Here is a 54,513-nt window from a genome sequence, read left to right on the forward strand (position 1 = left end):
GCCACACATCCATCAACTTAAGGATTTAGACTATTTTTGAAGTTAAAAGCACGTTACTATTTTCTTATGTTAATGAGAAAGGGTGACGTGTTTTTTATGAATATGAATCAAAAACAAGAATTATCTTTATTCGCTGAAGAGTTATATCGATATATGTCTCCCGCTACACTTAATCAATTAGCCATAGAAGCAGGCGGAATGAAACGAAAACGTAAGTGCCACGGGCACCATTTCTTATCTTTGTGTGTATGGCTAAATCAACAAGTCGCTACTACCTCTCTTACTCAACTATGTAGTCAATTAGAAACTTCAACAGGAGTTTTATTAAGTCCGGAAGGACTTAATCGGCGATTTAACTCTGCTTCTGTAGCCTTCTTTCGAACTGTATTTACTACACTTCTACAAGCTAAAATTGGAGGCGTATCTAAGATTTCTCATTCTCTTTCTTCCTACTTTGAGCGCATTCGCATCCTTGATTCTACAACCTTTCAGGTTCCAGATCGATTCGCATCTACCTATCCTGGTGCCGGAGGATGTAGTCATAAAGCTGGTGTGAAAATTCAACTAGAGTATGACTTGTTGAGTGGGGAATTTTCTGATGTGAAAATTGAACCAGGAAAACGAAGTGATCAGGCGTATGGTGCGACTCGAACAGGCATGATACAAAAGAATGAGCTGTATATTCGTGACTTAGGATATTTTCATCTACAAGACTTTAAGTCTATTCAAGACAAGCAGGGGTATTATTTATCTCGTCTTAAGTTACCAACTAAAATATATAGAAAAGAGTTCGAAACAGTGGTATTTAAAACAAAACCCTCTCAATTGAAACCAGTATATATACAAATTCATTTGGAAGACATTATGAAACAACTACAACCTGGCCAAGTGTATGAATTACACGATGTATATGTAGGGAGTAAGGACAAATTGCCTACTCGTATTGTAGTTTATAGGTGTACCGAGGAGCAAAAACAGAAACGCCTACGTGACCGAGCTATTCGTGAAAAGAAAAAAGGAATTACATATACAGAGCGTACAAAGCTTTTACAAGGTATTACGGTATATATGACAAACATTCCTACGGAATGGGTACCAAAAGAGAAAATCTATGATTTATATTCATTACGTTGGCAAATTGAGCTGTTATTTAAAATATGGAAATCTTGGTTTCAAATTCATCGTTGTAAATCTATTAAACAAGAGCGATTAGAATGTCATCTTTATGGGCAACTCATTAGTATTCTATTATGTTCTTCTACTATGTTTAAAATGCGAGAACTCCTATTACGTAAGAAACAGAAAGAGCTAAGTGAATATAAAGCGATGTACATAATTAAGGATTATTTTTCACTTTTTTACCAAGCATTACACAAAAACACCCAAGAATTATCAAAGGTTCTCCTTCGTCTGTTTAACCTCCTACAGCACAACGGACGAAAATCTCATCGATACGAGAAAAAGACAGTCTTTGATATTTTGGGTGTTGTTTATGAGTATACCACTTCTACTCATCAGGTAGCATAGTAAAAAATTGAAACCCGTCAGGGTTTATTTGATATGCCCGCTTTTATAAAATCTACAAAAGATAATAAAAAACTATATGGAAAGACCGCATTTTGTTTAAAAATATACCTTAAGTTGATGGATGTGGGGTACCGCCACATGCCCATCAAGCTAAAAATGGATTTTCTACGAAATTCCATTTTTTTAGTTGTGCCACTATTACCGTTTCTGTTTCGTTATCAGATAAGCTCAAATTTCTTCCTCATCTTAAAGTGGAACAAATTTATTACTTAAATTGTCTATTTAGTACACTTTTTAAATATGAATATATTTCTTAAAGTGACTTTAATAATTTTAAGTAAATCAACAGGAGAATTGAAAGGCAGGAGAAAGTTGCATGTCAGAAAATTATCGTTCTCGAGAGGAGCGACGACAAGTTAAAAAGAAAAAACAGCCTACTGCTAAGAAACAAAAAGCAAAAGGTAAAACATCGTTTTTTCGTAAGTTTTTAGTTAGTTGTTTATTACTTGGTATTGTGGGGTTAGTCGCAGGAGTTGCTACCTTTTTCGTTATGATCAAAGATGCTCCAAAACTTGAGAAAGCAAAACTTGTTAATCCGTTATCCTCAAAAATTTATGATAAAGATGGGAAATTGATATATGAATATGGAAAAGAAAAACGAACGAATATTATGTATGATCAGATTCCTAAGTTAGTAGAAAATGCGTTTTTAGCAACAGAAGATGCTCGTTTTTACGAGCACAGTGGCGTAGACTATAAAGGTACTGCACGTGCAGCCTTAGTCAGCCTAAAAGGGGATTACGGCTCTCAAGGTGGAAGTACGATTACACAGCAAGTTATTAAAAATTACTTCTTATCGATGGAAAAAACGTCAAAGAGAAAGGCGCAAGAAATATATTTAGCATATAAGCTAGAACAACAGTATTCAAAACATGAAATTTTAGAAATGTATTTAAATAAAGTTTACTTAGGTAACCGTTCATACGGAATCGCAACAGCAGTCCAAAATTACTATGGTAAGGAATTAAAAGATTTGACACTACCAGAAGTTGCAATGCTTGCTGGTTTAATGAAAGCTCCTAATAACTATGATCCAACAAAAGAACAAAATATCAAAAAAGCAACAGAAAGAAGAAATGTTGTACTTAAATTAATGAATCGACATGGTTATATTACAAAAAAAGAAATGGAAGAAGCATCAAAAGTTCCAGTAACAGAAGGACTTAAGAAAGCAACTGAACAAAAAGAAATGCCCTATCCAGCTTTTATGGATGCGGTTGTGAAAGAAGTTGAAAAAGAGTTGCCAGATGTTAATATCGGATCTGACGGTTTAGAAATTTATACAACATTAGATCCAAAGGCACAGGATTTTGCGGACAAACTTTTAAATAAAGATATTATTAATTATCCAAATGAGAAATTCCAAGGCGCTTTCACATTTATGGATACGAAAACAGGAGAAGTCCGTGCAATTGGTAGTGGGCGTGGTGAAAATAAAGCTGTTTTTAAAGGACATAATATTGCAATTGAATTAAATCGCTCAGCAGGTTCAACGATGAAACCAATTTTTGATTACGCTCCTGCAATTGAATATTTAAAATGGGCTACTTACCATCAAATTGATGACTCTCCATTTAAGTACTCAACGGGACAAGAAGTTAGAAATGCTGATAGAAAGCATTTAGGACCAATTACAATGCGCGATGCATTGAAAACGTCCCGAAATATCCCGGCAATAAAAACTGCAAAAGAAGTAGGAATTAATAAATCAAAAGTTTTCTCTGAAAAGCTAGGTATTACATTTAATGTAGCACCGACCGAATCAACAGCGATTGGTACAAATGAAGCGTCACCGACTGAAATTGCAGGTGCTTATGCTGCATTTGGTAATGATGGTAAGTATACGAGGCCACATTTTGTTAAGAAAGTCATTTATTCAGATGGTAAATCAAAAAGCTTTGAGCAAAAGTCAAAACGAGTTATGAAGGATTCTACAGCATATATGATTACTGATATGCTTCGTACTTTTGTTTCATCTGGGTTAGGTACAACAGCTAATATAAGTTCTTTAGATATAGCGGGTAAAACAGGTACAACAAACTATTCGTTAGAACAAATAGCACAATATAATCTACCAGAAAGTGCAACTCGTGATAGTTGGTTTGCTGGTTATACACCACAATATACGATGGCAGTATGGACCGGATATACAAAGGATAGTAAAGATGATTATATTAGTAGTAAAAATACGAAAATAGCTCAATTGATTTTTAAAGAAATGATGAGTAAGTTTGCTACAGATAAGTCACAATTTAAAATGCCAAACAGTGTAGTTCAAGAAGGTAGCGAATTACGCATTAAAGGTGAGAAGCATGATTCTTCTCCAAATACGAAAATAGCAAATACGACTGAACAGCCGAGTGAAAATAAGCAAAAAGAAAAGCAAAAGAAACAAGAAGAATTAAAGAAACTAGAAGAGCAAAAGCAAAGTGAACCAAACAATGGTAGTGACCTAGGAAATAAAACACCACCAAACAATGGTAATGGCCAAGGAAATACAACGCCGCCAAAAAGTGGTAGTGACCAGGGAGATACAACGCCACCAAACAATGGTAATAGCCAAGGAAATACAACGCTGCCAAAAAGTGGTAGTGACCAAGGGAATACAACACCACCAAACAATGGTAATGGCCAAGGAAATACAACACCGTCAAAAAGTGGCAGTGACCAAGGGAATACAACACCACCAAACAATGGTAATGGCCAAGGAAATACAGCGCCACCAAAAAGTGGTAGTGACCAAGGGAATACAATACCACCAAACAATGAGGATGACCATGGAACGCCACCGTCACCAAGTAATGATGGGAATACAGGAGAGGCTTCAGCTAATAATGGATAATATGTAATTATATAATCAAAAAACGCTATCCTTTTTGTAGAAATATACAGAAAGGATGGCGTTTTTTTCGTTTTTTGGATACAATTTTTTAGTTTAGTAACACTGGGGGTGATATCCAGTTATTAAACAATTTAAACCTCGCTACCTCCACTTGAAATTGTTATAATTAAAATGTTTTTAATATTTAGATAACGGAGGGGTGGAGAATGAAAATTGCAATAGTCTGTTTTGATAAATTTACTGATACAGATGTTTTTTTACCATGGGATTTATTAAATCGTGTACGTTTAGTTGGTGGTATTTCTGATTGGAATGTCCAACTATTAGGAACGGAAAAAACTCATATATCCATGTCTGGCTTACGTATCCCCATGACAGGAAGCATATCTGATATTCCTTACGCTGACGCTGTAATATTTGCAAGTGGTAAGGGTGTACAAGATTTATATCAAAATCAAGAATACCTTAATAGCATTCATGTAGATTCTCAAAGACAATTGATAGGCTCTATGTGTTCTGGTTCACTACTACTAGGAGCTAAAAAATTGTTAACAGGTAAAAAAGCAACTACATATCCATCCGTAGTAGAACAACTGAAAGAATTTGATGTAGACGTTATTGAGCAAAGTTTCGTAAACGAAGGAAATATCTCGACTGCTGCAGGTTGTTTTGCCGCTCAAGATCTCTCAGCTTGGATTATAAGAACCCTAATTAATGAAGACATGGTTGAAATTGTGTTAGAAACCGTTCGGCCAGTGGGCAAAGGTTTATATTTTTAATTTCAAATCAAGTCAAGAAATTGGTTGTTTCCCAATACGAAAAAAACGAGTTGAATTCTCATAAAAAACTGTAAAATAATAAAATTTTCGTTTTGGGGATACTTCAAAATCATAGCTTGATGGGCATGTGGCGGTACCCCACATCCATCAACTTAAGGAGAATAAACGCATCAAAACAAAAAAAGCCCCAAATTTTTCTTGAAAATAAGTTGGGGCTTTTGAAACAGAAAAGTATATTTTTAACTATGAAAACTACGATAAATTTTTCCTACTTATTAAATTCAGCAAGTAAAATTTTTTTAAAAGGATTAGGACTGTCAGTTCTACCCAAACCATTCCAATTGACGACCAACGTATGCTTGCCTCCAAGTTTACCTCCAACAAGAGTAGTAAACCCTAGAATGCCACCTGTGTGTCCCCATATCGAGACACCGCTTGGAAGCTTAGTTTCATAGATTCCAAGACCATATCCATCGATTCCTTCTTTTCCTGTAGGAACTGTAGTAAGCATTTGTTTTAGTTGCTGTTCTTTCAGTAATTTGCCACCAAGCAAGTAAGAGAAAAATTTGTTTAAGTCGTCAGCAGTAGAAATCATATCTCCAGCAGAGCTACCTGCACTTGGGTTATAATAAGTAACGTCTTTTAACTCACTTGCTCCTTCTGGTTGGACATATCCACGGGCATGGTTAGTGCCTGGAATAACACTTGAGTTGCCTGGTAGGAATGTATTCGACAATTCAAGAGGTTCAATAATTCGATTTTCAACCTCTTCCGCATAGCTGTTTCCAGTTACTTTTTCAATAAGAATGCCCAGTAATACGTATCCTGTGTTTGAATAAGACCAGCCCTTTCCTGGAGCAAAGTCTGGGGGAAGAGAAATCCCCATCTTCACTAACTCTTCAGCCGTATACGATTTTTTTGTATCCGTAAAATCAACGTCTTTTGACCTTGAGTATTCAGCGATACCACTTGTATGGTTCAATATCTCCCGGATAGTAATCTTGTTACCATCATATCCATTTCCTTGAATGACACCAGGCAACCAGTCTTCGATATGGTCGTCTAGCTTCAGACGATTCTCTCCAACTAATTGAAGTACAACTGTTGCGGTGAACGTCTTCGTCACACTCCCAATGCGAAAGCGAAAATCTGTTTTCATTGGTTTCTTGGTTCTCAGATCCGCTATTCCAGCGGCATACCCCCACGTTTTTCCACCCTCAGAAGTTTTAGCAAGTATCCCCGGGTATCCAAGTTGCAATGTATCCCGCATTGCTTGCTTGACGGAAGTACGATCTCGTTGAGTATTTGTTTGTAACGAACTAGATACATTTTGAGTAGGCTCTGCTTTTACAATTGAGGTTGGTGTTGTATATAACAGGGAACTTCCAGCTATTAAAAGGGCCAGACTTGCACATGTAATTTGATTACTTTTTTTCATAAGGCATTCCTCTCCTCTATTCATATTGTATAAGTGTTTGCTTACTGATCCTTACTTCCTGAAAAGACTTAGGGAAAGGCCCTCACGCATATAGATTAAAGCCCCAGTACAAAGGTATCTATCAATACCAACAATTTGAGCCATTTAAATCTCCATCCCTTCTATAACAAAATTATTCAAAGGTATGAAAGCATATTATCTACCCGTAGTTATTGTTAGGATTAACACAACATGAGACATAGCCCCAACCCATATTTTACTTTATTTATCCATGATATGTATTGAGAAAGAATGTAAATTCGAATCCTTTCCGTACCCCAACTATTGATCGTTTTTTTCACCTATTATAATTAGTTATTTAGAATTTCATAATAAAAAACTGTAAAAAAATAACGAGTCCCTTAACGTACAGGAAGCGGTTGAAAAATATGTCTAAACGCACAATTTTCTTTTTTTGATATGGTGCCCCCATGCCCATCAAGCTAAGAAAAACAAATACCCCCAAAACGAAATTTTCTGCTAACTTGTATTAAAAAGCCCATTTTTTGGTGTTATAAAACCTTTAAGTTGATGGACATATGGTGCCACCCATATAGTATAAGACTGTCCTTATTTTGAGCAAAAGCAATAATGGTTTAAAATTAAGGTATGAGACAAAGTTAATAAATAAATCGGAGGATGAAATGTATAAATTATTGATTGTTGAAGATGAAATGAATATAGCATATACGCTAAAAAACCATCTTAAAAAATATGGATATCATTGCCTCGTTGTAGAAGATTTTCAAAAGGTAGTAGAAATTTTTCAAGACTTTCAACCCCACCTTGTCATAATGGATGTTACCCTTCCTGCTTTTGATGGTTATTATTGGTCCCGTAAAATAAGACAAATATCAAATTGTCCTATTGTGATTCTCTCTGCTCGTATGAGTGAGGCCGATCAAGTGTATGGCATTGAAAATGGGGCTGATGATTTCATTACTAAGCCTTTTTTATTAGGAGTGATACTTGCAAAAATTAATGGACAAATTCGTCGTATATATGGCGAATATGCAAGAAATGTACAGGGAAAAATTATAAAAATAGGAAATACAGCTTTAAACCTGGACACTGTACGATTATGCACACCTAATCAGGAGGAGCTATTAACAATAAAAGAACTCCAGCTATGTACAATGTTCTTTGAAGCGTATCCTAATGTTGTAACAAGACAGCAACTACTTACAGCCATTTGGGATGAAGAAGAATTTGTTGAGGAAAATACCTTAACAGTAAATATTGCAAGAGTACGAAAGAAATTAGAAGCCATTCATTCTACTTTAGAAATTAAAACTATACGAGGAATTGGCTATCAATTAACGGAGAAACTTACATGAAGTTATTTTTAAAAGACCATATGAGCTTTATTATTTTGTATATCATTACATTTATTAGCTTACCAATTGTGATTCATCGATTAGATGGTTTTGAAAATCATTATACCTATTTTATATTTCTAGCCGTCTCTCTATTAATCATACTACTTTTTTGTCGTTATTTACGCCGTAAAAAAATGTATGCACATATTGAGAATAATAACATCCATACGGACAGTCTTATGATTTATCAGCCAATAGCTTCATACGAAAAAGCATACGCATCTCAGTTGCAATATATTCAATCCTTATTTCTATCAAAAGAAGAGGAATATAAGAGTTCTTTACATAATCAGCAATTAATGATTTCTCATGCTGTTCATCAAATGAAAACGCCACTTTCTGTCATTCAACTGCTTATACAATCTAATCAGTTTAAGGAACCAAATTCCCTTGCAGAATGGCAAAAAGTAAAAGTTGAGTGCGATAAACTAAACTTCTCTTTAAATCAGTTACTAACGTATAGTCGCTCTACTAAATTATTAGCAGATTTAAAAATAGAACCAATTCCGTTAAAACATATTGTGCAGGAAGTTATTAATGATTTAAGGGATTATTTTATTGAGGAAGAAATCTTTCCTAAGAGCACTATACCTGAGCATATAATTCTCTATTCAGATCGTAAATGGCTAAAGGTTGTGGTTTACCAATTATTAAGTAACGCTGTTAAATATGGAGAAAAATACTCATCCATTATAATCCACTATGAAAATGGGCAGTTATATATTAAAAATAAAGGAGAAACGATACCTGAAAGTGAAATAAAACGTGTTTTTGAATTATTTTACACGGGAACGAAAGGACGTACAAAAGGAGAAGCAACTGGTATCGGTCTCTATGTAGTAAAAAGTATTCTTACTACATTAAATCATCCATACCATCTATATTCTAAAGATAATGAAACAACATTTACAATAGACCTCTCAAGAAGTATAGAAACGGCTACCAAATAAGGTAGCCGTTTTGAATGTGACAATTTTGTCATATTGCTGTCACGTTGAAAGATGTTAAGAAGTAAAAGGCCCATCTATAATCAAATACTGAAAGATACAAAGGAGTGAGGTACTGATGTCAAACACCATTTTAAATGTAAAAGAGCTTCAAAAAGTATATACAGGAGAAATTTCCTATCAAGCATTGAAAGGTATTGATTTTAATTTAAACATGAATGAGTTTGTTGCGGTAATGGGGCCTTCTGGTAGTGGAAAAACAACTTTTCTTAACTGCATTTCAACAATCGATAGCCCAACTAATGGCTCAGTAACAATTAATTCAAAAAATCCTTATGAATTAAATGATAATGAACTAGCGAAGTTTCGTCGCAAAGAATTAGGGTTTGTCTTTCAAGACTTTAACCTTGTTCATACCTTAACAGTAGAGGAAAATATTTTATTACCTTTGGTACTTGATTCTGTAGAAGCTAAGGAAATGAGCAAACGTTTAGAGAAAGTTGCAATTTTTTTAGGTATTAAAGAAATTTTAAAGAAACGTACATTTGAAATTTCAGGTGGACAGAAACAGCGTGTGGCAATTGCTCGAGCTGTTATTCATGAACCAGGGTTATTATTAGCTGATGAACCAACTGGAAACCTAGATTCTAAAGCGGTAAATGATGTTATGACATTGTTTGAGTCAATTAACAAGACCTTTAACACAGCTATTTTAATGGTGACACATGATGCCTATGTTGCTAGTTTTGCACATCGCGTAATCTTTATAAAAGACGGTATTCTTTATAATGAGGTGCATCGAGGTGATAATAAACAGAAGTTTTATCAAGAAATTATGGACACACTTACATTTTTAGGTGGTGGACAGCATGAGTTTTAATCATATTGTCTTTCAAAACATTTTGCGCGATAAATGGACATATATTTCTTATTTTTTAAGCAGTGTATTTTCCATTTTGATATTTTTCTTATTTTCGATTGTAGCATTTCATCCTATGTTAGCGAGCATTCAAACAGGAAGCACACTTAGCCTTGTAATGATACTTACGAGCTTTATTGTGTATATTTTTTCATTCGTTTTCATCATTTATTCGATGTTTTCATTTTTGAAAAAGAAAACCAAAAGTCTTGGCATTTTTATGATTACTGGAGCATCTATGAAGCAAGTGCGTAAGATGGTGTTCAGAGAAAATATGCTTATTGCTAGTGTAGCAATAATAAAAGCGATTGTGCTTGGGCTTGTAATCGCCCCGTTGTTTTTAATGGTCACCAAAAGGGTGTTACAAGTGAATAGCTTTGGTATGTATATACCAATACAAGCTATCGCATTAACTATTATTTTATTTGCAATTTTATTCTGTATCGTTTCTAAATTTATAACACGTTTTATTAACAAAGAAGAAGCTGTACATCTGTTAAAAGCAGATGTAACACAGGAAAAATTAATTGTGCCTGCACCATGGAAGTTATTACTATCAGTAATTACCAGCGTATTCTTAGCACTATCGCTCATATTAGAAATGAATTGGGTTGAATCATCTGGAACCATCCATTACATTTTACTATTTGTTAGTTCGCTATTAGCCATATATTTTATTATCACGCAGGGAATGTTTGTATCGATTCATGTATTACAAAAACGACCGTCGTATTACAAAAAAACAAATATGCTTTACGTTTCGAACATAAAGGCCAAAGGTCGCTCGCATTCCCAACTTATCTATTTATTAACAGTCTTGTTGCTAGGTGTATTTTTATGTACAAATGTACTGTACAGTTCCTATTACAATATAAATACGAGAGCAGAATCAATAGATCCGTACAGCTTTGAATATATCTCACTCTCAGGTAATACACCTGAAGTTGAAAAGAAAGATATTTCATTTATTGAAAATGCATTAGCAAAACAAGGTGAATACGATGCATATTATTCTGCATTTAAAACAGATAAAAATCATAATATTGGCTTTATGTCAGTTTCAAATTATAATGCCCTTGGTTTTCATAAGACAATTTCACTAAAGGATGATGAATACTATGTTGCAGCAGGAAATAACTATGCTCTTCCAAGTATAGAATTTATTCGTGACTACCCGTTAGGAAAACTTAAATATGCGGGCCTTGAGAAACGAAATATTTTAACTTCAGGTTTCCAAAAGATGTACTATATCGTCCCAGATGCTGTTTATGAAACTATTGACTATCCTGTATTTAAAGTATTTGCTTATGAAATTGATAATTGGACAGAAAAGCTCGACTTGTCCGAAACGATTCTTTCCAAAATTTCAACAATACCAAATGAGCGCCTAATTTCTTCTAAAATTAATTTTTACGAGATTGAAAAAACGACAGTGAGTCTTCTATTCTTTATCGGGTTCATGTTGAGCCTTATCTTCTTGAGCGCAGCAATGAGTATTCTTTATTTCTATCTGCAAACGTCATTTGAAGGAGAAAAAGAAAAATATGCAGGAATCCGAAAACTTGGCTTTTCTGTGAAAGAATTAGTTGCTGTTGTGACTAAGGAGTTGGCAACTTTAATTTTTGTCCCGTTTACACTTGCATCTATTCTTCTATGTGGAATAATGCTTGCAATGCGTAACCATTTTTCATCAGCACTTTATGGAGTCACAGCAATAGGCGTAGGAATATTTTTATTGCTATTTGTTATAAGCTTTTTCATCATTCGACGAAGTTATTTGAAAAAACTTATAAATTAACAATGCATGTTTCTAATAATATAGGTGCTTGATCTAAAAATAACATAGAAAGTATACCTGAAATTATACTTTTCAAGGGGTTCTTTTCATGAAAAAGAACCCCTTGGATAAATAAGAGATGCTCTTACTATAGAAACTTTATATAAGTATATCGTTGATGTAAGAAACAATATAGTTTTCCTAGAGGACTAATAGTATTTGAGTAATATATAAAGTGGAGGTTTTATATTTTTATGAGGTTAAATGCTTTTCAATTAAAGATTTTTGCAATGGTCCTTATGGTCATTGACCACGTGTATACTTACATTCCAGGTATGACAATGTGGATGCATCATCCAGGACGTATTGTGGCACCAATTTTTTTCTATTTTGTAGTGGAAGGATTTTTCTATACACGAAATCGTAAAAAGTATGCTACACGTGTATTTATGTGGGCAGCGATTATGTTTGCTGGTTCAGCGATTATTCAATATATCTTCCCGACAGAGGCTGGATTATTAAATAATATTTTCTTATCACTTGGGCTTGGGATAGTATTATTATGTGCCATTGATTATACGAAACGTACAAAAAACTATTTACTCGGAATCCCAACTGCAATTATTGTGGGTACATTAGGAATGTTTACAGAAGCAAGTTTCATGGGCGTCATCATGACATTAATCTTCTATTTCTTTAGAGAAAAGAAAATGTGGTTAATTATCACATATGTATTACTTTCATTAATGGAAGTCCCAACGTTACTTATGGCGGGAGAGATTTTCACAGACATGGGTTTATTTGGTTTTAACAACCAATGGATGATGGTATTCGCATTACCATTCTTCTTTTTATATAACGGCGAACGTGGTGTGAATAATGCATTTACAAAATATATGTTTTATATTTTCTATCCGGTCCACTTATGGATTATCTATACAATTGGATATTTTATGAGTAAATAAAGATAAAAATAATAAATTTATAAGTTTCTAAATGAAGTTGTAGGGAATGAACCTTACAGAAAGTTTTTATTGGATTCAAATTTTTCTTAGAGTACAAAATTCGCATTTTGTTGGTACTACTTCATCACTATCAAGCTAACAAAACTAAATTTCCTTAATATGAAAAAATACGCTATTCTTTCTGTAGAATCATAGGAAAGGATGGCGTTTTTTAAATTTTATAGATACTTTGTGGTAGCCTCAAGTAGGAGGATTTAGCACAGGCAAACAATAATATCTTTTGTTTAGAAAGGAGAATGTTTTTTGAAATACACAATTAATGATTGATGGTTTTATTTCTAGGCCATCCTTACCAAAAATATTGTTCATCAATATAAAAACAGATGAAGATACTGTGGATAAAGTTTTTAATCAAATAGGGGTTGATAGTAATAAACTTAAGGGATTATTTATTGCACATACATATTATGATCATGCGTTTGATTTAGTTTATATAGCTAAACAAACTGGAACACATGTATATGGTTCAGAATCAGCAATTAACATAGGTATTGGTGGTGATATAAATAAGAACCAGATGTCTGTATATGAAGTAAATAAGACTATGAAATTTAGTGATTTTACTTTTACTGTCCTTCCATCGAAGCATTCACCAACCTTTGATGAAGGAGAAAAAATAAAAAAGACACTTAAACAACCTGCTAAAGCACTAGATTATCATGAAGACTCTTCTTATGATTACTTGATTACACATAATAATAAAACTTTCCTTGTTAAACCAAGTGCTAACTATATAGAAGGAGCATTAGATGATATTCGAGCTGATGTCTTGTTTTTAGGAATAGGGGTATTAGGAAAGCAGGAAAGTACTTTCCAAAATACGTATTACGAGCAATCTGTACGAAAAGTACAACCGAAGCTTGTTATTCCAATACATTGGGACGATTTCAACAAACCATTGACAGATACTCTTGAAGCAATGCCTAAATATGCGGACAATACCCAAAATGGATTAGATTTTATAATTCAAAGGACAAAAGCAGATAAAATTGATTTTCAAATACTTCAAGGTTTTAAAAGTATTTACTTCTAAAAAAGGGATCCACCACACCTCTATCAAGTTAAAAAACATAAAAAACGATAATAATGAACTTCCGCGCTAAAAAAGCCACAAAATTTTCGTTTAGGGGGCAATCTGTTCTGTTAGCTTGATGGGGATGTGGCGGTACCCCTACAATTAAATATAAGAGGGTATTGCAAGGTTAATAATTTATCTACAATGAGTTATTAATGTGGATTTAGCTCATTTTTTACATATAGCAGGTAATTCTTTGATTGTTGTCGTACTTCGGTTTGAATTACAGTTAGTTGCATTCATCCCAAAAAACACCGCTGATTTCCTATAGATAAGAGGTCATCAGCGGTGTTTATCGGTGTATAAAACTTCAACATTATTAATAAGTCTTCTTTTAAAATATAAATGGTTAAACATATGAAAAAACTTCGATTGTTATATCATCTTTTATTTTTGAAATACAGGCGCTATTTTATCAATGCGGTTTGTCCAAATTCCACCTGTATAATCGTCAGGAAGACGTTTTATATCTTCAAGCGAATCAAATCCACTTGAAAATCCAAATCCATTTCCTCCTACAACGATAACTCGTGTATTAGCTTTATCCATTCGATTAAGAAAACGATTTGGCCATCCCCAAAGCCAAGGAGCTACTTTGTCTGGTATATGTAACTCCCTATGCTTCAGGCTTGAAGGCATGTAACCAGTCCATCCTAACGCCATATAAGTAAGAAGATCCTTTTTCATGGTTGCTTTAGACATTGATCGTAAACTAGGGATGCGCTCTTTTATCGCAGCAATTGGTTTATCGCCACCATATACAGTTAGTTGCTCAAGGCGTTTTCCTGGTAGTTTCTTAAGGTAAGCAGCCAATTGGATTCCTTCATTTTCATCATCACTTTTAATATGAATAAGAAAAGAGCGATTTGGAAAATGGTTAAGTACTTCATCAAGTGTTGGCATAAGATTAATCCCTTGGCCACGAAATGGGAATGTTTTACCACCATCAGCTGTATAACCGTAACCAATATCAAGTGCTTGTAATTCTTTTGTTGTAAAATCTCTTGTAACACCTTTACCATTAGTACGGCAATCAAGAGTCCAGTCATGAAAAATAACAAAATTATTATCTTTAGTTGGTTGAACATCAAACTCTACTAGATCAGCCCCAGCTTTAAATGCCGCTTCCATAGATGGAATTGTATTTTCTAAATAAGGATATTCAGGTTTATTTATACGTTCAGCTGTACATGTATCACCCTCAATCCCTTCCATGCTAAATGTTTGCGAAAGCCCTCGGTGTGCAAGAAGAAGAGGAGTCCCATCGGTCCTCTCAGCAAAAAAAGAACTGTTATTTACATAAACAAATATGAGTAGGATAAGAATTATCCAAGTCGTTTTACGTTTTAGTAACCTTTTTATTTTATTCATTGTATGCTCCTCTTAATTATTAGTTGAAATGCTTTAGACAATGTTCGTCATTTAAATACTGGTAGATGTTACAACCTATTTTATTTTATTGCAATGGATAGGATTGGTAATTGAAAGTTAGTACTTATATATCAATATAACTCTTCAGCAAATAAAGATAATTTTTTATCCAGATTCATAAAAAGCAGTTCACATCCTTAAGTTGATGGATGTGTGGTGTGCTCCTATAGGGGCGTAAAGTACTCAAAACTATGAACGTTTCCGCAACATTCTCCTTTGCCTCTTTCGAATAAAATTTATGCCAAGATATAATAAAAGTATAACGATATAAGGGGCGTCTTTTATGAGAAAAGAGAAAAGACAAAGGCTAATTAAACAAGCGGTGAAAGAGCATGAAATAGATACACAAGAAAAGTTAGTAGAGCTGTTAGCAAAAAAGGGGGAAATTGTAACACAAGCTACTATTTCGCGAGATATTCGCGAATTAAATATAATAAAGACAGTTTCTTCAAACGGTTTAACAATATATAAAAACTTCACAGGAGATAATATACAAACTGATATGATGTTAAAGAAAAAGTTGGGAGAAGTTGTCGTAAAGATTGATTATATAAATCAATTAACCATTATTAAAACTTTACCGGGTAATGCACATGTTATAGGTGTGTTATTAGACTCTGTAGAATGGAAAGAAAAAGTAGGGTGTATTTGTGGGAATGATACATGTCTTGTAATTTCAAAATCACAATCAGATAGGGAGATTCTAGAAGAGAGATTAAAATTAATTATGTAGATAAAAAAACTACTAATACAGGATTTTATTTCGTTACAGAAATAAAGCAGCTTTTCCGGAGCCTTGGTAATAAATTAAACTTTTAATTGGGATACTTTACGGTATATTGAAATTAATTGTCCTCTTAGTTGCTGAAGATACTTAATATAGAAATGATGTTGGAGTATCGAGAAAAATAATTAATTCTAAATAAGAATTTTTAACGTAAGGTAGCTAAAATTTGAAAGTGAGTACAATTAATCGAAATTGCTAGTTATAAGAGAGGGTAAAAGTATCTTGTAAAGTAATGCATATAACATAGAAAGATATAAGAGATAGGTGAAATTTATGAATACAAGACAAAAAGAAATTTTATTTCTACTATTATCTGAATCTAACGACTATTCATTAGTACAAGACCTTGCGGATAAGGTGAATTGCTCTGAAAAAACAATTCGTAATGACTTTAAAATAATTGAGGAGCACCTTGCGAATTATTCAAGTGCGATTCTTGTTAGGAAACCGGGATTAGGTGTGTACCTAGAGATTGAGGAATATGAAAAGGTGGACTTGTTTAATAAACTTTATTGTATTAATAATCGCACAAAGTATGAATCAGATGAAGAAAGAATTCTACAAATTGCATACAACTTATTAATGAATGTAAAGGCAGTTACTGCACAGGAAATGGCATCCCAACATTTTGTAAGTCGAACGACTATAAAAAAAGATCTAGATAGAATTGAAAAATGGTTACATCATTTTGATTTAACCATTGTTTCAAAACAGCGAGTTGGACTAATTATTAATGGAAATGAAAAGAAAAAAAGAAGAGCCTTGGCTAGATTATCAGATTTGATTCGTAATTCTGATCTTACGAATCAATTTATTAAAGAACAATTTCAATATCATGAGGTTGAATTTGTTACGAACGAATTGAAAACATTACAAAAACGAAATGCATTGTTTTTTACAGATGATACATTTGAAAGTTTATTAGTGCATACATTGCTCATGGTACGGAGAATGAAACTTAAACAACCTATTTTAAATGCTGAAAAGGAAATTAAAATACTGAAAGAAACAAAAGAATATATATGGACATTGGAATTTTTAAAACAGTTGGAATGTGTTTTTTCAGTTCATTTTACAGAAGAAGAAGTTACGTATTTAACAGCTCATATTTTAGGTGGGAAAATCCGTTATCAAGATAAACCAATGCAGAATAGCACACTTACTGAAAGTAATCCAATTCTTTCTATAGTTATACAGCAATTAGTTAAACGTATATCGCAGTTATATGAAATTGATTTCAGTAAAGACAAAATTTTAATTGAAGGGTTAACGATTCATCTATATACCGCATTGAATCGCTTAAGCTATGATCTTTCTGTCTCTAATCCGATGTTACACGATATAAAGAGAATGTATCCCTATGTGTTTAATGTATTGATACAAGTATTAGAAGAGATAAATGAATCTCAAAATATATATATTCCAGAAGAAGAGGCGGCTTATCTTACTCTACACTTTGAAGCATCTGTTGAACGGTTAAATTACCAGGAAAAATCTAAAAATGTAATTATTGTTTGCCATATGGGCATTGGCATGTCGCAGTTGTTACGTACAAAAATTGAGCGTAAATTTCGTCATATCCATGTGATGGACTGTATTTCAAAATCAGATTTACAAAGTTATATAATGAAACATCGTGATGTGGATCTCGTTATTTCAACTACTAGTCTTTCAAGATTAGACATTCCTCATATAGTAGTATCCCCATTATTAGAGGGGCCAGAAGAAAAGAAGCTAGGGGACTTTATACAAAATTATGATGAGCCAAGTTATAAAGAACAAAAAGACTTTGTTATGTTCAATTATACATCTCCATTTTTAGTGTTTTTACAACAGGATATACAGCACCCATATGAGCTAATTGAAAAGTTAGCGTATGCTTTGCATAGTAAGGGGTATGTAGATAAAGAGTATGCAGAAAATGCAATCATAAGAGAAAAAATGTCAGCAACAACAATTGGGGCAGGAATCGCAATTCCTCATGGAAATCCGAAATTTATTCAAGAGTCAGTAATTGCAATTGCTACATTAAAGGAACCAATTGATTGGGGAGAAGAGAAGGTATCACTTGTATTTATGCTAGCAGTTAAAAGTGATGGACAAGAGGTAACGAAACAATTGTTTCAGGAACTATCCTTTATAAGTGAGCAACCATCCTTTATTCAAAAGCTTACGAAAGAAACAAACGTAATGAAATTTTTGTCCTTTTTACATAATTAACCAAAAAGTGGAGAATCAAATAACCCGTTTTTCGCTTGGGTAAAAGGTTTATTTTTCCGGAAGTTACGGTAAAAAATGAAACTTTTGACGTCGTAATATTAATTTATAGTAAGTGTAGGCGCTTAGTAAAAAGTGTGAGGAGGATTAAGAATGAAATTGTTAGCGGTTACATCATGTCCAAATGGGATTGCCCATACTTATATGGCAGCTGAAAATTTGCAAAAAACAGCGGATAAATTAGGAGTTCAAATGAAAATTGAAACCCAAGGTGGAATAGGGGTAGAAAATGAGTTGACGGAACAAGATATTCGCGAAGCAGACGGCATTATTATAGCTGCAGATAGAGTCGTAAATAAAGATAGATTTGTAGGGAAAAAATTGTTGGCTGTTGGGGTACAAGATGGTATTCGTAAACCAGGAGAATTAATTCAGAAAATAATCAGCGGGAATGTACCTCTTTATCATTCACAGTCAAAAATAGTAGAAAGTAACCAACAGGAAAGAAAGCAAAATCCGATATATCGTCATTTAATGAATGGTGTATCTTTTATGGTCCCATTTATCGTAGTCGGGGGATTATTAATTGCTATTGCGTTAACACTTGGGGGAGAAAAAACTCCTGGGGGTTTAGTGATTCCGGAGGGTTCTTTTTGGAAAACCATTGAACAAATTGGTGGTGCATCATTTACGTTCATGGTTCCAATACTTTCTGGATATATTGCATATAGTATAGCGGATAAACCTGGACTTGTTCCTGGGATGATTGGTGGATATATTGCAGCAACAGGAAGTTTTTACGGAAGTGAAAGTGGTGCTGGTTTTCTTGGTGGAATTATCGCTGGCTTTCTAGCTGGTTACATAGCGTTAGGAATAAAAAAATTAAAAGTTCCAAAAGCGATTCAACCAATTATGCCGATTATTATTATTCCGGTATTTACTTCTCTTATTGTAGGCTTAGCATTTGTATTTATTATTGGTGCACCTGTCGCACAAGTTTTCGTATCATTAACAGCTTGGTTAGCAGGTATGCAAGGGTCAAGTTCAATTCTTTTAGCATTAATTTTAGGAGCAATGATTTCATTTGATATGGGTGGTCCAGTCAATAAAGTAGCATTCTTATTTGGTTCAGCAATGATTGGAGAAGGAAACTATGAAATTATGGGTCCAATTGCTGCAGCAATTTGTATACCACCAATTGGAATGGGACTGGCTACTTTCATAGGTAAGGGGAAATTTCAAGATTCAGAGAGAGAAATGGGTAAAGCATCATTTACAATGGGGCTATTTGGTATTACGGAAGGTGCGATTCCCTTTGCAGCACAAGATCCACTTCGTGTTATTCCGAGTATAATGGCTGGCTCGATGACGGGTGCTGTGATTGCGATGATCGGTCATGTAGGAGACAGAGTGGCACATGGTGGTCCAATTGTTGCTGTGTTAGGAGCAGTAGATAATGTATTTATGTTTTTTGTGGCTGTAATTGTAGGCTCTATTGTGACAGCTGTTGTAGTAAATGTATTGAAAAAAGACGTTTCAAAGTTAGAAAAACAAGAAAATGAACAAATAAAAGAAGTTTCAGCAACAATAGAAGTGCAACAACTGGAACAAGAAACTCAAGCAAGAGGCGAACAAGTAGATAAGGTAGAGATGAAAAAATTAACAGATATTACAAGTTTAGAATTAATTGAAACGGACTTAAAAGGGGAAACAAGAGATGACATCATTGATGAAATGATTCAAAAATTAAAGCATGTAGGTGCATTACATTCAGTGACAGAATTTAAACAGGCTATTATGAACCGTGAGCAAGAAAGTACTACAGGTATTGGCATAAACATTGCGATTCCACATGGGAAATCAGCTGCCGTAAGGAAACCGAGTGTGGTATTTGGAATTAAACAATCGGGCATAGATTGGAAAAGCCTTGATGGAACGGAAGCGAAGTTAATATTTATGATTGCGGTACCAAAAGGAAATGAAGGAAATGAACATTTAAAAATCCTTCAAATGCTTTCTCGAAAACTTATGGATGACAGTTTTAGAGAGCGGTTATTATCTGTTCAAACAAAAGCAGAAGCATACAAACTACTAGATGAAATTGCATAGAATGGAGGATTCAAATCATGACTGAACCATTATTTTTTGCACCTGTTTTTAAAGAAAGAATTTGGGGTGGGACACATTTAACTTCTTTTGGATATGAAATTCCATCAAATCAAACTGGAGAGTGTTGGGCTTTTGCAGCGCATCAACATGGACAAAGTATTGTTAAGAATGGAAAATATAAAGGGTTATCTTTAAGGGAATTGTGGGAAGAACATCGAGATTTGTTTGGTAATATTGAGGGAGATCGTTTCCCTCTTCTTACAAAAATTTTAGATGCCAATCAGGACCTATCTGTTCAAGTTCATCCCAACGATGAGTATGCCAGAGTACATGAAAATGGAGAACTAGGAAAAACAGAATGCTGGTATGTAATCGATTCCACAAAAGACGCGGAAATTATTTATGGACACCATGCGAAAACAAAGGAAGAATTCATGGCTATGATTGAACAGAAAGAGTGGAACCAACTATTGCACCGTGTAAAGGTGAAACCTGGAGATTTCTTCTATGTGCCGAGTGGAACTGTCCATGCAATTGGTAAAGGGATTTTAGTATTAGAAACACAACAAAACTCTGATACTACCTATAGATTGTATGATTATGATAGAAGAGATTCAGAAGGGAATTTACGTGAGCTGCATTTTGAAAGGAGCATTGATGTAATAGAAGCTCCATTTATATCGAATCAGTTAACGGTTAAACATGAAAAAGTAGATGATTTGAGTATAACTAACTTTATTAACTGTCCATATTTTTCAGTAACAAAATGGGAGTTAAATGGACTAACTAGTTTAGAACAATCAAAAAAATTCCTTCTTGTTAGTGTAATACAGGGTGAAGGTGAGTTAATTAAAGAAGGGGAGCATTATTGCTTTAAAAAAGGGGACCACTTTATAATACCTAATTGCTTTGGAAGATACGATTTGGTAGGTAACTCTATATGGATTGTTTCAAGTATATAGGTAGTTTTATAATTTATATATATTCATTATTTAATGTAATGTTTAAACAAAAATTAATCAGTTCTTGATTTTGAGGAGCTGGTTAATTTGTTTGAAGAGTATTGGTCTTATAATCTTTTTATATTACCTGTAACATTTAGTATTCATTTTCTTGTTCTTTGTTACTTGAAATATAATCTTGCCAAAAGGGTAAAGTTATGGTTCAAATTGTGACAGACGTATGCTACAAATCAAATTTATAGAAAGGCGTGAAAATAGTAATAAATTTTATAATGTAAGGGGTCTCGTCACACGTCTTTAAGTTGATGGATATGTGACGAGACCCCCTTGACCATCAAGCTAAGTTCCTATAATAACCTAAAAACAAAAAATTTATCTCTCCACAGTCATTCTTCTTTTTTCAACGCTAATTAATTTTTTAAAATTATACTCAAAAGTTTGGATATTAAAAAATTTTAATGACTCTTAATACATCATAAAAGTTATTGTAAATTTTGTGAATGAATGTTTTTGGCTTTCTACTTTAATAAATCCATGATGAGCTTCAATAATTGATTTTGCTAGTGCTAAGCCAATTCCAATTGATCCTTCTTTTTTAGAATTTTTTGCTTTGTAAAATCTATCGAATATATATGGCAAATCTTCTGATGCAATACCTTCACCAAAATCTTGAATTATAATTTCAGTATGAATAGGAGAGTTTGTGACTTCAATATAAATAGAACTATTATCATTTGAATGTTCAATAGAATTCTTTAAAATATTTAATAAAGCTTCTTGGATCCAAATACTGTCATGGAAAAGTGATATTTTTTCATTGGTTTTTAAATGTATGTTCATATTTTTTTCATTTAATTTACTGTTCAAACTAGCAATGACCTCATAAATTGTATCAATAATATCAGAGTTTTCTTTTTCAAATAGTATTGCCCTAGCATCAATTTTTGAAACTTTTAATAAATTATGTATTAAAAAGCTGATTCTTGAAATTTGAATATCATTATTATGTAAAAAATGATATTGTTGTTCATTTAATTTACCTTGTAATAAGATATCATTGTTCACTGTTAGTGTTGAGAGTGGTGTTTTTAGTTGATGAGAAATATCTTGTAAAGTTTGAATTAAAAATTGTTTCTCTTCCATTAAATTATGCATACTTTTCCTAATAACATTTTTCAGTTTATGAAAAGAATTAGCAAGTTTAGCTAGATCTCCTTCTCTATTTTCCTTGATATCAATGGTATAATCACCTTCAATAATTTTATTCGCTGCAGCTGTTACATTTCTAATTTTTAAGAAAAAAGATTTATATTGTAAGTAATTTAGAATAATTAGGATTAAACTGAACCCTATTGCTCCAAGGAACATGTATATATTGTTTTGGGATATATGTTTATTTAAATAAGGAAAAAGTCTTGAATCCAATTCAGCAGAGAGACCATATTGATTTAATAGCATTTCTCCATCACTGGAATAATCTTTTTTATTGGCTGTATCATTTGTAAGTGCATGTATTATTGCGTATTCATTTTCTGGGTTTTGTTCAATTAGTTTTCCAGTAAGTTCACTCCAAATAGTAATATAATCATTTTTTAAATTGTCGTATAGAATATGAACTGTGATAACTTGATATATAATAAATAAAAAAGAGATTAATGCTAATGTAAGTATATTAATTTTTATTTCTCTATTTATCATTAAATTACTCCTTACTGACGTCTTTATTCCAGAAATATCCGACACCTCTTTGTGTGATTATACAGTTAGGATCTTGTGGAGTATCCTCAATTTTACTTCTCAATCTTTTTACATAAACAGAAAGAGTATTTTCATCGAAAAACACTTCACCTTCATCTGCTATTTTTTTCAATATCTCATTTCTTTGTAACACTTTATGAGGGTTTAGCATTAACGTTAATAAGAGTTTGTATTCTAAATGTGTTAAATTTATACTTTTCTCATGCTTAAAGGCTCTGGCAGCTTCAACTTCAAGCTGTATATTTTCAGACCTCAATATAGTATTAGAAGCTGTTTTAATTTTTTTTCTTAATTGTACTTTTACTCTAGATAATAGCTCTTTTACCCTGAAGGGTTTTGTTATATAATCATCTCCACCAATATCAAGGCCCATTACTACATTTGCCTCCTCATCCAGTGCTGTGAGAAAAATAATAGGTATATCACCTTTTCTTTTAAGATAGGTACATAAATCATACCCATTTCCATCCGGAAGTCCAACATCCAATATAGCTAAGTCAAATTTATTATTTTCGTATTGGTCTTTTGCATCTTGTACAGTAGAAACTCTTATAACCTCAAGTCCTTCTCCTTTTAGAGTAAATTCAATAGCCATTCCTAGATCGTTATCGTCTTCAACGAATAATACTTTATCCACAGTATCTCTCCTCATTTGTCTTTGATTATGGCAGTATTTTAGATTATGAAAGTTATTTTACACGTTGATTGGCTAATTTTAAATAGCTTAGTATGGAAATGGGCTTTTAGAGGCTTTTCTGAGTATAAGCATAATACTCAAATCGGCTTGAAGCTTTTCAGTACATAATGAGATACAACAATTACTTAAAGTAGAATATTTACGTAATTCATACATGTACTTGCTTATATTTTGAAAAACCTTGTAATAGTGTCTTGCTGAATTTGTACGTTTTTATAAAATCATTAATGTTTTGTTTAAGTTATCTTATACAAAAATGTTAAATGAAATTTGAATTCGTATTAATTATGTAAATGAATTTTAAAAAACAAATCATGGAGAATAAGAGCCGAATGGGAGCTGATTTTTGAGAATTTGAAAAGTATGTGTGTACTTAAATAAGTGTATAAAAACTATTTAATTTTAAAGTATATCTTGATCAGAGTTACGATTATATAAAAAGTTAGATTTAGTAATCTTACTAAACTGTAAGATTAAAGTATACATAGTAAGACAAGAGTTATTCAATTAACAATTAAAGACGTCTATACTGAAGGTAATCATTCTTTATTAAGACTTGTAGCATTTTAGCCACTGTTGATATAAAGAAAAAACTTACTGTTCGAATCCCAGATTAAACATAGTATACGAGGAGGAAGAAAATGAAAAAGATAATAGGATTTCTAGTAGTAACAGCAATTTTTATAGGTATAGGGTTTGCTGTAAATCGGTATATAAATGGTCCCTCACAACCAGTAAACGGTATCATGGTATCTGGAACGAAAGAAAATACATCAGCTGTCAAAAATATGTATAAAGATCAAAACGTACGAACAGCAGATTATAGTTATAAATTGGTCACAGAAATAATAAAACAAGAATTCACTACCGAACAGAAAGAAGAAATTAAGAAAGAATGGAAAGAAAAAGGAGAAAATATGACTGAAGAAGAGATTGACAAGGAACTTAGTAAACCATCTGTTACAAAGAAACAATATGCGGTTATTACAAAATCTACAGCTGAAAAATTCTTAAAAAAAGGAATTATAAGAACACCCTTATCTAAAGAAGATAGTTCAATGACTTCAGCCTCGGTAAAAGAAATAAAAGAATTAGCAAGTGAAAAAAACATATTTTATAGAAAAAATGCGGAAGATGAGGAAGTTAAGGATGGAAATTTAAATTTAAATGGACAAATGATACCTGTTCAACATATTGAACAAAATAATTGGATTGGCTATTTTTCATCACCGATAGTAATTGTTAATGAGGAAACATATAAACAATTAAAAGAAAAAGAAGTAAGCCTTTCGTTAATTCAGTTTGCAAAAGAAAATTTTGATTATAAAAATAAAAACAAGGTAAAAAAGGTGGTCGAATACGTTTCAAAAGTGTATGCAGTGAAAGACGAGAATGGTGAGCACGATAAGGATAAAATCTATTTTGTAGAGATTCAAAATTAATCGGTGAAAAGGATGAGTTGTATGGAGGTTGTTAGATTAGAAAATGTAGTAAAAACATATGGAGAGGGAGAAACGCAAGTACAGGCCTTAAAAGGAATTAATCTTTCCATTCATAGAGGAGAATTCGTAACCATAGTTGGAGCATCAGGTTCTGGTAAAAGTACCTTATTGCATATTTTAGGAGGGCTGGATCGTCCGAGTTCGGGAAATGTGTTTATAGGTGATGAAAATATCTACAATTATAAAGATAATGAACTGTCTATTTTTCGCCGAAGAAAAGTTGGCTTTATATTTCAGTTTTTCAATTTAATTCCTGTCTTAAATGTACAAGAAAATATTGCTTTACCAGCTCTATTGGACGAAGAACAGGTAGATGATCATTACCTGGATGAAATTATAAAAACTCTAGGGTTAAATGAAAGACGAGATCATTTGCCTTCTGAATTATCGGGTGGTCAACAACAAAGGGTATCTATTGGTAGATCTCTTATAAATAAACCCGATATTATCTTAGCAGATGAACCAACCGGAAATCTAGATACAAAAAATACAAAAGAGGTTCTGAATTTATTAAAAATAACGGCTAAAAAATATAATCAGACGGTGATTTTAATTACTCATGACCCTGCTATCGCATCAAACTCTGATCGAATTATAACCATTACAGATGGCATGATTATTTCAGATAAACAATTAGTGCAAAATCAAGAAAAATGTGGAGGGGAGGAGTATTGATTCATAGTTACAAACAGTTAAGCCAAAAATATCTCAGAAGTAATATAAAACGTACTCTGCTAACATTAACAGGTATTATTCTAGCATTGGCGCTAATAACAACGATTGGACTGTTTTTTAATAGTGGATACACTTCGGGAATTGAAAATGCTAAAAAAGGTTCTATGGGTTCCGCAAATATTTCAGTTGAAAATTATAATCAAAAGCTTTTTAATATGATAAAAAGTAATCCGAATATATCTTCTTATGGCATTATAACTCCAGGAGAGGTGCTCCATATTCATGAGATAGCTGTCTCTTATATGTATGCAGATCATCAAGCATTGAAGCTGTTAAAGTCTAGTATTCCTGTACATGGTAAGCTACCTTCAAATGAAAACGAGGCTGTTTTGGAAAAATGGATGCTACCTTACTTCGGGCCCAATCTTAAATTAGGCGATATGTTTACTATTCATGAAAAGAAATATAAACTTGTTGGTGTGTTAAATAAGTCTAGTGGTACTCAGGAAAATAAAACAGGTCAATTATTAACATATAAAAATAAGTTTAAAGTTGGAGAAGGTAGCGTATTAATTGAATTGCATAAGTACGCAAACTTTGATGAAGTTGAAAATCAATTTAAATTATTGACGAATAAAGAAAATATAAGAGTGAATAACGAATTAAAGAGAGCCTTAAAGCCTAGTGTGGAGATAATGGTGGCAGCCGCTATTAGTATTGGGATTGTTGTGATTTCTACAATTGTTATTATTTATAATGCATTTCAAATTAGTATAGTAGAGCGAATGAAACAGTTTGGGCTATTGAGGAGTATAGGAGCTACAAAAAAACAAATCAGAAAAATTGTGATAAGAGAAGCAACATTTCTTTCTATTATTGCTATCTTTTTTGGGATTTTGTGCAGTATATTAGTAGTCTTTTTACTTAATCAAGTACTTATAAACGTACTTCAAAACTCTATGGGATATACAATTAAATTAGATTGGTTAATTATATGTGTAAGTTCTTTAATTACATTGATAACAGTTTATATTTCAAGCTATTTTCCTGCTTTTTTTGCAGGTAGAATTTCACCGTTATTGGCCGTAAGTAGCCGATTAGCTATAAAAAAAGAAAAAATAAAGAAAAAAAAGAGAACAAAACTAAAGAAACCACTATCTTTTCCGTTAAGTATGGCATTAAAAAATATCCAAAGGAATCCCAATAGATATACAGTTACAATCTTATCTATTATCATAAGTAGTGTACTGTATATCACGTTTACGTTTCTCATAGATACTGTCATTCAGCGTAAACAACCGGAAATTCAAGCTCTAAAATCGGACATATCAGTTACGGTTAATTCAAATTTAGACAAGCCTAGCATAGATCGTTTGAGTCAAAATATTTATAAAGTTAATAACGTAGAGAATCTGTACAAGCAATATCAGGCAAATGATTTTTATACGAAAGTACCAAAAAATAAACAAATTAAAGAATTACAAGGAAATGAATCGCTGTATCATAAAGTAAAATACAATAATCAAACCGTAGAAATTATGGAAACACAAATAAAAGCATACGATGAGAATAGTTTAAAGAAACTAGCTGAAAATGTAACTAGTGGAAGAATTGATATTTCAAAATTAAATCGTGAAAAAGAGGTTATTTTAGTAAAACAAGCTGCATCAAATGATATGAATACAAGTAAAAAATATATAGGTTCTCTAAGTACTTTTCAGGTAGGGGATGAAATCCAAATAACAAGTCGGCAGGAAAGAAAGCCTATAGAGGAAATCTCTTACAATGAAGATAATCTAGAAACTTTAAAAATAGCTGCAATTGTAGAATTGGATATTTTTAATATGAGTAGAGTGATGGATACCATAACTTTTATTACTAGTGAACAAATAGCCGAATATATTACACCATCTCCACAAAAATTAACAGGTTTTGAAATTGATTTAGAGAATCAATCTCAGGCTGATGCTACAATTTTAGATATACAAAAGAAACTGGGTGGAGATGTATCTATAGATGTAAAAAATAATATTGTTCAAAGTAATTTCCATACAGACAATATACTTTATATAAAAATATTAGGGTACGGATTTATAGCTGTTATTACACTAATTGGTTGTGTAAATATTTTAAATACCATTACAGTCAGCGTCATTATGAGAAGAAAAGAATTAGCTGCTTTAAAATCGATTGGTATGTCGCAAAAGGATTTAAAAAAGATGGTTATATATGAAGGACTCCTGTACGGTTTCTTTGGAAGCATACAAGGAATCTTTTTCGGCTGTATGCTTTCATATATTCTTTATGTAGCACTTTCGAATATGGTGTCTTTTGAATGGATTATTCCTTATCAATCTATCTTTATCACATTTATAACTGCACTGTTGATTAGTTATGTAGCGGTACTAATACCACTTCGAAAAATTCAAAAGGATAATGTTATAGATGTAATTAGAGAAGAATAACAGCAGTCATTGATAATAAAGAGGAAAATGAAAAGTTAGGTTCAGAACATTGGAGACAACGTTTGTCTGAAGCGACTTATTCAGGAATATCAGTTTATTATGATTGGCAAGGCATTAATATCTTATCGATTATAATATTAGATTACCTGTAATTTTTAGAGTGAAATATAAAGGGATTGTAAAAGAAGGTTATATAAAGTTAAAGCTTTATCAAGGGTAAGTAATTTCTTCTCTTGGTAAGCTTTTTTTATGAGATAAAGGATAGTTTTGAAATGTATAAAATAGAAAAAGCTTCAGTAAAAGATAAAGAATAGTTAAATGAAAAGAATTAGAACTAAATGAATGGTGAAAGTGGACACTTGTTAATGATAGTAGGATCACCACATGTCTATCAAGCTAATATTTTAAGGTGTCTCCAAAATAAAAATTTTTTCCTATACAAGACTATTGTTTAGGAGAAATAACGTTTTTTACAATTGGGGGATAGTCAATATTCTTAAGTTGATGGGCATGTGACGCTATCCCTTCTAGAAATATCAATTTAATCATGAGAAAGCATGAAGAAGCTTTCCAACAATTTCAATCCTTTCCTCTAAATTTTCAGTATCTCTTTTCAAGATACAGGTTATATCGAACTGTAAGAGGAAATCAAGTTGAAATTTTTGTTGTCTATCAGGCTTTTTATGCTTTTTAAAATTTCCACCACAATAACCTTCAATAATAAAGCGTCAGGACACGTGTAATAATAAAAAAATTAACATAATAGTTTATAAAATTTATTGCATAAATCGTAAAATTATTTGTATAAATATAAAATATTATACAAATGTTTATATCTGTGATTTTGGAATGTTATGATATCAAAAAGTGAAGTAATAGGTTTTATCAATACTTGACAAGTTCAAAAATTGTGGATATGCTTTAACACGAAACGAACAAAAAATTTAAAATATTAATAACCTGTTAGGTGAGGCTCCTATACAAACACAGGCTATTGCCCAAAAATATCGAAAGATGCCAATGGGTAGAACAGGAATTGTCGGATTAAGGCTCTTCTTAAGATAGCTAAGTGATGAATGATTCATCCTTTACGTTGTATAGTGCCAAAACTCAACTAGGGGGAATGAGCTTTATTTAGCTATGTCTTTTTTAAATCTACCTCCTTTAGTTGAATCACTAGGGGAGGTTTTTTATATACAAAATTTTATTTGTAATAAGTCTCTTATAAAAGGGGGGAAAACTAATGATTGATGATATTGATCCCATATTTATTAAGAAATATGTTTTCCCTGAAGTGGGAAATGATAACAAGTACCACTATCCTTAAGGAGGATTTACGATGAAAAAATGTTTAAAACAATTATTAACGACAAAAGACATACACTTAGTACATGAGCTTATAAAAAACCAATCCTATGATATTGCAATGGAAATGAAAGGTTTTCAACATAAAGATCAGATATCTTTAATAAAATGTTTTCCTACTGAAAAAGGTGCGAAAATTCTCAGTTACCTTACACCAGAAGAGCAATATAATATTTGTACCAATTTGCCTGTGGATAAAGGAGAAGAGCTATTAGCTAGGCAATCTATTGATGACCTTGTTGATGTAATTCTTTCAATTCATCCACTTCAGGCTGAAAAACTTATACAACTTTTGTCTGAAGAATCTCAACAAAGAATTAGAAGTCTGCTGGTTTTTCAATCTGGAACAGCGGGCAGTTTGATGACGATTGACTATATTGCTGCCAGGGAAAATTGGAAAGTAAAAGATACGCTGTCGCATATTAGAAAAATTGGGGCAGGGGTTGAATCAATTTCGTATATTTATGTTCTGGATACACGTGGTCAGCTTAATGGAATTGTTTCTATTCGTGAATTATTGCTAGCTTCAGATGATAAGACTTTATCATCGATAATGGCATCAGATGTTATTTCAGTTTCAGTGAACCTAGACCAACAGGAAGCCGTACAAAAACTAATGGATTATGATTTATCCGCTATACCTGTAACAACAATGGATAATCGGATGATAGGTATTATAACCTTCGATGATGCAATGGATGTTTTCGAAGAAGAAGCAACTGAAGATATTCAAAAATTAGGAGGGAGCACCCCATTAGATAAACCATATTTCGAAACCTCTATTTGGCAAATATACCGTAAACGTATAGGTTGGTTATTACTTCTGTTTGTAGCAGAAGCATATACTGGTTCTGTACTTCGACATTATGAAGAAACATTGACTCATGTAGTTGCACTGGCTTTCTTTATTCCGTTGTTAATTGGAACTGGTGGAAATACAGGTACACAGGTCGTAACTACATTGGTTCGAGCTGTAGCTCTAAATGAGGTGAAATTTAAAGATATATTTCGTGTTATGAAAAAAGAAGCATTAATAGGCCTTTTACTAGGGATTACATTAGCCGTGGCAGCATTAATTCGTGCGTACACTTTAGGAGTAGGTACAGAAGTCGCGCAAGTTGTAGCTATTACTGGATTGTTCATTGTTATTTGGTCGTCCATTGTTTCATCTGTATTACCCTTGATTTTAAATAAGTTAAAGCTGGATCCAGCTGTTATCTCAGGTCCGTTCATTACGACATTAGTCGATGGAACGGGGTTAATTCTGTACTTTACCATTGCAAAAATGTTACTAGGGTTATAAGAAACTTATATTAAGTTTTTAATACCTAAGTTCGTTCCCGCAAAGTTTGTAGACAAACTCGTTGGAAGTATAGAGAAAGAGAGAATAGAAATGAAGAAAGCATTCAAGTTACTGGAATATCCGTTGGTGTTTTCGCTTATCATTACAATTGTATTTGGAATTTTGATAATGTATAGTGCTAGCTCAATTGTTGCAGTTAAAAATTATGGCTATAGTAGTTTTTTGTTGCTAATAAGAGGGAACTTATAAATAAAAATTACTATTTATGGTGAGAATAATACTATTTAAGTGCTATTGCACTTTTAAATCTGATTGAAAATTCAGGGTAATTATAAAAATGTAGTTTTAAAATTATTTTTTAAAAACAGGGGGATTCTATTTATTTGGATAGGAGGTAAATTTGTTGAGATCTAATAAAAAATATTTTTATAAACAGGAAGTATTGAGCAAAAATTATAATATGTTAATTGAAATTGCAAAAAGTGATGTTGAATCAACGTTAGATTTTTTTAAAACAACGCCTCAAGGGCTGTCTCACGAGGAAGCTACTAAGAGGCTTGAAGTGTATGGAGAAAATAAAGTAGTTTCTCAAAAAAGAATAAAATGGTATATAACATTATTTAATTCTTTTAGAAGTCCGTTTATTTCTCTTCTAATTATATTAGGGATGTTATCTTTTTATACCAATGATATAAAAGGTACTATTATTGTGGGAATTATGGTGACGTTAAGCGTGTTAATTCGGTTCATACAAGAAATTCGTTCTCAGAAGTCTATAGAAAGATTAAAAAATCTTGTATATGAAAAGGTAACTGTTCTCAGGAAGGGAAATATTCCTTATAAAGAAAATAAGAGGACTTTATTGGAGGAAAGTGGAAAGGTACAAATTGGTCTTGAGAATCTTGTACCAGGGGATATTATAGAATTATCTGCTGGAAATATAGTGCCTGCAGATGTACGGATTATCTCATCAGAAAATTTACTGGTAAATCAATCATCCCTAACAGGAGAAGCATTACCCGTTGAAAAATCAAATCAGTATTTCCATATGTACAAAAAACGTAAAATTAGAAAAATCCAAAATCTAATTGAATTGGAAAATCTCTGTTTTATGGGAACTCATATTATAAGTGGTACAGCAAAAGTAATAGTTGTAGGTACTGGAACAGATACTTACTTTGGTTCAATAGCAAAGAATCAGGTTAAGCTGAACAAGAAATCTGATTCTAAATTCGATAAAGGGGTAAGCAAAGTTAGTTGGCTATTAATTAAATTTATGATCATCATGACTCCTATTGTCATGTTAATCCATGGGGGTATTAATGGGAATTGGTATGAGGCTTTTTTATTTGCAATTGCTATAGCAATTGGACTCACTCCAGAAATGCTTCCAATGATTGTAACAGCTAATTTAGCTAAAGGCTCTATTAATATGAGTAAAAAAAAGGTACTTGTAAAACAACTATCTTCTATTCATAATCTTGGAGCTATGGATATTCTATGTACCGACAAAACAGGCACGTTGACAGAAAATAAGATGGACCTGGTACGCCATACAGATACAAATGGAGAGAATTCGGATGAGGTTTTAAAATTAGCGTATATAAATAGTTACTTTCATACAAATTATAAAAATGAAATTGATTTATCAGTTATACGTTATGTAAAAGATAGTAGTAAATATGATCTGTCTCAATACTCCAAAATAGATGAATGTCTATTTGATTTTGATAGAAGAAGAGTTTCAGTTGTTATAGAAAAAAATGCTAACGAACGAATAATGATTTGTAAAGGTGCAGTTAAAGAAGTTGTATCAATTTGTAGTTTTATAAAAGAAAATAATAAGATAATTCCTATTACAGATGAAATCCAGCGTAGAAATAAACACCTAATTGAACTCTGGCAAGAGCAGGGGATGCGAGTTGTTGCAGTTGCATATAAGCAATTAAATAGTGATAAAGTGGGAAGTTATTCTATAAATGATGAATCAGATATGATACTCGTTGGATATGTAGGTTTTTTAAATCCACCCAAACAATCGGCTATCGCTGCACTTCATACTCTACAAAAGAAAGGAGTACAAGTGAAAATTTTAACAGGTGATAACGAGTCCGTGACAAGAAATGTATGTAGGAAAATGGGCTTGTATATAGGAGAACCAGTACTGGGTTATGAAATTGATAGTCTTCCTGATAAGGTATTAGGAAAACTTGCAAGTAAAACAAGTGTGTTCGCAAAATTAAATCCTAGTCAAAAATTCCGTATTATAAAGGCACTTCAAATGAATGGTCATACAGTTGGGTTTATAGGGGATGGAATTAACGATGTGTTTGCTTTAAAACAGTCTGACGTTGGTGTATCTATCCATACAGCAGATGATATTGTTAAAGAGAGTTCAGATATTATACTTATAAAAAAAGATTTACATGTTTTAGAAGATGCTATAGTGGAAGGACGGACAACGTTTGGAAATATACTGAAGTATATTAAGATGACAGCAAGTTCAAATTTTGGAAATGTATTAAGTTTATTAATTGCTAGTGCATTTCTTCCTTTTCTTCCAATGCTACCAATTCAAATATTATGTCAAAACTTACTATATAATCTATCCCAACTTTCAATTCCGTGGGATAAAGTAGACAATGAATTTTTAATAAAACCAAGAAGTTGGGATACAAAAGATTTATTTCGTTTTATTATTTTTATTGGGCCAGTAAGTAGTGTTTTTGATATAATCATTTTTATCGTAATGTGGAATGTATTTGGTGCAAATATTCCTGAGATGCAATCCTTATTTCAAACGGGTTGGTTCGTAGTAGGGTTATTAACACAATTATTAATTGTGCATATGATTCGTACTCAACATATCCCTTTCCTACAAAGTACGGCTGCTAGGCCAGTTTTGATGCTTACAGGCTTGGTTATGTTTATAGGGATTTCCCTTCCATTTACCAGTTTAAGTACTCAAATTGGTTTAACTCCACTTCCATTTTATTATTTTCTGTGGTTATTGGGAATTTTAACAATGTATGCTCTAGTTACTCAATTTATAAAGAAAATATACATAAGGAAGTTTAATCGGTGGCTATAAAACTAAAAAAGTCAATCAAAAACAAGTGTTACTAAATAATACATCTTTTATGGAAAAAGAGTTAAAGGTTAATTCTAATAGGGGTCACCATACACATCCTTAAGTTGATGACCATGGGATCTCGTCACACATCCCTAAGTTGCTGGATATGTATGGTGACCCCCGTAGCCAAAAAAGTAAGAAGATATTTAGAAATGCATCAAATTTTGAGGAAGTGCTTGTGAACCGTATCATAAATAAATGACGTTTTGTATGTTCGATTTTTAAATAATACCTAAGAAGGAGTGGATTGCAGTTATAGAGATACTCCTTTTTTTGTATTTCTATAATAGATAATTTTTTAAAAAAACAGAATTATCTTGACAGTTATTGAATGGATTGATAAGGTTATAAAAAAATATTTCTTATCCAGAGAGGTGGAGGGACTGGCCTTATGAAACCTCAGCAACAGGTCTGCTTAAATAGACACTGTGCTAATTCCAGCGGGTGATAATCCTGATAGATGAGAGCTTCCGTTTTTATTTGTCAGTAGCGCCCTCTTTTTTAGAGTGCGTTTTTGTTTTTTCTGGATAGTAACTAAAGGAGAGTAGAAATGGAGAACAAAAATGGGCAAGAATTTCAAAGGAAAATGCAAGCACGTCATTTAGTCATGCTATCACTTGGTGGGGTGATTGGAACGGGCTTATTCTTAAGTTCGGGTTACACTATTCAACAAGCTGGCCCATTTGGAACAATTCTATCCTATTTGGTTGGTGCGCTAGTGGTTTATCTAGTTATGCTATGTTTAGGAGAACTTTCCGTACATATGCCTGAAACGGGCGCATTTCATAGTTATGCAGTTAAATACATTGGACCGGGTACAGGGTATACAGTAGCCTGGTTGTATTGGTTAACTTGGACTGTTGCTTTAGGTTCTGAATTTACAGCCGCAGGGTTACTTATGAAGCGATGGTTTCCATCGATTAATGTTTGGGTATGGAGTGCTCTTTTTGCCATTTTGATCTTTGTATTAAATGTCCTGACTGTTAAATTTTTTGCCGAATCCGAATTTTGGTTTTCAACGATAAAGGTTATAGCTATTGTGATTTTTATTGTTTTAGGAGTAGCGGCAATGCTAGGGTTTCTTCCGATGACTCATTCAAAAGCAGCACCATTATTTTCTAATTTTACAAGTGGAGGTTTATTTCCTCATGGTGCTACGGCCATTATGATGACCATGCTTGCGGTTAATTTTGCTTTTTCGGGAACAGAATTAATAGGTATTGCAGCTGGAGAAACAGCGAACCCGGAAAAAATGATACCGAAGGCCATTCGAACTACTCTGTGGAGATTAATCATCTTTTTTGTAGGAACGATTGTTGTTTTATCTGCGTTATTGCCTATTTCCGATGCGGGGGTATTAGAGAGCCCTTTTGTTGCAGTTCTAGAACGAATTGGGGTGCCATATTCAGCTGACATAATGAATTTCGTTATCTTAACAGCCATTTTATCTGCGGCAAACTCAGGCCTTTATGCCTCTTCTAGAATGCTTTGGTCGCTTGCTAATAAGAATATGATATCCCCGATTTTTGGAAAAATGACGAAGCAAGGTGTTCCAATCAACGCCGTCATTTTCAGCATGGTGGGTGGAGCTTTGGCTTTGCTCTCGAGTATTGTGGCACCAGATACTGTCTATATCGTACTTGTTTCCATTTCCGGTCTAGCAGTAGTTGTAGTTTGGATGAGTATTAGTGCTTCGCAGTTCCTATTTCGCAGACAATTTTTGAAAGAAGGAAATTCTGAGAAGGACTTGATTTATCGCACACCACTATATCCATTCGTACCAATTGCTTCTTTTATCCTTTGTCTGGCATCGTGTATTGGAATTGCATTTGATCCAACACAGAGAATTGCCTTATATTGCGGCATACCGTTTATTTTGTTTTGCTATGGAAGTTATTATCTAACAAAAAATCTAAAAAAGAGGAGCGTAGATTATGTCGAACAAAATCAACCCAATTGATGCTATTTTATCCCAACATTCCATTATGCTTCTTGACGGAGCATTAGCTACAGAATTGGAGGCGCATGGATGTAATTTGGACGACCCCCTTTGGTCGGCACGTGTGTTACTAGAAAATCCGGAACTAATTTATCAGGTTCATTCGGACTATTTTCGTGCTGGAGCGGACTGTGCCATAACAGCAAGCTATCAAGCTACTATTAGTGGTTTTTCAGCGCGTGGAATACAAGAACAGGAATCTTTGGAATTAATTAAGAAAACGGTGTTACTTGCAAGAAGAGCAAGAGATGATTTTTGGAAGGAAAATACGCAAACGAATAGGCCTAAACCATTGGTTGTTGCATCAGTTGGGCCGTACGGGGCTTACCTTGCAGATGGTTCAGAGTATGTAGGCAACTATGGTGTGACAGATAAAACATTAGCAGACTTTCACCGTTCGAGAATGTCTGCGTTAATCGAAGCAGGTGCAGATCTATTGGCATTTGAAACGATTCCTTCCCTGCAAGAAGCAAGAGTATTAGATACATTATTGCGTGAGTTTCCAGAAACATATGCTTGGCTTTCCTTTTCGCTAAAAAATGAGAAAGAGATTAGTGAAGGTATGAAACTCGTGGAGTGTGCACGAGCTTTTGAGAAAAGTGAACAAATTGTAGCGATAGGCATGAATTGTGCGCCAGTAACCGTTGTGACTGGTGCAATCCAAGAGTTGAGGGCAAACACCAAAAAACCGATTATTGTTTATCCAAACTCTGGTGAAACTTATAATCCAGAAACAAAAATATGGCACGGTCATGAACAATGTAACGCGTTGGATATTCAATCTGAAGAATGGTACCAAGCAGGTGCACGTTTAATAGGTGGATGCTGCAGAACGACACCTTATCACATTGAGGAGATATCGAACAAGTGGCGTTCTTCCGAGTTCTTCTATTCGAACGAAGCAAAACAGTAATGTAATGGATGATAATCTATCTTTTTGTGTATTTTCATAATTTTGCTTGTTCAGGAATCTACAGTTACGTCTAGTGGCACAAAATGTCTTTTCAGAGACACAAATGTGGATGGTATCCTCGGGAATCCAGTGGATTTTTGGGTACCTTAGGTATGGAAAGGAATCAGAGAAAATAAAAACCGCTAGTTTAATAGATATGGTAGACAACATGCTGAATCTTTTAATGAAGATGTAGTTGATCCAATTGAAGGTGAAGGGGACCAATTATTCGTAATTAAAGTTAACGAAGAGGTTAATTTAGTTATTTAAAAAATAGTTCAATAACTATATGAAAATTTGTTGTGGTAAAAATCCTTGTTGTAGTAGTTAATATGGTCATATTTTTTGTAAAAAGGATAGATGTAAACAGGTATACTCTCTTGTTCATCTATCCTTTTCTTTTTACCTTATGGCGTCCCACCCACATTTTAACGAAAATATACGCTAAGCAAATTCCGACAAAAAATGAGCCGGATTTTCTACTTTAAGAAAAATCCGGCTCTTATTTTTAGACTTGTTGTAAAGGACGAAGAGATTCTAATGTTGTAGTATCTTTCATATTAAATCGATACTCTCCTAAAAAGTTGATATGTTCCCATCCTAGTGGTGAGATATGTTTTAATAGTTCTTCGTTAAAACCATGCGTACTTCTTAACATTTCTACAGCTTTGCTTAAATATACGGTATTCCATATAATGATGGCATTAATGAGAATACTTAATACACTTGCTCGTTGCAACTGATCTTGGAGAGCACGTTCACGGAATTCACCGTGTTTCCCAAAAAAGATTGCTCTTGCTAGTGAATTCATTGCTTCCCCTGTGTTTAATCCTCGTTGAACTTTTCTACGTAACGTTTTATCTGAAAGATAATCTAAAATAAAGATAGTCTTTTCAATTCTACCCATTTCTCTTAATGCCTTTGCTACTTTATTCTGGCGAGTATAAGAACCTAACTTTCCCATAATTAGTGCACCGGACACTTTTCCTTCTCGAATTGAATGGGCTATACGTAAAACATCATCATAATTTTCATAGATCAATTTCATATTCACTTGTCCCCGTATAAGACCTTCTATATTTGAAAAATCTTCAGGTGAACCAATTGTATACAATTTAGAACTCGATAAGTCCCTTAATCGGGGTGCAAAACGGAATCCTAACAGATGAGTTAAGCCAAATACTTGGTCAGTATAGCCGGCTGTATCTGTATAATGCTCTTCAATTATTAAATCAGATTCATGATGAAGTAACCCATCAATCACATGTATAGCATCTCTTGCATTCGTGTTAATAACTTTTGTGTAAAAGGAAGAAAATTGATCACTTACGAATCTATATATAGTCGCTCCTTTACCAGATCCATAGTGTGGATTCGAGCTAGCACTCAAAGAGGATACCCCAATTTGAACCCGCATTCCGTCCGATGATGAAGTAGTACCGTCACCCCAGTAAGAAGCCAAGGGTAGCCGATGTTGAAAATTAACCAATATTGCTTGTGCGCGATTTAATGCATCATCGTACATACGCCACTGACTTGCATTAGCTAACTGATGATAAGAGATATTTGGTGTAGCATCTGCCATTTTCGTAAGTCCAATATTTGTTCCCATAGCCATAAGTGAAGCAAGAGAAATAATGATTTCTTCCCCTTTAGGTGGTTTGTTTGTGGATGCATGAATAAACTGTTGCTCGAAGCCTGTCCAGTTCGCTACTTCTAGAAGTAGGTCTGTAAGCTTAACCCGAGGTAACATGTGATAGAGTTTGGCACTTAGTTGTTTGGCTTCCTCTGGAGTATCCTTTTCCAAACGATGGAGATGTAGGTCTCCCTTGTCAATATCAACTCCATCTAATGAATGAGCATTGTTAGAGAATGTTTCAATTCGCTTTAATAGAGTTTGTGTTCGTTCCGCTATATACTCATCGGCATATGTAGCAACTGCTAAGCGTGTCCCTATTTCTTTACTATCAATCCAATCTTGAGATGGTACTAAGTATTCATCAAAATCTTTATGCTGCCGGCTTCCCACAATAGAAATATCTCCAGAACGTACATAATTCCGTAGTTCGGTAAATGCAGCTAATTCATAGAAATGTCGATTAATGTTTCCATCTTCGTCGTATATATGTTTTTGCCATCTGTTTGAAACAAAAGCTAATGGGGCTCCTTGTGATACTTTACGTTTTCCTGAGTCATTTAGTTCACGGATGACGTCTAAAGCGTTTAATACAGATTTAGCATAATTTGTAGATTGAAATTCCAGGGCTCTAAGTAATGTAGGAGTATATTTTCGTAGGTAATTGTATCGGCTTTCTAATAAATCAAGATAATCATAATTTATAGGTCGAGACAGTTGTTTAGCTTCTTCTACAGAAGCTACAAATTTATCCCAGGGCATGACTGTTTCTAATACCACAAAAGGATTCACATTTTCTTCTTTAGCTTTAATTAATGCAGTTCCTAGGTCTGCATAATGAAGAATTTTTTCATTTAGCGCTTTTCCGTTTTTTTTATGGATCTCCTCTTGCTGTTTTCTTCCCTTTAATTGAAGATTCATCATTTGTTTATCATGAATCTCAAAAGCTTGATCAATCAAATCCTGAGTTAAATCGAATAGATAAGCCACCAAAATGGCATACTTTTTTATCTCTTTAAACCTTCGAAATGAGAAAGCTTCATAGCGTGCTCCCATTCGTGATAGTTGTCGTAGTCGATTAGGATGTATCCCTTTTGTATTAATGTTTAACTGTAGTCCTTTTATGTATTCTAAGCGCTTAATAACCTTTAAAAAAGATTCTGGTGAAAATTGACCAGGTACTTCTTTTAACCAAGCTAAATAAGTTTTTGGAGAGTTAGGCATGAAATGGAGCAACCCACTTAGTTTTTCCTTTTGTGAAGAGGTTAAAGATGATGTTAGCATCTTAAATATGCTTTTCTCTGCTCGTTTACGTGTTTCCCATATTGCTCGTTCTATAATTGCCATCGAAGGAAGTATAATCTTCCAAGTACGGAGTTCTTGCAATGCTGTTTCAATGAGATATGTTGTATTTCCATTATTTAATGCATGTTGTTGAAGAAATTTAGATAACTTTCGATAGTCAGTAATTGTAAAGTTACGAAACCTGTATTCTTTTCGGATCTCTTCTATATGTTCATATCGTGTAGCGTCTCGTTGAGCATAGAGTCCCCAATCTTCTGTATTTACACCAATTTGTGTAGCTACAAATTCTAAAACGACATTCGGAATATCTCCTACATCAGATAAGGGCCATCCTGAATATCGTAAAACACTTAATTGAATAGCAAAACCTAGACGATTATAGTCCCTCCGATGGCGATTAATGATTTTGATATCATGCTGACTGAAAGAAAAGTATGTACTTAATATCCATTCGCTTATATCAGAGGGGATTTGCATATATTGCTTTCGTTCTTCTGCTGTAAGAAGTTCTCTTACTCTCACATACATTAGAAGTCATCCCCTTTATATTTGTTATTTCGCTTTCTGCAGATATCGATACAATGTAGCTCTTGAAACACCTAAGGTGTTACATATATCTTCAGTAGAATAATTTGGATCCTTCATTAAAGATTTAGCCATAGAAACCTGGGTTGTATCCATTACTTTAGGTCTCCCACCCAGACGACCACGTGCACGAGCGGCTGACAATCCAGCTTGTGTACGTTCTTGAATCATTTCTCGTTCAAATTCAGCTAGTGCTCCGAATACGTGGGAAATGAGTTTCCCTCCACTTGTAGAAGTATCCATGCTTTCTTGAAGACTTCGAAAGGCAATTCCTTCTTCATTTAATATATTGATGGTTTCAATAAGGTGCTTGAGGGAACGACCTAAACGATCTAATTTCCAAACTACTAATGTATCGCCCTCACGTACGTAATCAAGAGCTTCATCTAATCCAGAGCGAGATGAGGTAGATCCACTTACTACATCAGTAAAAATCCGTTTGCACCCAGCTTGTATAAGAGCATCTTTCTGTAAGTCCAAATTTTGATCATGTGTGGATACACGAGCGTAGCCAATTAACAAATTATCACCCCCATATTCTTTTGTATTGTCTCATAACTCATAAGATAAAGGAATAATGAGAATTTGATTTTAAGACAAGTTTTGAGACTGGAAATATAGCATTCTTTTAACATCGAATAGAAAATATAAAAAAGTCTCAAAAACGGAGGTTTTTGAGATGAATCATTATCAATGAAAGATTAAATTGTCTAAAAATGACATTGTCAAAGTAACTTAAATTGGTTATCATAAAAACGAATAAAACAGGAGATGAGCAGATGAATACAAACTCAAAAAAGTCTTTTTCGAAAGTTTCTCATAGGAAGTTAGTAGATGAGGTCTTAGAACGTCTACAAGAAAAAATTTTTTCTGGTGAGTACGCAGTAGGCGATCGACTTCCTACAGAGCCACAATTAATGGAAGAGCTAGGCGTAGGACGTTCGACGCTACGAGAGAGTATAAAAATCTTAGTACATGCCGGAATACTAGAGGTTCGGCAAGGACACGGTACTCGTATTGTATCACTAAGTATGGTACAAGATTCATTTGAAAAACGGCTACAAAATGCCAATATAGACCATGTATATGAAGCAAGAAATATGTTAGATAAAGAAGTAGCTATGCTGGCTGCAAAACGCCGCGATGAGGAAGACCTTTTACTCCTAAAAGGATATTTAAATAAGAGGAAGAACGCTCTTCACGAGGGAAATTATTTAGAATATATAGATGCAGATATTCAATTTCATCTATCTATTGCAAAAGCAAGTAAGAACCAGGTTATGTTGGATTTGTATCAATCATTTGTACCCGTTCTTCGTCATATCCTAACCCAATTGATATTAAATACAAATGACTATCAAGACAACTCTGTTATTCATGAAAAATTGTTCCAGGCTATTTCAAATCAAAATGCAGAAAAAGCACAAACATACGCTATTCAAAATTTGGAGCTGAAATAAGCTCCTTAAATAACAACTAAAAACATCAGATGATATTATGAATTTTGAAGGGAGATAGATAATGTCAGAAACTATTTTTCAAGTAAAGTCCATCAATATTGGCAAAGTTGAAAACCTAAGCTATGGAAAAACTGTTATTTCAACAGCGATAAGAAAGCGTTCTGTCCAGGGAAGGATTTTTTTAACGAAAATAGGTTTAATTGGAGATGAACAAGCCTATAAAGATCATGGCGGAAAAGATAAAGCTTTGTGTGTGTATTCTTATAATCGTTACGCCTATTGGAACAATATAATCCATAACATGATAGATGATTCACTCTTTGGAGAAAATATCACGGTATACGGTTTGACTGAAGAAAAGGTTCATATTGGGGATATCCTCGCCTTCGGAGAAGCAGTCATACAGGTTTCCGAGCCAAGGAATCCATGTTATAAGCTTGCTAAAAAATATAACGTTCCTAATCTAGCGTTTGAAATGCAACAAACAGGATATACCGGTTTCCTATGTCGAGTGCTACAAGAAGGTAATGTGTCGGCAAGTGATTGTTTACAACTTGTTGCATCGCATCCTAAAAGGGTATCGATTTCACAAGTCAATCATGTTAAATTCCACAATAAATACAATAAAGAAGCACTAGAAAGAATTATTGAGGTGGATGCACTATCGGACAGTTTAAGAGAGTTACTATTGAAACGATTGAATAAATAATTACACCGTAAAACATCAGATGATATACTCAATGTTGATGTTTTGAGAGAGGAGATATATAATTTGAAAAATAGAAAACGAACCTATATCTATATAGTGGCATTATTTTTTGCTTCTATTAATTTACGTATAGGAATCACATCAATCTCACCTTTATTAGAGACAATTCGTCAGGACTTAAACATGAGCAACTTTTCCGTTAGTTTTCTGACATCTATTCCCGTATTATGTATGGGTGTGTTTGCATTACTTACAGGTAAGGTGAACAAGAAGTATGGAGCAGAAAAGGCAATTTTAGCTTGTCTTATTTTAATTGGAGTTGCAACATGTATGAGAGCTTTTACTTATTCAGTTCTCACATTGCTTATTAGCTCTCTATTTATTGGTATCGGTATTGCGGTTGCTGGTCCATTGCTATCTGGATTTATTAAGGAGAAGTTTCCTACTAAGATTGGTTTAATGATAGGAGTATATTCAGTTGGAATGGGAACAGGTGCTTCCATAAGCGCAGGGATGACTATCCCTTTACAACATGTATTGAAAGACTCTTGGAATATGGCACTTGCATTTTGGAGTGTGTTTACCATTGTAGCTCTTCTCTTCTGGTATCCCGTTATGAGACTAGAAAAAACTACTAAAACACATAATAAACAAAACAATATATTACCATTAAAAAATAAGAAGGTATGGTTGTTTACAGTCTTTTTTGGACTGCAATCAGGTATTTTTTATTGTATTACCACTTGGCTTGCTCCAGCAACTCAAAGTGTAGGGTTAAATAGTCAGCAAGCTGGAACTCTGGTTACCGTCTTTACATTTGTTCAAATGGTTTGTAGCTTTGTCATTCCAACTTTAGCGGATTTTTATAAAAATCGAACATTTTGGTTATTAGGTAGTGTGTGTTTTGTGGTAATAGGTTTGTCACTCATGATATATCCATTGACTACAGCATGGATCCCTTCTATTTTACTTGGAATTGGGCTTGGCGGGTTATTTCCGTTGGCTCTTATGTTACCGTTGGATGAAACCAATACACCGGAAGATGCAAGTGCATGGACTGCCATGATGCAGTCAGGAGGATATATGATTGGTGGACTTATTCCTGTTTTAGCAGGTATTATACGTGACTTTTCTCAAGGTTATCAACAGGTGTTTCTCATGATATTATTTTTAAGCGTGATTTTGTTCATTTTAACTTTAGTTATGAATCAGAGAAAAGTAGAAACTAAGGTCTTACAGTGATATCCAGTTGCTATAATAAAAACTTAGAGTGGGCTTTTCCTTAGAGTAGAAAGCCCATATTCTTTTTTATCGAATTTGCTTAGCGTATATTTTCGTTAAAATGTGGGTGGTACCCCCTTATAAAATGAGTGACATTATATTCAATCGTATAAATATAGGATTTCATTACTATTTCCTTGACTTTTAATAAAATGATAAGATTTATTTGGTATGCGTATAATTAAGAGTATTCTTCTATTTTAGGAATGCTTTACCCCGCAAAATGAAAGTACACTTTGTTTCCATTCTTAAGTTGATAGATGTGTGGTGCCCCCTATAAAAGCGTAATTGTATTGTAGAAAAATAAAATAGAAGGATTACTTACCTTTAGTAAATATGAGAACTTTATATTTTTATTATTTCCGATTATGCAATATCAGACCTCAGATATACATTCGTTAAGTTGTACATTAGGATATATAAAAATCACGTAAACTCCAGATGAACTTCACACTCGAATAGAAAATCCGTTATATAATAACTATAGAATTTATTAATGTTACATTAATTTTTATCTATTGGGATATACAAAATATAAAATTTTGATACGGAATACTAAGGTAAATAACTTCTTATAAGAAAGTAATAAAGGAGAATAGCTATGACAAGCACAGTACTGGAATCAAAAAAAACTAATATTACTGAAGAAGATGTTGAAATTTTAAAAATAATGGCGCATCCAATTCGTTTACGTATTGTAAACGAGCTAAGCAAACATAATACTTTTAATGTTTCGCAGCTAACAAAAATTTTAGAGATACCCCAATCATCTGTTTCACAACATTTATCGAAAATGAAGGGTAAAGTACTAAAAGCTGAACGTAAAGGCTTAGAAATTTATTATTCAATTCGTAATAACAAAGCCACTCAAATTGTCGGCATACTTGGATATTAAGCCATATATACAATTGCGTAAAGATAGAGTAGTACCTGAAAAGGGTGCTACTCTTTTTGGAGTCTATAAACACAACATGACAAATGTTACTTTTCCATAAAAGAACAAGAACAAACTAGGAATTATGTTTTCCTACATCGAATTTAAACGTACATGTCATTCAAAATAGATGTCAGACACCTGGATGTACATAGCTAAAAGCAACTCATCAAACGCTGGAGGGATACAATGTCTTATAAAACGATTCATACCGATTTTCGAAATGACTATACAAATGCTCGAGATGCCTTGTTAAATGAAGGGATCGTTGAAATTGGCCATGTCCAATACGAAAGTCAAAAAGGACTAATCATACGTCCTGCCTACGAAATAGAAGGAGAAATTTATTTTTTCTCGGGAATGAAAGCAGCGGGAGAAACGATATACAGTGTACAATTACGCCCTTTTAATGAGCTAAAAGGGGCGGATTACATTCCACTAGAAGAAAAATCTTGTATAACTGTGTAAATGAGAGAGGTATAGCTATCAGCTAGGAAGAGGAGGGAGAGATGGATCAAGATGAGCGGTATTATATTTTACAAGAACGTGTAAGTTTGCAAACATACTTAGACTCCTTAAACCCGAACGTTTCTGACAACTACAACAAAGAACGAAGTATGAACGAGCTGCAAAATCAAAGCCTCATTCGATAACATAAATCTAGTCTTGGTAAAATACTTCCTAATTAGTATTCAGAAGGGAAGTAGCATGTTTCTTGATGTACTGACCTTAGAAGAACATCGAACAGTATTAAATACGAAGATTAAAACTTAGGTGACGATACTTAAACTACACGGTATATCAATTTAATTTGACATACATAAGAAATACAATGTGAAATACTTGTACCAAAAAATAAAGAAAAGTTTAACAATATCCTTTTCAGTGGATTCTTAACACGATTAATTGATTAAACTGCGTTTTTTTCTGAAGCAGCCACTTTGCTACGTTATTAGGGCTTATAGGCTTTTTAGAGCAACTGGGAGCTGAGCATAAAAAGGAAATGAAAAAAATAATTAATAGTAAAGCTTGAGGAACGTTTTTGCAACTGTATTATATATAAAGAAGGCGATGTCATCGAAATCGCTAAAAAGACAAAAAGAACTTGTAGGTATTACTACAAGTTCTTTTTGTCTTTTTAGCAAATCAAAACTACAGGAGATACCGCAAAGTGTATCCTCCCAAAGAGGAAGAAATATAGTTATTTTATATTTTAAAAGAAAAAGAATCAAACGGTTCATAAATAATATGTATTTATAATGAGTAACACCAACAAATTAAAATTTATTTATGAGCTTCTAATTTATATAGACCTTAAACATGGATTAATGGTTTTATTCTAAATGCAATTCTTAATTGTAAAGTTTCGTTTGGATCTTTTATGTTTCGTCCAAGTATTTCTTCACATTTCTCTAAACGATAAATAACGGTATTACGGTGTAAAAATAAACGTTTAGCAGTTTCGGATATTGCACAATGAGTTTCTAAATAAACAGATAATGTGTGCAATAGTACAGCATGATCTTTCTCATTTTCATTTGCAAGTGACTGTAGTGTACTCTCATAGAACTTTTTTAATTGTTCTTGTGGAATCATACGTAAAATTGCTGATATTTCTTTTGCTTGATAGATTTCAATAAATTCTTTACTCCCTGACATTTCACCATAGTAAAATGCGTCTGTGGCTTCTTTAAATGAATGAGATATATGTAACAATTGTTCACTAGAATTGGCAATTCCAAAAGATATGCTTTTTTGAAAATATGAATAGATTTTCACCTGTATGTTTTTTAATAAAGAAATCATTTGTTCTTTTTCAGTCTCTCTCCAAATGACATCGCAGTTCACTAACAAAACATACATATCATCTTTTATAAATAAATGAACATTTGCAGTATAAGAATTTAGTTCTTCCTCTATCAAGTCATATATAAGATCCTTTTCTTCCTGGTATTCCATAAATGACATAGTGAATTCTTTTATATCTATTTTTCCTATAATACAAATATATTTTTGATCAAATGATAAATTAAATTCTTTTCCTAGATTAATAATTTCATCTTGAGTAGAGAAAACACTATTAATAACATTCGTAAAAAATTCATCCTGAATGCGTCTTGAGTATTGTCTTAAAGAATGTTCTTTTATTAATTCAAAAGCAAGGACGTTTGCAGCTTGTTCAACAGCCAATACCATTGAACGATTTAAAGGTGAAATAAAGCCGTCTATAACTAAATAGCTGTATTGATTATTCTGTGTATAAATGGGAAAAATTGAAACTGTATCACGAGTTTTAGTAAGAAGAGAAAAAGTAACAATTTCTATTGTTGATAACGGTAGTTTACGCCCGTTTATAAAAAACTTCTTTAAATTTTGAATAGATGCTTTAGTGTTATTGTGTTCGGAAATAGGGCGTAAGTGATAGTCAAGTAGTACTACTGGTAACTGAATTAGTGATGATAAATTTTCCAAAATCATATTTATGCCTTTTCCACTTATAATATGATTTGAAAATTGTTGATGTATTTGCATTGCTTGATGTAATTCATTAGTTCGCATATCCAGAATATAACTTAAGGTTTGATTTACAAGATCTCCTAGTCCTATGTCAAATGGGAGCTCAATAATTGGAAAGTAAATTTCATCTGCTAATAAAATAATTTCTTCGGGTATTTCTTGTAAAAACCGTTTAGTTTTTATACCTAATGCTGTACAACCTTGTTTCTTCATTTGTATGATAAGTTCTCGTAATGCATACATATCGTCTTTAAAATGATATGCACTTGTAACTAGCAATTCGTTTCTCTTTAAGAAATGAATAATATCAGGTGCATCCATCATATTAACGGTATAAACTTCTTGTTCTACACCCTTATGACCAGCGATAAGCTTAGCTTGATCGAAGATAGGGATTTTCATAATATCATATAGTTTCATTCGATTTCCTCCAAGGGTGACTTATGTAGGATATTAAGAGCCAAATTACTAAATAAGTAGATTATACTAACTCTTAGAATGTATTACAAAGTTTAAATGTAAATACTACGTTATGGAAAATAATAACTGGATAAATTCATTAATAATATTTTTCTAAATAACTGCCATTATAAAACAGGAAACCTGAAAGTAAACGGTGTTATCCCTAAGTATGGTTATAATAACTAAAAAAACAGTATATATTTGGATGATTTGTCAATGTAGTTATTAGAATTAAATAATAATATATGAAATAGGCCTTATAAAAAATTCGAAAAGTTGTTGGATATCCAATTATTTCAGAGTTATGTTTGAAAGATTCTCCATAAATAGATAGGGAAATAAATAGATTTAAAATGAATTGTGAGAGAAAGTGTTAAAGTACTATGCTTATAAAAATATTAAATAAGGTGGATTTTCACTGAAAAATGTAAAGGGAGTATTGTTAATATGTCTGAATCTTTAACGAAAAAACAAGATAAATTTGGAGAATCCACTACTTTGATTCCTTACTGGTGGAAAGTTGTACTAGCATTTACTTTAGGAACAATATTTCTTAATGCGGATCGGTACATTTTAAACCCTATATTGGGAGAGATAGGGTTGGAGTATAACTTGAACAATACTCAACTGGGTTTAGTAAATAGTATTTTCTTTTTCACTTATACAATCGCACAAATTCCGGCCGGTACATTGAGCGATAAGTTTGGAAGGAAAATAATTTTGGTTCCGGGGTTTATTTTATTTGGAATTTTTACAGGAGTAAGTGGTATTATGGCTGGATTTACAGGATTCTTAGTGGCGCGTGCTTTAACAGGACTTACACAAGCTACTTATTATGGACCGCAGTTCGCACTTTCTTCTGAGGCAATACCAAATAAAAGAAGGAGTATCGGTTCTGCCATCATTAATAGTGGAGCTGCTTTAGGAATATCATTAGGCTTTATTTCTTCTAGTACCCTTGTGTTGGAATGGGGAATAAACTGGAGAATGATGTTTTACATATTTTCCGTTTTAACCATTTTATGCGGTTTGTTTATTGGTTTTGTTGTCAAAGAAGGAAAGAGACAAAAGAAAGATGTAAGTAATCCAGTCATAGATATAGAGAGTGATATAAGTATGCTTTCTTTATTAAAGAACCGTAATCTTTTAATTACATTCATTGTATTATTTTGCTCTATTTATGGATTTACAGTTATTATGACGTGGTTACCAAAGTATTTACAAGTGGAGCGGGGATTTCAGGGAAGTGAAATAGGTTTTATTTCATCATTAGTTCCATGGGCAGCAATACCTGGATCACTTTTTGTTGGTTATTTATCTGATAAATATGGAAAGAAAAAGATATTTGTATTTACATTGGTTCCAATCGCTGCAATTTCTTTATGGGCAACGGTGTATATTCAAAGTATTCCTTTAATGATTGGAGCTCTTATTATTTATGGTCTTTTTGGGAAAATAGCGCTAGATCCGGTGCTAATTGCAACTGTTTCAGAGAACGTAAATCCAGAATCATATGGCCGAGCGTTTAGTCTTTATAATTTTATAGGAATGTCATCCTCAATTGTGGCTCCATTTATCGCAGGTTATTTAGCCGATTTAACGGGCAGTATGGCTGCTGGGTTTTATTCAGCTGTTATCATTCTTGGAATAAGTTTAATTATCATGATGTTTTTTAAGGAGACTTCTCCGAATACACATTTTGAAGAAGGAAACCTTTAAGAGGATAAGAGTAAATTAATTGGAAGTTTACTGGAGGGAAATTAATGCATACACTGGATAAGTTGCAATTAGGAAAGGATACACTCGATTTACTTCATTGGTTAGGAGAATGTGGAAAAGATCCAGAAGGGGGCGTATCCAGGTTCTTATATAGTTCAGAGTGGCTAGAGGCTCAAGAGTCTCTAAAAACACTATTTATTAAAGAGGAATTATCTATCCATTATGATGAAATCGGAAATTTATTTGGAATGCTTGAAGGTAGTAAATATAAAGACGAAACAATATTAACTGGTTCTCATGTTGATACAGTAAAAAATGGAGGATTATTTGATGGACAGTATGGTATTATCGCTGGATTTTTAGCTATAAAATATTTAAAAGAAAAATATGGACAGCCTTTGCGGAATATTGAGGTTGTATCCATGGCGGAAGAAGAGGGAAGTCGATTTCCATATACATTTTGGGGATCTAAAAATATTGTTGGGATTGCTAAACAAGAAGATGTTCAGAATATCTCAGATTTTAATGGTCAAGCATTTGTAGAGGTGATGAGACAAACTGGTTTCACATTTAAAGCTAATCCTGAATATGCTCGTAAGGATATTAAAGCATTTGTTGAACTTCATGTAGAACAAGGAGAAGTACTAGAGAAAGAAGAGAGATCCATTGGTATTGTCCAAAACATTGTTGGTCAACGACGGTTTACAGTTGAAATAATTGGTGAATCCAATCATGCAGGCACAACACCAATGAAATATAGAAAAGATGCGATGAGTGCAGCTAGTTATATGATACATAGGATTCATACGATGACTTTAGAACATGGGGAGCCACTTGTTACAACTGTTGGGGAAATTAAAGTAGAACCCAATATCGTAAATGTAGTACCAGGTAAAGCTATATTTACCATAGACGTAAGGCATGTAGAAAAAGAAGAATTGCATCAATTTACTGATAAAATAGTACAGGAAATGAACAAAGTTGCAAATCAATTAGGAGTTCAAATAAAAATTAAAATGTGGATGGATGCTGCACCAGTACCAATGGATAGAGATATAACTGACATTATCGAAAAGCAATGTTTGCAAAATAATATTGTATATAAAATGATGCATAGTGGTGCAGGTCATGATGCTCAGATTATAGCACCATATATACCGACAGCCATGGTTTTTGTTCCAAGTCATAAAGGTATTAGTCATTCTCCTTTTGAGTATACGGATCCTAAAGATTTAGCTGAGGGAGTAAATGTGTTAATTCATACATTATATGAATTAGCATATTAACACGGTTTAAGTAAATTGATTATTGAAATTAACTATTTAATTATTTTATTCAATTCAGATCTACTACAAGCAAAGACCCTAATATTAAATTTCTAAAAGGGGGACATAATGGAACAAAAAGTATTAATAGAAAATAAAAAAAATAAAATGACTCCTTATTGGATAAGATTAGTTATTGTATTTTTTTTAGGCTGGATTTTTATATATGGAAATCGCGCTATTTTAACCCCAGTAATAGGGGAGATTAAAAGTGATTATTCATTAAACAATGCAGAAATAGGGCTTATGAATAGTTTGTTTTTCTTAGCTTATACAATTGTACAAATTCCATCGGGCTATTTAGGAGATATGTATTCAAAAAAATGGGTTCTCGTGCCTGGATTTCTGATTTCTGGAATATTTTTAGCTGTAACGGGGTTGTCAGAAGGGTATTTGTTACTTATATCTGCATGGATGATTGCCGGGATTGGACAAGGAACCTTTTATGGTCCACAATTTGCATTATCATCAGAATCTATTCCAAATAAATATCGAACAATTGGGAGTGCAATAATAAATAGTGGAGGAGCAATAGGGTTATCTTTAGGGTTTATATTTTCTAGTTACTTTACGCTATCTTTAGGGTTTAGCTGGAGAATTACTTTTTTTATTTTTGCTCTACTAACAATAATAGTGTCAATAATAATGTTATTTACTATTAAAAATGATAATAAAAATGAAAATTCAATAAAGAGGAAAATTGATATAGAAGAAAAAAAATTCTCAAGTTCAATTAAACTCTTATTAATGAACAGAAACTTAATAGTTAGTTATATTGTAGCTTTTTGTTCATTATATGGATTTTCAGTTATGGTAACCTGGCTTCCTTATTATCTTCAAACTGAACAAGGAATAGAAGGTAGTATAGCGGGGTATTTATCGTCAATAATTGCACTTTTAGCGCTTCCTGGAAGTATTTTATTTAGTTGGATAAACGACCGCTTTCAAAAACATGTCAAAATCATGAAATTTATGTTGATATTTTCTTCATTCTTCACTTTTTTAATTGGCTTTACTAATAGTACTGTTTGGATTATAGTGGGGCTAGTATTATATGGCTTTATGGGGAAAATTGCAATGGATCCTATAATTGTAGCTTTTGTAGCAAATAATGCTCCTCAAAATCTATATAGCACAACTTTTGGGCTATACAATTTTATAGGAATGTCTTCAAGTGTACTAGCTCCTTATATCACAGGTGTATTATCAATTTATACAGGAAGTATGAAAGCAGGATTTTATTTAGCTTCAGTCTTTTTACTCATCGGGTATTTCAGTTTAATTTTGATAAAAGAAAAAGATGCTAATATACAATAAAATTATTGAAGCAAGAGATGAATCTCTGACATAAAAACACGATGTCTTTTAAGACATCGTGTTTTTATGTCAGAAAGAATCGTTATACGCAGCTGTACAGAAATAAAGTTCTCTTTAAATTAATAGATTTGTGGTGCTACCCCATCGCTATCAAGCTAAGAAAATACAACTCTCCCAGAACGAGATTTTGTCCTAATTTGTAATAAAAAACTCGTTTTTCGTTTTGGGGTGGATTTGTTTTCTTAGGTTTATGGGCATGCGTCGTACCCCACAAAGGGAAAAAGAATTAATTTTCGAATATTTAACTATAATATACTAAATTTAGGAGGAGCCTATGAAAAGGATTTTATTGAAAAAAGCATTTTCCGCGTTATTATTGACTACAGTTTTAACATTCTCATTTTCTACTGCTACATTTGGAGAATCCGGAACTACCCAATCACTTAAAATGAACAATGTTCTTGAAAGGGTTGTGACGGTTGAAACAAAGGGTGAATTTGATCATGAAGAGACTCAAAATATGGTTGATCGTCTCTGGAGCATCCCAACTAATATATTGATCACCATGCATAAACAGGGAGTTCAGGTCAAACTGATTAATTTCCCTCTTACTGATTTGCCGGAGTATGAATATTTAAGGGGAACCGTTCCAAGGGGATGGGAACATACTCCATATACGTGGGATGATGTGCCGGGTGCAGGTGGGCAGACAGTTGTTGCTCGAATCGGTTACAGCTATAAAAAGATGCATAGTTCTGTAAGTCTTGAGCTGCATGAAACAGCCCATTCCATTGATTGTTATGTATTTGACAATGTTAGTTATTCGGATGAGTTTACTGAAATTCACGCTTTGGAGCATGATGATTTTAATGACAATCCATATTTCGATTACAAGGAAGAATATTTCGCCGAAGCCTTTGCCTATTTTTATGCTGGTCCAGACACGAAGGCTGAGTTAGAAGAAAAAGCCCCATTAACTTATAAATTTATTAATGAGTTGCAGCGGAATATGCCATCAGAAAAGCATTCAAATAAGTAGAATTATAGAATGTTTCCATAATCATGGGATTCCCAAGTTATAGAAACGGAATTCAAAAAGGGGTACGGCAAGAATTCCTTTTTTTTGAGTCATTTAAAGAAAAGTCTTTTTATCCATTTAACGCTTGCTAGGTGTCAATATTTGTACAAAAAAGCTAAAATAGTGATTTTTACTTGATACGGACGAAAATCTCATCGATATGAGAAAAAGACAGTCTTTGATATTTTGGGTGTTGTTTATGAGTATACCACTTCTAATCCTCAGGTAGCATAGTAAAAAATTGAAACCCGTCAGGGTTTATTTGATATGCCTAATTTTATAAAATCTATAAAAGATAATAAAAAATTATATAAAAAAACCACATTTTGTTTGAAAATATCCCTTAAGTTGATGGATGTGTGACGCTACCCTAATCTTTCGATTGAAGATAATACTCATTGATATCACCTCCTATGCTTAGGAGTATAGAAAATCAACTTTGATTTGAGGCATATGAAGGGCTTTGATAGCGTATATGTGAAGGATTCAAATAAAGCTGAAGGACTTAATTTGAAATTTAAAAAAGAATACGAGGGTCTAATTAACTAATCTTTGATTTTATTAATTTGGTAATTATTAGGAGAACTAAGTATCTAACTAAAAAATATGAATTTTTATCTAAATATTTGATTTATTATTACTGGAATTTTAAGGATAATATATTTGAACTAATATTTGTCTAATGTATTAGTAACTAAAAGTGAGGTGAAGTTAGTTGTTTAATAATTTGGGTATTTCTTTTTTATGGTTGTTACTTGCTTATGGTGTTGCAACATTAATAGTTTTTATACATATGCTAATCTCTAATAAATATTTTGGTGTGCAAAACGCGAAACAGGCAGGAACAACTTTTTTGAAATCACCAGTTTATGTTAAATCTAGACCCTATCAGGTTCTTTACAACGTTGCGATTTTTCCCGTTTTTCTATGGCTATATAGCAAAGGGATAGATACAGATAATGTAAAAGAATTTATGCTTAATACCGTTATTCAATGGACAGCATTGTCGATAATTATCGACTA

General features: G+C 33.1%; 37 protein-coding genes, 1 pseudogene and 2 riboswitches. Of the genes and pseudogenes, 31 read left to right on the plus strand and 7 right to left on the minus strand.

Annotated features, from left to right (window positions below; translation table 11 throughout):
• Positions 1-96 precede the first annotated feature (96 nt).
• The 3 genes from ACTJJY_RS27185 to ACTJJY_RS27195 all read left to right on the plus strand — a co-directional run bounded on the left by ACTJJY_RS27185 (position 97) and on the right by ACTJJY_RS27195 (position 5,208).
• Positions 97-1,527, plus strand: a complete 1,431-nt coding sequence (locus ACTJJY_RS27185) for an IS4 family transposase (protein ID WP_440607037.1) — start codon at positions 97-99, stop codon at positions 1,525-1,527.
• Between the two features lie 376 nt (positions 1,528-1,903).
• Positions 1,904-4,429, plus strand: coding sequence for a PBP1A family penicillin-binding protein (locus tag ACTJJY_RS27190; RefSeq protein ID WP_440607038.1), 2,526 nt, complete (start codon positions 1,904-1,906; stop codon positions 4,427-4,429).
• A gap of 206 nt (positions 4,430-4,635) precedes the next feature.
• Complete coding sequence (locus tag ACTJJY_RS27195; RefSeq protein WP_440607039.1) at positions 4,636-5,208, plus strand: DJ-1/PfpI family protein; 573 nt, start codon at positions 4,636-4,638, stop codon at positions 5,206-5,208.
• Positions 5,209-5,476: 268 nt separating this feature from the next.
• Here ACTJJY_RS27195 and ACTJJY_RS27200 read toward each other — a convergent pair whose 3' ends face one another.
• Positions 5,477-6,646, minus strand: coding sequence for a serine hydrolase domain-containing protein (locus tag ACTJJY_RS27200; RefSeq protein WP_440607040.1), 1,170 nt, complete (start codon positions 6,644-6,646; stop codon positions 5,477-5,479).
• Between the two features lie 683 nt (positions 6,647-7,329).
• On the opposite strand from ACTJJY_RS27200, the gene ACTJJY_RS27205 reads away from it, so the two are divergent.
• The 6 genes and pseudogenes from ACTJJY_RS27205 to ACTJJY_RS27230 form a co-directional block, all read left to right on the plus strand.
• On the plus strand, positions 7,330-8,022 hold the full coding sequence (locus tag ACTJJY_RS27205) for a response regulator transcription factor (protein WP_440607041.1): 693 nt from the start codon (positions 7,330-7,332) through the stop codon (positions 8,020-8,022).
• The gene (locus ACTJJY_RS27210; protein WP_272795487.1) at positions 8,019-9,014 is read left to right on the plus strand and encodes a sensor histidine kinase; all 996 of its coding nucleotides are present in this window, start codon (positions 8,019-8,021) and stop codon (positions 9,012-9,014) included. Before ACTJJY_RS27205 ends, ACTJJY_RS27210 begins: the two co-directional genes overlap by 4 nt.
• A gap of 115 nt (positions 9,015-9,129) precedes the next feature.
• Positions 9,130-9,891 (plus strand): ABC transporter ATP-binding protein, encoded by a 762-nt coding sequence (locus tag ACTJJY_RS27215; protein WP_086422525.1) that lies wholly within the window; start codon positions 9,130-9,132, stop codon positions 9,889-9,891.
• Complete coding sequence (locus ACTJJY_RS27220; RefSeq protein WP_098224077.1) at positions 9,881-11,728, plus strand: FtsX-like permease family protein; 1,848 nt, start codon at positions 9,881-9,883, stop codon at positions 11,726-11,728. Before ACTJJY_RS27215 ends, ACTJJY_RS27220 begins: the two co-directional genes overlap by 11 nt.
• 233 nt (positions 11,729-11,961) lie before the next feature.
• A complete protein-coding gene (locus ACTJJY_RS27225; protein WP_272795481.1) occupies positions 11,962-12,672 on the plus strand; it encodes a TraX family protein in 711 nt (236 codons plus the stop codon).
• 307 nt (positions 12,673-12,979) lie between these two features.
• Positions 12,980-13,765, plus strand: a pseudogene (locus ACTJJY_RS27230) (MBL fold metallo-hydrolase); the annotation flags it as partial.
• A gap of 429 nt (positions 13,766-14,194) precedes the next feature.
• On the opposite strand, the gene ACTJJY_RS27235 reads toward ACTJJY_RS27230, so the two are convergent.
• The gene (locus ACTJJY_RS27235; RefSeq protein ID WP_440607042.1) at positions 14,195-15,178 is read right to left on the minus strand and encodes a glycerophosphodiester phosphodiesterase family protein; all 984 of its coding nucleotides are present in this window, start codon (positions 15,176-15,178) and stop codon (positions 14,195-14,197) included.
• A gap of 343 nt (positions 15,179-15,521) precedes the next feature.
• On the opposite strand from ACTJJY_RS27235, the gene ACTJJY_RS27240 reads away from it, so the two are divergent.
• The 4 genes from ACTJJY_RS27240 (at position 15,522) to manA (ending at position 21,313) form a co-directional block, all read left to right on the plus strand.
• Positions 15,522-15,971: an arginine repressor gene (locus ACTJJY_RS27240; protein ID WP_440607043.1), complete on the plus strand. Its 450-nt coding sequence runs from the start codon at positions 15,522-15,524 to the stop codon at positions 15,969-15,971.
• Between the two features lie 327 nt (positions 15,972-16,298).
• On the plus strand, positions 16,299-18,245 hold the full coding sequence (locus ACTJJY_RS27245; RefSeq protein WP_440607044.1) for a BglG family transcription antiterminator: 1,947 nt from the start codon (positions 16,299-16,301) through the stop codon (positions 18,243-18,245).
• A 150-nt stretch (positions 18,246-18,395) separates the two neighbouring features.
• On the plus strand, positions 18,396-20,351 hold the full coding sequence (locus ACTJJY_RS27250) for a fructose-specific PTS transporter subunit EIIC (protein ID WP_440607045.1): 1,956 nt from the start codon (positions 18,396-18,398) through the stop codon (positions 20,349-20,351).
• Between the two features lie 17 nt (positions 20,352-20,368).
• The gene (gene manA / locus ACTJJY_RS27255; RefSeq protein WP_440607046.1) at positions 20,369-21,313 is read left to right on the plus strand and encodes a mannose-6-phosphate isomerase, class I; all 945 of its coding nucleotides are present in this window, start codon (positions 20,369-20,371) and stop codon (positions 21,311-21,313) included.
• 465 nt (positions 21,314-21,778) lie between these two features.
• On the opposite strand, the gene ACTJJY_RS27260 is transcribed toward manA, so the two are convergent.
• The gene (locus ACTJJY_RS27260) at positions 21,779-23,011 is read right to left on the minus strand and encodes an ATP-binding protein (RefSeq protein WP_440607047.1); all 1,233 of its coding nucleotides are present in this window, start codon (positions 23,009-23,011) and stop codon (positions 21,779-21,781) included.
• Positions 23,012-23,015: 4 nt separating this feature from the next.
• Positions 23,016-23,708: a response regulator transcription factor gene (locus ACTJJY_RS27265; protein WP_440607048.1), complete on the minus strand. Its 693-nt coding sequence runs from the start codon at positions 23,706-23,708 to the stop codon at positions 23,016-23,018.
• A gap of 701 nt (positions 23,709-24,409) precedes the next feature.
• Between ACTJJY_RS27265 and ACTJJY_RS27270 the strand changes: the two genes are divergently transcribed.
• The 7 genes from ACTJJY_RS27270 to mmuM all read left to right on the plus strand — a co-directional run bounded on the left by ACTJJY_RS27270 (position 24,410) and on the right by mmuM (position 37,123).
• A complete protein-coding gene (locus ACTJJY_RS27270; RefSeq protein ID WP_440607049.1) occupies positions 24,410-25,210 on the plus strand; it encodes a lipoprotein BA_5634 family protein in 801 nt (266 codons plus the stop codon).
• Between the two features lie 21 nt (positions 25,211-25,231).
• Entirely contained in the window at positions 25,232-25,945 is a 714-nt protein-coding gene (locus tag ACTJJY_RS27275) for an ABC transporter ATP-binding protein (RefSeq protein WP_440607050.1), read from the plus strand.
• Entirely contained in the window at positions 25,942-28,410 is a 2,469-nt protein-coding gene (locus ACTJJY_RS27280) for an ABC transporter permease (protein WP_440607051.1), read from the plus strand. The genes ACTJJY_RS27275 and ACTJJY_RS27280 overlap by 4 nt, the downstream gene beginning before the upstream one ends.
• 952 nt (positions 28,411-29,362) lie before the next feature.
• Positions 29,363-29,539, plus strand: a riboswitch (M-box (ykoK) riboswitch).
• A gap of 210 nt (positions 29,540-29,749) precedes the next feature.
• The gene (mgtE, locus tag ACTJJY_RS27285) at positions 29,750-31,078 is read left to right on the plus strand and encodes a magnesium transporter (RefSeq protein ID WP_440607052.1); all 1,329 of its coding nucleotides are present in this window, start codon (positions 29,750-29,752) and stop codon (positions 31,076-31,078) included.
• A 400-nt stretch (positions 31,079-31,478) separates the two neighbouring features.
• Positions 31,479-34,169, plus strand: coding sequence for a magnesium-translocating P-type ATPase (gene mgtA, locus ACTJJY_RS27290; RefSeq protein WP_440607053.1), 2,691 nt, complete (start codon positions 31,479-31,481; stop codon positions 34,167-34,169).
• 401 nt (positions 34,170-34,570) lie between these two features.
• Positions 34,571-34,678: riboswitch (SAM riboswitch) on the plus strand.
• An 83-nt stretch (positions 34,679-34,761) separates the two neighbouring features.
• Positions 34,762-36,171, plus strand: a complete 1,410-nt coding sequence (gene mmuP, locus ACTJJY_RS27295) for an S-methylmethionine permease (protein ID WP_440607054.1) — start codon at positions 34,762-34,764, stop codon at positions 36,169-36,171.
• The gene (gene mmuM / locus ACTJJY_RS27300) at positions 36,146-37,123 is read left to right on the plus strand and encodes a homocysteine S-methyltransferase (protein WP_440607055.1); all 978 of its coding nucleotides are present in this window, start codon (positions 36,146-36,148) and stop codon (positions 37,121-37,123) included. The genes mmuP and mmuM overlap by 26 nt, the downstream gene beginning before the upstream one ends.
• A gap of 547 nt (positions 37,124-37,670) precedes the next feature.
• Here mmuM and ACTJJY_RS27305 read toward each other — a convergent pair.
• Together ACTJJY_RS27305 and ACTJJY_RS27310 are read right to left on the minus strand one after the other, a co-directional pair.
• Positions 37,671-40,631 (minus strand): Tn3 family transposase, encoded by a 2,961-nt coding sequence (locus ACTJJY_RS27305; protein ID WP_440607056.1) that lies wholly within the window; start codon positions 40,629-40,631, stop codon positions 37,671-37,673.
• A gap of 24 nt (positions 40,632-40,655) precedes the next feature.
• Positions 40,656-41,210 carry a recombinase family protein gene (locus tag ACTJJY_RS27310; protein ID WP_440607057.1) on the minus strand — a complete coding sequence of 185 codons (555 nt, stop codon included), beginning with the start codon at positions 41,208-41,210 and terminating at the stop codon, positions 40,656-40,658.
• Between the two features lie 257 nt (positions 41,211-41,467).
• Here ACTJJY_RS27310 and ACTJJY_RS27315 point away from each other — a divergent pair, with 257 nt between their 5' ends.
• From ACTJJY_RS27315 to ACTJJY_RS27340, 6 genes are all read left to right on the plus strand, one after another.
• On the plus strand, positions 41,468-42,148 hold the full coding sequence (locus tag ACTJJY_RS27315) for a FadR/GntR family transcriptional regulator (protein ID WP_440607058.1): 681 nt from the start codon (positions 41,468-41,470) through the stop codon (positions 42,146-42,148).
• Between the two features lie 61 nt (positions 42,149-42,209).
• Positions 42,210-42,857, plus strand: coding sequence for an MOSC domain-containing protein (locus tag ACTJJY_RS27320; protein ID WP_440607059.1), 648 nt, complete (start codon positions 42,210-42,212; stop codon positions 42,855-42,857).
• A 63-nt stretch (positions 42,858-42,920) separates the two neighbouring features.
• Positions 42,921-44,099: an MFS transporter gene (locus ACTJJY_RS27325; protein WP_440607060.1), complete on the plus strand. Its 1,179-nt coding sequence runs from the start codon at positions 42,921-42,923 to the stop codon at positions 44,097-44,099.
• A 640-nt stretch (positions 44,100-44,739) separates the two neighbouring features.
• Entirely contained in the window at positions 44,740-45,033 is a 294-nt protein-coding gene (locus tag ACTJJY_RS27330; protein ID WP_000204906.1) for an ArsR/SmtB family transcription factor, read from the plus strand.
• Positions 45,034-45,261: 228 nt separating this feature from the next.
• Complete coding sequence (locus ACTJJY_RS27335; RefSeq protein WP_061660994.1) at positions 45,262-45,540, plus strand: hypothetical protein; 279 nt, start codon at positions 45,262-45,264, stop codon at positions 45,538-45,540.
• Positions 45,541-45,581: 41 nt separating this feature from the next.
• Complete coding sequence (locus ACTJJY_RS27340; protein ID WP_167319462.1) at positions 45,582-45,725, plus strand: hypothetical protein; 144 nt, start codon at positions 45,582-45,584, stop codon at positions 45,723-45,725.
• A gap of 661 nt (positions 45,726-46,386) precedes the next feature.
• On the opposite strand, the gene ACTJJY_RS27345 is transcribed toward ACTJJY_RS27340, so the two are convergent.
• Complete coding sequence (locus ACTJJY_RS27345; RefSeq protein WP_440607061.1) at positions 46,387-48,009, minus strand: PucR family transcriptional regulator; 1,623 nt, start codon at positions 48,007-48,009, stop codon at positions 46,387-46,389.
• 489 nt (positions 48,010-48,498) lie between these two features.
• Between ACTJJY_RS27345 and ACTJJY_RS27350 the strand changes: the two genes are divergently transcribed.
• The 5 genes from ACTJJY_RS27350 to ACTJJY_RS27370 form a co-directional block, all read left to right on the plus strand.
• Positions 48,499-49,770: an MFS transporter gene (locus ACTJJY_RS27350; RefSeq protein ID WP_440607062.1), complete on the plus strand. Its 1,272-nt coding sequence runs from the start codon at positions 48,499-48,501 to the stop codon at positions 49,768-49,770.
• 44 nt (positions 49,771-49,814) lie between these two features.
• Positions 49,815-51,056 (plus strand): allantoate deiminase, encoded by a 1,242-nt coding sequence (allC, locus tag ACTJJY_RS27355; RefSeq protein WP_440607063.1) that lies wholly within the window; start codon positions 49,815-49,817, stop codon positions 51,054-51,056.
• 108 nt (positions 51,057-51,164) lie between these two features.
• Positions 51,165-52,412 carry an MFS transporter gene (locus ACTJJY_RS27360; RefSeq protein WP_098277524.1) on the plus strand — a complete coding sequence of 416 codons (1,248 nt, stop codon included), beginning with the start codon at positions 51,165-51,167 and terminating at the stop codon, positions 52,410-52,412.
• Positions 52,413-52,746: 334 nt separating this feature from the next.
• Entirely contained in the window at positions 52,747-53,451 is a 705-nt protein-coding gene (locus ACTJJY_RS27365) for an anthrax toxin lethal factor-related metalloendopeptidase (protein WP_284489647.1), read from the plus strand.
• Positions 53,452-54,205: 754 nt separating this feature from the next.
• A partial coding sequence (locus ACTJJY_RS27370; protein ID WP_440606203.1) for a hypothetical protein occupies positions 54,206-54,513 on the plus strand: 308 nt, incomplete at its 3' end.

This window comes from Bacillus sp. 22475, assembly GCF_052044835.1.
In the GTDB taxonomy this organism is placed as follows: Bacteria; Bacillota; Bacilli; order Bacillales; family Bacillaceae_G; genus Bacillus_A; species Bacillus_A cereus.

Excerpts from the sequence above, each read along its gene's own strand:
- ACTJJY_RS27205 (WP_440607041.1), top strand. The coding sequence starts at position 7,330 with ATGTATAAATTATTGATTGTTGAAGATGAAATGAATATAGCATATACG.
- ACTJJY_RS27330 (WP_000204906.1), top strand. The coding sequence starts at position 44,740 with ATGACAAGCACAGTACTGGAATCAAAAAAAACTAATATTACTGAAGAA.
- ACTJJY_RS27185 (WP_440607037.1), top strand. The coding sequence starts at position 97 with ATGAATATGAATCAAAAACAAGAATTATCTTTATTCGCTGAAGAGTTA.
- ACTJJY_RS27215 (WP_086422525.1), top strand. The coding sequence starts at position 9,130 with ATGTCAAACACCATTTTAAATGTAAAAGAGCTTCAAAAAGTATATACA.
- ACTJJY_RS27345 (WP_440607061.1), bottom strand. The coding sequence starts at position 48,009 with ATGAAACTATATGATATTATGAAAATCCCTATCTTCGATCAAGCTAAG.
- ACTJJY_RS27340 (WP_167319462.1), top strand. The coding sequence starts at position 45,582 with ATGGATCAAGATGAGCGGTATTATATTTTACAAGAACGTGTAAGTTTG.
- ACTJJY_RS27270 (WP_440607049.1), top strand. The coding sequence starts at position 24,410 with ATGAAAAAGATAATAGGATTTCTAGTAGTAACAGCAATTTTTATAGGT.
- ACTJJY_RS27190 (WP_440607038.1), top strand. The coding sequence starts at position 1,904 with ATGTCAGAAAATTATCGTTCTCGAGAGGAGCGACGACAAGTTAAAAAG.
- ACTJJY_RS27210 (WP_272795487.1), top strand. The coding sequence starts at position 8,019 with ATGAAGTTATTTTTAAAAGACCATATGAGCTTTATTATTTTGTATATC.
- ACTJJY_RS27240 (WP_440607043.1), top strand. The coding sequence starts at position 15,522 with ATGAGAAAAGAGAAAAGACAAAGGCTAATTAAACAAGCGGTGAAAGAG.
- ACTJJY_RS27320 (WP_440607059.1), top strand. The coding sequence starts at position 42,210 with ATGTCAGAAACTATTTTTCAAGTAAAGTCCATCAATATTGGCAAAGTT.
- ACTJJY_RS27360 (WP_098277524.1), top strand. The coding sequence starts at position 51,165 with ATGGAACAAAAAGTATTAATAGAAAATAAAAAAAATAAAATGACTCCT.
- manA (WP_440607046.1), top strand. The coding sequence starts at position 20,369 with ATGACTGAACCATTATTTTTTGCACCTGTTTTTAAAGAAAGAATTTGG.
- ACTJJY_RS27200 (WP_440607040.1), bottom strand. The coding sequence starts at position 6,646 with ATGAAAAAAAGTAATCAAATTACATGTGCAAGTCTGGCCCTTTTAATA.
- ACTJJY_RS27220 (WP_098224077.1), top strand. The coding sequence starts at position 9,881 with ATGAGTTTTAATCATATTGTCTTTCAAAACATTTTGCGCGATAAATGG.
- ACTJJY_RS27350 (WP_440607062.1), top strand. The coding sequence starts at position 48,499 with ATGTCTGAATCTTTAACGAAAAAACAAGATAAATTTGGAGAATCCACT.
- ACTJJY_RS27235 (WP_440607042.1), bottom strand. The coding sequence starts at position 15,178 with ATGAATAAAATAAAAAGGTTACTAAAACGTAAAACGACTTGGATAATT.
- ACTJJY_RS27335 (WP_061660994.1), top strand. The coding sequence starts at position 45,262 with ATGTCTTATAAAACGATTCATACCGATTTTCGAAATGACTATACAAAT.
- ACTJJY_RS27275 (WP_440607050.1), top strand. The coding sequence starts at position 25,232 with ATGGAGGTTGTTAGATTAGAAAATGTAGTAAAAACATATGGAGAGGGA.
- ACTJJY_RS27305 (WP_440607056.1), bottom strand. The coding sequence starts at position 40,631 with ATGTATGTGAGAGTAAGAGAACTTCTTACAGCAGAAGAACGAAAGCAA.
- ACTJJY_RS27245 (WP_440607044.1), top strand. The coding sequence starts at position 16,299 with ATGAATACAAGACAAAAAGAAATTTTATTTCTACTATTATCTGAATCT.
- ACTJJY_RS27315 (WP_440607058.1), top strand. The coding sequence starts at position 41,468 with ATGAATACAAACTCAAAAAAGTCTTTTTCGAAAGTTTCTCATAGGAAG.
- allC (WP_440607063.1), top strand. The coding sequence starts at position 49,815 with ATGCATACACTGGATAAGTTGCAATTAGGAAAGGATACACTCGATTTA.
- ACTJJY_RS27365 (WP_284489647.1), top strand. The coding sequence starts at position 52,747 with ATGAAAAGGATTTTATTGAAAAAAGCATTTTCCGCGTTATTATTGACT.
- ACTJJY_RS27260 (WP_440607047.1), bottom strand. The coding sequence starts at position 23,011 with ATGATAAATAGAGAAATAAAAATTAATATACTTACATTAGCATTAATC.
- ACTJJY_RS27250 (WP_440607045.1), top strand. The coding sequence starts at position 18,396 with ATGAAATTGTTAGCGGTTACATCATGTCCAAATGGGATTGCCCATACT.
- ACTJJY_RS27195 (WP_440607039.1), top strand. The coding sequence starts at position 4,636 with ATGAAAATTGCAATAGTCTGTTTTGATAAATTTACTGATACAGATGTT.
- ACTJJY_RS27225 (WP_272795481.1), top strand. The coding sequence starts at position 11,962 with ATGAGGTTAAATGCTTTTCAATTAAAGATTTTTGCAATGGTCCTTATG.
- mgtE (WP_440607052.1), top strand. The coding sequence starts at position 29,750 with ATGAAAAAATGTTTAAAACAATTATTAACGACAAAAGACATACACTTA.
- mmuP (WP_440607054.1), top strand. The coding sequence starts at position 34,762 with ATGGAGAACAAAAATGGGCAAGAATTTCAAAGGAAAATGCAAGCACGT.
- mmuM (WP_440607055.1), top strand. The coding sequence starts at position 36,146 with ATGTCGAACAAAATCAACCCAATTGATGCTATTTTATCCCAACATTCC.